The sequence below is a fragment of the Rahnella sp. AN3-3W3 genome, assembly GCF_003263545.1.
GTDB classification, from domain to species: Bacteria; Pseudomonadota; Gammaproteobacteria; order Enterobacterales; family Enterobacteriaceae; genus Rahnella; species Rahnella variigena.
Genome location: NZ_JYDG01000070.1, coordinates 1 through 51,143 on the forward strand (window position 1 = coordinate 1; position 51,143 = coordinate 51,143).

The following is a 51,143-nucleotide window of genomic DNA, read 5'->3' on the forward strand; positions in this document are numbered from 1 at the left end:
GTATGACGGACATGTTCTGGTGTATTGGTGAGTGGCGTAAAATGTCATCGCTGCGCGATTCCCGAGTTTTAGGTTTCGAGCCTCGGGTCTCGAACCATTCACTCGGTGCCATTTTTGATCACGCCAATCAACTTTTCTAAAAGATGAAAAACAGTCTGCCGTTGATTTTCAGATCGTGCGGGCGATTCAGAAATCTTGCTGAATGAGAGGTTGCAGACCAAAGGCTGCAATCCCGAAATGAAGGTACCGCGCAGCGGCAAGATTTCCAGCCTGTCGCAGTGTTTTCTGAAACATAGCCCGCGAGCGGAAGCGCTTGTTGAAAAAGCGGAGGGAGCTCCAAGAGGGAAAAAGCACTTTTCCCTCTTGGTCGGTTTCGGCGCTGCCCGATAAGTGATCACCGCAACTGAGAAACCGAAACTTTCTCGGCACAGCTTTCAGTGCAATCGAGAAACCGAAACTTTCTCGGCACAGCTTTCAGTGCAATTGAGAAACCGAAACTTTCTCGGCACAGCTTTTCAGTGCAACTGAGCCGCCGCCCTTTGCATCGGTACTATGCAAAAAAAGCCCCGAAGATCGAGGCTTTTTCACAAAGACGTCAAAGACGCTATCAGTTGACCTGAACCGGCATACCGGAACGCATCTCGATCGCGCGCTGAACCACAGTCTGGTTAACCGCAGGATCCATCGCAACACTGCTTGCGCTGCCGGTCAGAGTGATTGGCAGCGGTTGCTGGGAATCAAACTCTTCCTGGTTAGAGGACAGCGGGTTGTGGATCTCAATGTAACGTTTGCCGTCTGGCTCAATGGTGGCTTTCACCGGTTCGTTGATGAACTGAACGCGTGTACCTTGCGGCACGTTGTCGTACAACCATTTAATGTCAGCATCACGCAGACGCACACAACCGTGGCTCACGCGCAGACCGATACCGAAGTTGGCGTTGGTGCCGTGAACGGCATACAGACGACCCACGTACAGCGCGTACAGGCCCATCGGGTTGTCCGGACCAGCAGGGAAGACGGCTGGCAGGAATTCGCCACGGGCTGCATATTCTTCATGCATTTTTGCGGTTGGCGTCCAGGTCGGGCCGGCTTTTTTACGCTGAACGGTCGTCACCCAGTTCATCGGGGTGTCTTTGCCAAGTTCACCGATACCGATTGGCAGAACCACTACGGTGTTGGTGCCTTTCGGGTAGTAATACAGACGCATTTCAGCACTGTTGATCACGATGCCATCGTGCGGAGTATCCGGCAGGATCAGTTGCTGAGGAATGGTCAGCACGGTGCCAGGAGTTGGCAGGAACGGGTCAACGCCAGGGTTGGCTTCAAGCATGTTGCTCAAACCCATCTGGTATTGCGCTGCGAAATGTTCCAGTGGCAGGCTGCTGCCCTGAGGAACAGTGACTGTGATGTTTTCACCGACCAGACGACCGTTATTGGCCGGCAGAGGGTAGACCACAGCAAAAGACGCCTGGCTATATGCAGCAACTGCCAAAACCAGGGTAAGGATTGCGCGAATGCTCATTTTCATATTTTCGTTGGTCGTTAATGCCACACTGGCAGTTGTTGTCAGGATGTTAATTCCCCCCGACGCAGTCGAAACTGGCCGGAGAGATAGTGTACTTGCACATAGCACTTGAAAGGGACTCAGTATGTGTAACGAATCGCATTTCAGGGCCGCTAATTATAAGGATTTATTTCAAACAGGCCAAAGCTTTCTCACCTTGTTGGAAAAGTTCCCTAAGCTAAAGGCATTTTTTGATGCAGGCTCCACATTTATTTACATTCGTCTGCTTATTTACGGCAAAACGGTACCATGACCAGGGCCGCCAGGAACATCCAGGCCATCACCTGAAAAATATCATTGAAGGCCAGGGTCAGAGACTGTGCGGCTACTTTGGTGCCGAACAAACTTTTCGCCATCAGTAAGGCCTGCGCGGTGTCGGGCGTGAGATGACCGATCCTTTGCGCCAGCGAGCCAATCACTTCCTGCGCGCTGTCGCTATATTGCCTGAGACTTTCGCCGAAACGCGCCGCATGTACCCGTGTCCAGTCCTGCAACCAGGTATTCACGGTAGCAATACCAATCGCGCCACCCAGATTGCGCATCAGGTTAAACAACCCGGACGCATAACGCAGTTCCGGCCCCTGAAACGCGGTCAGTGCCATGCGGATCCGCGGGATGATTTTTCGTCAGCTGACGGAGATGGGCGTTGGTGATCCAAAAACCACGGCGATATCAGTCAGTGCAGAGCTGATGGGCAGCTTGTCGCTGGCACGTTGCGAACCTGATCGTAAAGCTTCGGATACGTTGCTGGAAAGTGCGCGAAAGACGGTGAAAGCGCGGCTGAATTTGCCGGAAGAATAAACTCTCAGAATCGCTCCCTCCCCTGCGAAGGGGAGGGTTGGGGTGGGGTATTAAGTTCTAAATCAAAAGTTAAGGTTTTCTTAAACAAGGTGTTAGCCCTTAAAACCCCCTCCCAGCCTCCCCCTTCGCAGGGGGAGGAGCTGAAAAAATCTATCAGAAATCATAACCTACTGTAGCAACCACAGTACGTTCCTGACCCCAGTAGCAATAGCTGGTGCCGTAACAGGCCGCGACATATTTCTTGTCGAACAGGTTGTTGGCATTCAGCTGCACATACGCGCCTTTCAGCTGCGGATTAAATTGCACCAGATTCATACGCAGGGACGCGTCAACCAGCGTGGCAGAAGGCATGTGACGGGTGTTTTCGTTATCCGCCCATTGTGTACCGATGTAACGCACACCCGCACCCATATCCACACCAATCGGCGTGTTGTACTGACCCCAGATGGACGCCATTTGTTTTGGCGTCACATACGGCGTGTTGCCGTTGTTTTCGGCGGCATCACGGATACGCACTTTGTTATAGGTATAACCGGCCATCACGTTGAAGCGTTCGGTAACCTGCTTCTTGGCTTCCAGCTCCAGACCCTGTGAACGGATTTTCCCTGCCGGCTCGTAATAGCTGCCGACCACCACGCGGTTACCCACGTCTTTTTGCGTCAGATCATACAACGCCGCGCTGTACATATCGGACGTGCCGACCGGCTGGTATTTGATACCGGCTTCGTATTGCTCGCTCTGCATCGGTTTCAGCAGGGTGCCATCAGCGCCCGGCAGGGCAGATGGGGTCATCGCCTGGCTGTAGCTGACGTACGGAGAAATCCCGCTGTCGAAGGCGTAAAGCAGGGAAGCGCGGCTGCTGAAGTGCTCGTCTTTACGTTCGCTGTTGCTCTGCGTGCCGTAGATGCTTTCGTAGCTGCGGCTTGAGGTTTTCAGCGTGTCGTAACGGCCTGACAGGGTCAGATACCACTTGTTCCAGCTCATTTCATCTTGCAGATAAGTGCCCATCTGCTCATAACGGTTTTTACCGCGTGAATGGCTGTAATAATCCAGGGCATCGCCGCCCACACCGGTGTACGGGTTAAGTGGCTCAGCGGTGGCACCATCAGATTTCACGTCGTTGATAAAGTGGGAATAATCAAATCCCAGAACCACTTTATGTGCCAGTTCGCCAGTGGCGAAATCGGCTTCCAGCTGGTTGTCGATAGCAAACGTATCCAGAGACGATTTCTCACCGGAATAGTAGCGATTCATCAGCGTACGGTCTGCGTTCCAGCCAGCCTGATACACCTGATCCAGTTCGGTATTGGAATGGGTGTAGTTGGCGTTCTGGCGGAATGACCATACGTCGTTAAACGCGTGCTGGAATTCGTAGCTGTAGATCTGCTCCCAGCGTTTGAACTGGTTGCGGGTGGTTTCGCCATCGAAGAAACCACGGCTCAGTTTCTGACCGTACAGGCTGCCGTCGGCAGGCACTGCGGCGTGATAACCGCCGGACGGATCTTTTTGCAGATAAGCCCGCAGTAACAGGGAGGTGTTTTCATCCGGCGTCCACAGTAACTGCGGAGAAATCGCGTAACGCTCTTCTCGCTGGTGATCGTACTGCGTGTCGCTGCTGCGGGTCATACCGGTCAGGCGGAATGCCAGCTGATCGTTGATCGCGTTAGTGTAATCGAACGCGCCGCCTTTGGTGTTTTGTGTACCACCGGAAAGCTGGAAGTGACCTTCTTCAGCAAACTGCGGGCGCTTGGTGGTTTCCATCACCACACCGCCGGGAATGCTCTGGCCGTAAAGCGCAGAAGACGGGCCTTTCACCACATCAATACGTTCGAGGAACCACGGATCAACCTGAATGGAGTTGTAAGTTGCGCCATCGCTGAGAATACGCAGGCCATCAAGGAAGGTGTTGTTGACGTCACCGCCGTGGAAACCGCGCAGGGAAATTGTGTCATAACGCGTTGCGCCACCGGCAAAGTTGGTGAAGACGCCGGGCGTATAGTTAAGTGCAGCGTTAACCGTGGTGGCGTTCTGGTCCGTCATTTGCTGACGGGTCACGACAGACACGGCCTGACCGGTAGTGATCAGCGGCTGATCCGTTTTGGTCGCGCTTTTACTGGTTTTTGCACTGTAACCCTGCGTCGGGGCATCTGCGGTATCAGCAGGTGCGGCTTTGACAACCACGGTATCTTCGGCAGCCATTGATGCAGCCGGAACGGCCAGCGCCATGGCGCACATCAGCACCGAGCGTTTAAGGGGGAAAGCCAACAACATATTCATAGTCCCTATAAATAACCTGATAAATCATCAGGTGATTAATTGATGCGTGTGAAATAGACCCAAAAAGCCAGCAGGGTTACGCGCGGAAACCGCGGCGCAATAACGCGGTATGGCTTAACGAAAACGAGACGAATGTTAAACTTAATGATAATTGTTATCATTATTATTTTACAAACTTAAGGGGGTTTTCTTCTAAAAGTGTGAACTGGCGCATGTTTATCATGATGAAAAGCAGGGTCTTTTTGATTGTTTTACGAACAACCTTACTCAGATAATGGATATCGTATGTGATTACCGCATCGTGAAATTAGAAGAATCCCTTGAAAACGCAGACAAAACCGGAGTTAAGGATTAGCTTTAAGAGTGAGTTTTTTAAAATCGAAAAAGTTCACGATCGAGATCGGGAAATAATGCAGTGAGGGACGGCGCGGTGGTCGATCCGCATAGCGACGACGCCCGTGTTCAGGGCGTTCGTCGCTTTATTGAGATGATTGAGCAGGAACCCCGCTTATCTGCCACCGCGCTGCAAACCGTCGGCAGTAAAGGCTGGGACGGTTTTGTGCTGGCGAGGGTATTCAGCTAAACGCAGGCGTTAACGTGCCAGACCAAAGCCAATGTCAAACAGCGGGTTTTCGCTGTCATGCGGCATATCCGACTGTTGTTTAAGCACGGCTTCCATCGATGACGGCAGTTCGAACGGCAGTTTGCCGGTATACGCTTCGCTGCTGGTCAGACGGCTAAACAGCACCGCATCGCTGACCCCGAAATTGCCAATAACCGCTTTTGCTTTGTCATTCACGTTGGTCAGAATAGCAGGGCGGTCGAGGTACACCGTCACCACCGTGGGTACCGCTTTGCTGGCTTTTACGATGGCCTGATAATCGGCATTGTCATCGGTAAAGGCCAGTGAACCTTCATGGTGGCGCTTGCCGAAGAACCACTGTTTATGCGGTTGTTCATAAGGTGCATGGGCGCGGATCAACGCGACATCGGCTTTTTCAGGCGCATCAACCACGGTGAAACCTGCGGCCTGTGCGGCTTTCGTTTCGAGACCATACAGCCACACTTTTTTGCCTTTTTTCAGCGGTAACAGGTCACCGGCATTTTGCAGTAAAACAAGGGAGTGACGTTGCGCCGCATCGGCTTCTTTCTGCCAGTCTGCGCGTCCGACGGTTTTCACCGCTTTCTGAGGATCCACAAACGGATTTTCAAACAATCCGGTGCGGAATTTCTGTTCTAAGATCCGCACAACCGATTCATCCAGCCGCTGCTGCGTCAGCTGTTTTTCGTTGACCGCATTCACCAGGAGCTGTGAGTCAGTCACGCCGCCAAACTGATCCACACCAGCCTTCACCGCTTTGACGAAACGCTGCTGCGGCGTCAGCTTTTCAACGCCCCAGGACATGCCGCCGGGTACCGGTTCTTTGCCTTCCGGCGAACCGTTCAGGCATTCGTCTTCGCAGTTGCTGGTGATCAGCCAGTCGCTGAGGATCACCCCTTTGAAACCATACTGACCGCGCAGGATATCCGTCAGTAACTGATGGCTGAATCCGGCACCGACCTGTTCCAGCGGTTTGCCTTCAAAGGACGCGTTTTTCAAAATAGAGTAGGTGGGCATGACGCTGGCGACGTTGGCTTCGAACGCGCCGGTAAACGGATAGATGTGCTCTTTGAGATTATTGCCCGGGAACACCGCGTTTTTGCCGTAAACGTTGTGGCTGTCGTAGCCGTTTTCCGCCGCGCCGTAGCCGACCCAGTGCTTCACTACCGAAATCACGCTGCCCTGATTCAGGCCATCGCCGCCATTTTGCATCCCTTCGATGTAGCCGCGCACCATGTTATGCACCCGCGTCGGGTCTTCACCGAAAGTACCACTGATACGCGCCCAGCGCGGTTCGGTCGCCAGATCGGCCTGCGGAGAAAGTGCCTCGCGAATGCCGACGGCCAGATATTCCTGACGGACGATATCGGCGTAGCGGCGGGTGAGTTTTTCATTGCCAATTGCTGCCAGTCCTAAGGTTTCAGGCCACTGTGTGAATTTGCCGGAAGCCGTGCTCGCGCCAGTCAGATATTCAAACGAGTTACGTGGATCACTGCTGATGGTGACCGGAATACCGAGTCGTGATTTTTCAGCAATCTGCTGCAGTTTATTGTTCTCTTCTGCCATCACCGCAGGATCTTCCGCTGACAGCCGGGTGATCAGACTGTTGACCTTCGCGCCGGAAATCATCTTTTCCGCCGCCGCCATATCATAGTGAGTCCCGGCGCCGATCGGGCTGTTGGCCGTTGGTGCGGAGCCGTGCATCATCACCCCGGCTTTTTCCTCCAGCGTCATACGTTTCACCAGATCCGCCGCGCGTTCTTCCGGCGTCAGTCGCCAGTCCTCATAAGGTTCGAGTTTGCCGGAGTGATTGAGATCTTTAAATTGCAGGCCATCAACGGTCAGCAATGTCACTTCCCGCTGACTCAGTTCGGGTTGATCGGTATCAGCAAAAGCAGCCGGTGTGGAAAACAGAAGGGCAGAAACAGCCAGGTTCAGAGGTTTGATTTTCATCATCATCCTTAATTATTTTGTGTCTATAAAGAATTGATAAATATAGAAACTTAATGCTTAAGGAATAACCTATTTACCTGACTGATATTGCGATCAGGTTCTCAAATGTTATCAGCCAAGCACCATTCCCAGTACCGCGCCGACCGCCAGAACCCATAACGGGTGGATCCGCTTATTAAGCGCCAGCAGGGTACACAGGGCGATCACGCCGGCAAGTGACAGCGTGGTGGTTGAAGCTTTGGCGATCAACAGTCCGCTCGATACCACCAGCCCGACGGTGACCGGCACCAGTCCGCGCTGAATAACCTGACGCCACGGTCGGTCTTTATAACGCTTCCATCCCCCCATCACGATCAGCGTCACCACGGAAGACGGACCAAATTTTGCCAGCGAAGACACCAGCAGACCGGACCATCCCGCAACCTGCCAGCCAATCAGCGGCACGATCATCATATTCGGTCCGGGAGCGGCTTGCGCCAGCGCGAACAATGCACTGAATTCCTGCGCGCTCATCCAGTGATGTACCTGCACCACGGCACGTTGCATCTCTGGCAGAATGGTATTACCGCCGCCAAAGGCCAGCAGTGAAAGTTCGGTAAACAGCAGGGCGAGTGAGAGTAAAACGGCCATCAGAATTTACTCCTGGCGCAGATGAAAATACTGACCGGAGCCAGCACCAGCATCACCGGCAGCATCGGGATGCGAAATCCTGCGATGGCAATGACGCCTGCGGCTACCAGCGCCAGTTGCAGCCATTTTCCCCGCAAAGGTGCCAGCATCTTGAGGCCGGTCGAGAGCAGCAAACCGGCCGCCGCTGCCGCCATCCCCGCAAATAAATGTTCCACCAGCGGTTCATTCTGATAGCGTGCATACACCAGTCCGAGCAGCACCACGCAAATCGTCGGTGCCAGGATCAGGCCGAGAATGGCTGAAAGCGCACCGCGCAGCCCGCGAAACTCCATCCCCAGCGCGACGGATAAATTAATGATATTGCCGCCCGGTAAAAACTGACACAGACCCAGCAGTTCTGTGAACTGATCGCCGGTCAGCCAGCGGCGTTTATCCACCAGCATGTGCCGCGCCATCGGCAGCACACCGCCGAAACCGGTCAGGCCAAGAATGAAAAAGCCTTTAAACAGTTGTCCGCAATCAGGTTGCGGCGCGGTCCCATCTTCTGTATCCAGCATTAATTTATCCTGCGTTTGTGCCGACATTTTCACACTCTCCCTCAAATGTAATTCAAAGCCGCCAAAGGCGTAAATTCTGTTAAGGATCATGCGCGTGGATGTGCCATGATGTCTAATGCCTTTAATAATGACAAAAGATACCCTGAGGGTATGGATATGATTGAACTGAAACGTCTGAATGCGTTCGTCACCGTGGTGGAAGCGGGCAGCATTACCCGCGCCGCAGAACTGCTGTTTATCCAGCAACCGCCGCTGACACGCCTGCTACAGGGGCTGGAACAGGAATTTGGCGTGCCTTTGTTACAACGTTTGCCGCGCGGGGTGATCCCGACCGAAGCGGGCGAGGTGTTATTGCAGGAAGCCCGTGCGGTGCTGGCGAGGGCCGCTCAGCTCAGCGCCGCGATGCATCGTGCCGCACAGGGAGAACAAGGGCGCGTGCGCATCGGTTTCACCAGCTCGGCCGCGCTGCATACCTTTGTGCCCGCGCTGCTGCGCCGCTACCGGGAAATCTATCCGGCGGTCAGCACGCAGCTGGAGGAAAGCGGCAGCGGTGAGTTACTGGCGTCTGTGGTGGCGGGCGAGCTGGATGTCGCATTTGTGCGTATGCGGGTCAAAGATATGCCCGAATTAGAAATGGAAAAAGTGCTGGAAGAACCGATGTGGGTGGCGGTTCCGGCCGGACACAAGCTGGCATCGCGGACTTCCGCCATGCCGCTCAAACTCGAAGAACTGAGCAACGAACCTTTTGTGTTGTACCGTCGTCGTGCCGGGCAGGGATTGTATGACGCCATACTGGCAGCGTATGTCCGCGCCGGTTTTAGCCCGCACATCGTGCAGGAAGCGCCGCGGTTAACATCGTGCCTGAGTCTGGTCGGCGCGGGACTGGGGATCTCGATTGTGCCTGAATCCATGACCCGCCTCGGCGGCGATGGCGTGGTGTTCCTGCCACTGGATGCCGCCACGCAACTCAGTGCGCCGCTGTATCTCGCGCGGCGGGAGGACAGCCATTCATCGGCTATAATCAATACGTTTTGTGCGCTGGTGAAATCGCAATTAACGGTGCAGTGATTCTGTGCGCATTAAAGATGTTGCTCAGAAATATGTTTCTGGGTGGATTCCAGCGTAATGCCGTCAGATTCGATGGCACTGAGCAGCGAATCCAGCAGGCCGGGGAAGCGGGCGTCCAGATCTTCGCGGCGCAGTGAAAGCAAATTGGCGCGGCCATCCGGGCGCTGCCAGATCACGCCGCTGTCCCGCAATACGCGCCAGTGGTGAGTCAGTGTCGATTTCGACAGTCCCTGCAATAAGGTTCCGCAAGGATGCTCGCCGCCTTTTGCCAGCGTGCGCACCACGGCCAGACGTAGCGGATTGCCCAGCGCAGTCAGAACATTTTCGAGGCGGATCTGCCCGCGCTCAGGGTGGTTGGCTATCATCGGACTATCCTCTTAAAGTACAAAAATCAACGGCCGCGCAATATAGCCTATCCCTCTGCTGCTGTACAACGCGATGGCCTCTCACCAATTTCATCGATAGAATAAAATTATTGTACGAATATACACGTACAATTGTATTATACTCACCGCATTAAGAAGTTTAGTACTTATTACTTTGTGACGGGACGTGATAACCACTCTCCGCCAACTTAGCCATCAACCAGTAAGGACGTTATATGGCTCGTAAAACGCCAATCGAGCGCTACCGCAATATCGGTATCTCAGCACACATCGACGCAGGTAAAACCACCACCACCGAGCGTATTCTTTTCTATACCGGCATGAATCATAAGCTGGGAGAAGTGCATGACGGCGGTGCGACCACAGACTGGATGGCTCAGGAACAGGAGCGCGGCATTACCATCACGTCCGCTGCTGTCACCTGTTTCTGGCGCGGGATGGATCACTCGTTCGATGAGCATCGCATTAACATTATCGACACTCCGGGGCACGTGGATTTCACCATTGAAGTGGAACGCTCCATGCGCGTACTCGACGGTGCGGTAATGGTGTATGACGCCGTGGGCGGCGTGCAGCCACAGTCTGAAACCGTCTGGCGTCAGGCCAATAAATACAAAGTGCCGCGTCTGGCTTTCGTTAACAAAATGGACCGTCAGGGCGCAGATTTCTTCCGTGTCCGCCAGATGATGGTCGATCGCCTGAAAGCCAATCCTGTGCCGATTGTTATTCCGATCGGTAAAGAAGAGCATTTCACCGGTGTGGTGGATTTGCGCAAAATGCGCGCCATTTTGTGGGACGACGCGACACAAGGGATGACCTTTACCTATGAAGCGATCCCGGCAGAACTGCAGGCGCTGGCGGAAGAATGGCGAGAAAAAATGGTGTCGGCCGCTGCTGAAGCCAACGACGCGCTGATGGATAAATATCTCGAAGAAGGCACGCTGACCGAGGATGAAATTACCGAAGGTCTGCGTCTGCGCACCATCGCCGGTGAAATCCAGCCGATGTTGTGTGGCAGTGCGTTCAAGAATAAAGGCGTACAGCGCATGCTTGATGCCGTGATCGAACTGATGCCGTCTCCGCTGGATATTCCACCGGTAGCGGGCACTGACGAAGACGGTAACGAAGTGTTCCGTCATTCCGATGACAACGAGAAGTTCTCGGCGCTGGCGTTCAAACTGATGACTGACCCTTATGTCGGCCAGCTGACGTTTGTCCGTGTTTATTCCGGCGTGCTGAAAAAAGGCGACAGCGTGTATAACCCGGTGCGCGGTAAGAAAGAGCGTATCGGGCGTATTGTGCAGATGCACGCGAATGACCGTATCGAGATTGATGAAATCCGTGCCGGTGATATCGCTGCCTGTGTCGGGCTGAAAGATGTGACGACCGGTGAAACGCTGTGCGATCCGACCGACATCATTACGCTGGTACGCATGGAGTTCCCGGATCCGGTGATTTCGCAGGCTATCGAACCGAAGACTAAAGCCGACCAGGAAAAAATGGGGATCGCGTTGTCGCGGCTGGCATCAGAGGATCCGTCATTCCGCATCCGCACCGACGAGGAATCCGGCCAGACGATTATTTCCGGAATGGGCGAATTGCATCTGGAAATCATTGTCGACCGCATGAAACGTGAGTTCGGCGTGGAAGCCAACATCGGTAAGCCGCAGGTTACGTACCGCGAAACGGTGCGCAAAACGGTGAAAGATGTGGAGGGGAAATTTGTACGTCAGTCCGGCGGTAAAGGGCAGTACGGCCACGTGGTCTTCACGCTCGAACCGTTGCCGGCAGGCACTGGCTTTGAGTTTGTCGATGCTACAAAAGGTGGCGTAGTGCCGCGCGACTATATCCCGGCGGTAGAGAAAGGGGTCACGGAGGCGCTGAACAACGGCATTCTGGCCGGTTATCCGGTGGTCGATGTGAAAGTGACACTGACCTTCGGGTCATACCACGAGGTCGATTCCTCGGAAATGGCGTTCAAAATGGCGGCGATCTTTGGTTTCAAAGAAGCGGCTAAACGTGCAGATCCGGTGATCCTCGAGCCGATGATGAAAGTCGAAGTGGAAACGCCGGAGGAGTACGCCGGTGGCGTGATGGGTGATTTGTCTTCGCGTCGCGGAACAGTGCAGGGCATGGAAGAGATCGCGGGCGGCGGCGGTAAAATTATTAAAGCCGAAGTGCCGCTTTCCGAAATGTTCGGCTACTCCACCGTTTTGCGGTCGATGTCGCAAGGTCGTGCAACCTACAGCATGGAGTTCAATCACTATGCCGAGGCACCGCGCAATGTTGCTGAAAACATTATTGCGTCGCGTGGCAAATAAGCAATACCGGCGTAATCTCCGCCAGAGACAAAACGGTCCGCAAGGGCCGTTTTTTTTGGTCGTAGAAAAGGATTTAATAGTTTATGACTTCATTGTGTGACACTCTAATGCGCATCTCAGGTGTGTATGAGGAGGGTGTTATGTCATCAGTAACTGGAAATAAAAAACGAACGAATGTCACGCTGAGTGCCGATTTACTTGAACAGGCCAAAGTGTTCGGCATTAATCTTTCAGCAACGTTTGATAAAGCGTTAGGAGAAGCGGTGAAAGAGAAGCAAAGGAAACTTTTCTTAGAGGAAAATCAGCAAGCAATGGATTCCTGCAACGCCTTTACTGAAAAGGCAGGACTCTTCTCTCAGGGACGTGGAGTGTTGTAATGGCGCAATTTGATGTGTACGAAAATCAGGGAGAAGGTAAAAATCTTTATCCCTATTTTATGGATATTCAGAATCCCTTATTTGAAAGACTTAATGAGCGGATCGTTGTGCCGCTAACTGCACTTAGCAACCTGAAACCCATCAGGCATCTTCATCCCCTTATCAGGATCCAAAATCATCAATACGTGCTTATGACTAATCTCCTGACCAGCGTAAGTGCGACGCAATTACGTCATGAACCGGTGTTAAATGCAGATATTCATCGGGCGGATGTTGTTGCAGCGCTGGACTTACTGGTGATGGGAATTTAAGGCGCAGAATTCTGCGCCTTATTTTACGCGGTTATCTAGCTGACCAGCTTACTGACGATGGTCGCCACGTGTTTGCCCTGATGCACGGCAATGCGCAGTTCTTCTGCGCTTGGCTGACGTGAGCCATCGCCACCGGCGATAGTGGTGGCGCCATAAGGTGTGCCGCCGCGAACCTGTGAAATATCGAACAATTCAGGCGTGGTGTAACCGATGGGAACGATGATCATGCCGTGATGGGCGAGGGTGGTCCAGGTGGAGGTGATAGTCATTTCCTGACCGCCGCCGGTACCGGTGGAGCTGAATACGCTGGCGACTTTACCGGCCAGTGCGCCTTTGGCCCACAGGCCGCCAGTCTGGTCGAGGAAAGTACGCATCTGGCCGGTCATGTTACCAAAGCGGGTAGGTGTACCGAAAATGATGGCATCGTAATCGCCAAGTTCTGCGGGAGATGCGACTTCTGCCGTCTGACCAGTTTTGCCACCGGCAGCCTTAAAGGCTTCTTCAGGCATCGTTTCTGGGACGCGTTTTATCGTGACTTCAACCCCGGGAACGCTGCGAGCGCCTTCGGCAACGCTCTGCGCCATCGTTTCAATATGACCATACATGGAATGATAGAGAACCAGTACTTTTGCCATTTTTAACTCCTGTTGAGGTGATGTTTTTTCCGTATTACGCTCTGGTTTAGAGCCGGTAATACGGGCGAAAAATTCGCTTAAAAATCTCACATTGACTCCTGCGCCTGCACGGCGGTTGTCATGAGCAAGAGTGTTCATCGTCCGCGCATAAGACGTGAGTTACAAACGCAAATTTTTGAACAGGCTCATCAATTAATTAGGGCAAAGGTGCAGAGAAGGTGGGTTTCGCACCTCTATATACTAGAACAGAAGTGCGGGACTGGCGGGAGAGAAGGGGGAGATATAAAACGTAGTCAGAGTGCATTATTCTCTTTCTTTTTCCCAACTGACCAGAATTGAGATTTCATCAGGTTGCGCGATGAATTTACTGAGCGTGGCGGTATGACCGTCTTTCATCATGACCGATACGGCCACGCCAGTAATGCCGTGATCCAGCGGGGTTTCTTCAACGCGCTGAAGCATTTTCAGACAGGTAAATTGCTGCTCTGGCGGCAGATGTTTGAACTGATCGGTGTGGCGTTTCTTCATATCGGCATCCTTCCGTAAATTTGGCCGTCACGCATCAAAACCAGCTTATGGGTGCGCTTGTAATAAATCGCTGTGAAAACACCTTTGCGATAGACCTGAGCATCCGCGTTATCTTCATCAAGGTATGCTGCAGTCCCTTCGATGTATCCCTGCTTGTCAGCGGGAAAGATTTTGACATCAATCCCCTTAATGCGGGTATGCACAACTTTTTTGGTTGCCTGAGCATATTGCTTCGCAGAGTTTTCCATCGCCTGCTTCAGCGCCACGCTCTGAATGGACGTCTGACGATTTTGCTCTGCCATGTAACACGTATCTTTTGAAACGCCTTGTGACTGACAGTCCGCCATTCTGGAGGCCTGAGTGGAGCAGCCTGCAAGGACGGCCAGCGCAGCAATGACTAAAAGTTTTTTCATTTTGATTTACCCGTATTGGAAAGATGGGGGACGAGTCCCCCCTGAATTTTTACCAGCCGACACTCACGCCAGCGCCGTAACCGAAGTTACTTTGCGTATCGTCGGAGACTGACATTTTGACAATGGTGGATCTGCTGGCATGGAATGAAGCGCCCACGGACAGGGCGTTTTGTGAATCATAACCGCCGACACCGGCACCGACCGCGAATTGCTGAGATTCCTGCACCTGAGGAATGTTGGCCTGTGCCATGGCAGAAGCAGAACCTGCGGCGGCTTCTTTCTTATTGCCATCAACCTCAGATTTCAGGTCGTTGAATTTCTTGTTGGTATAGTCATTTGCCTGCCCCAGGGTTTGTGCATCTGCCACCGCTCGGCTGTGAGATTCAGCCAGGATTTCGCCTTGCTGTTCCTGCTGTGTTTGTGCCAGGGTTTGGATCTGCTCCCCGTAATACACGCTCTCGATTTTTTGCTGCTTAGCGGCCATTGCAGACTTCTTCTCTGCTGCTTGCTGTTGTTGAGCAACTTTCTGTTGTGTGGCATGAGCCGATGCATCGATCTCAGCCTGGGTCTTGGCCTGCACCATGCGCTGGTATTTATCACTCTGAACCATCTGTAACTGCTTAGCCGCACCTTCCGCAGTGTCTTGTGCTGTTTTTGAATCGTTAGCAGCTTGTTCAGCCGTACCCTTTACATCACTTAAAGCAGATTTATTTTGATCGATTTCGTCTTGTTCAACGTGAGAAGCAGCTAAGGCGGCGGCAGCATTCATGCGTGAATAGTGATCTTGAGTGAGGTCTCTGCCATTTTGACCCGCAGCGCCGGTATCGCCTTTAGCACCATCTTTGCCATCGACGCCATCGCGGCCTGCTGTTCCGTCTTTGCCGTCAGTACCTTTTGCTCCATCTGCACCTACGGGACCTGTTTGGCCAGTAGCGCCATCTACAGCAGCTACCAGAGAAACATGTTGTTGAGCAGTACGATCTCTATTGGCCTGCTGCATTGCAGCGCCATCGATCTGAGCTTGCAGGTTATTATCGCTCTCCAGACGTGCGGAAGTTTCTATATCAATCTGCTGGCGGGCGTAATTAACACCCATTGTTGCGGCTTTGATATCGTTATCCTGCTTATCGTCGATGCCTTTCTGGTCATTTTTATTCTGGTCAATCTTTGCGTCTAATACGGCTTCATTGTCCATCGCGTTTTTATGCGCCGCATCAGCACGACCTAGAGCAAAGGCCGCTGCTGAACTCGCCTGTTCGATTTTTAGATCCTGACCATCATCACGAGTTGTTTGTGCTGTTTTGATGCTGTTGATCTTGACGTCCTGTAACTGGTCGTACCCTGACCGAGAAGCTAATTTTTCTGCAAGTGATGTTGTTTTAGCTGGTGCATTTAGAACAGGTGTTTCATCAACCAGCTTACTAGCAGTATGGGTGGATTGTGCGTCTGGGGGAGTGACAACTGGCTCAATCGGGACAATGGGTGCGAGTGAGTTTTGTGGTTTTTGAGCATCATCCTGAGTCGGTTTGATTGGCAGGATCTGTACAACTCTGTCTCCATTGTCATAACCGGTGTAGTAGCTATTTCCTTTCAGAGCATCATTAGCCTGTTGCAGCGTATCAGACTCATAAACTCTTGTGACCAATTCTGGTTTGAAGTGTGCAATTTCAGGATTGTTTGAAAAATAGTTATCTGCAGCTTCTTTATCAGCCCCTGATAAAGCGGCTTCTGCAGTATTTGGTGCAACAGCCGTACCTATAATTACGCCAGCCAGCGCAGCAGACGTTAATACACGCCGGATTGTCGAGACCGAAACACCGAAAATATTAGCAAGTTCGGTTGTACTGGTTTGCCCTGCTGCGAAAACTGAAATTATTTGAGTGTTACGACTGCTTGAAGAATTCATCTGTTTTTTCCGGCCATAAAATAAGTATCTGTTAGCGACAAATAAGAAGCGTTATCAGAACGCTATTTTTGTCTCCTTACCAAAATCATACATGTGGTGAATGTGACTTGCTTCACGCATTCACCTAACGTTTGACTTATGTCAAGAAACGTAAACTTATAGCGCTACATGAATTTGTTTCACTTAGCGCGCTTATTTGTCGCTAATGGACACAAATTTGAGTATCTGCATTGTAAGGAACTAGGAGTTTTCGTAGCGAATAGCGACGGGATGAAATCTCTATGAGATTCTTGTACAATATGCAGGGTTAAAAAAATGGGAGATAAGTGAATGGCAGATAACGCAAATGAGTTCCTGGACTATGTCCGGAGGCTGGATATCGATCAGCCCGCGTTGTGTATCCTGTTGGGACTGCCGCGCAGCACGTTAAATAAGTGGATCAACGGCACGGTGACGCAAATCCCACAAGTGGCCGTTACTGCTGTCAGAATGCTTTGGTTCATGCGCAACAGTGATGAAGCATTATTTGAAAAGTGGGCGATAGTGCAGGATTTTGGTGTGACTGCCGACTATGCCGTCAATGACAGAGTGCAGGAGTTTTTGCATACGATTAAACGTGAACCCAGCCCGGCGATCAAAAAGCTATTGAACAAATAACGCAGCGGGCAGGATGTTTGCCGCAGCTGACGGGCGATAAAAAGGCGATTAACTTTCGGGTTAATCGCCATTTTTATCAGAAGAGCAGGGTGACTTATTCAGACATCAACTTCAGACAACAACGTCGAAAATCATCTTCACCGGTTCGATATTCGTAAAGTTCGCCACATCCGCGACGAAATCTGCAGCATTATCTTTCATGCCTTTTTCGAAGTCTTCCATTGAGAGGCAATAGATATGGCAGGCAGCAATGAATGGGGTCTCTGCCGGCGCGCCCTCGGGCATTTTGTCGATGGCATAAGAATGGCAATACTCGCCCATGCGGCGTTTGATCAGCGGTAAATGCACATCGCGGTAATAATCATGGTCGAAGGTTCCGCCTTTAATGTTCGGGTAAAGCACGCTGTATTTAATCACGTCGTCTCTCGTCTGTTTACGGATAAAAATCAATTTTAGCGTACCGGCCACGGTCGCGCCTCGCCATTTGTGCCCGATGATATTTATCTGAAAAATCATTCATCTGCTCATATGTACTATGCTTAATGGATTGATATTTAGCATGGAATACGCATGGGATTTTTAGGTTGGACAGCGGCAGTCGGAGGACTGCTATTGATCATGTCACTGGCGTCGGGGTGGATTTCCCGCGGCCCGGTGACGACTTTTGGTTTATATCTGGCGGCGGGAATTGTCTGTGGCCCCTGGGTTCTGGATTTACTGCATATCGATCTGGTGGCCTATTCCACGCTCACCGCTCATTTCACTGAAATCGCCATGGCGGCGTCTCTGTTTATTACCGGGCTCAAACTGAGGTTACCTTTTCGCGCGCAAAGCTGGCGCGTAGGCGTGTTGCTGGCGTTTCCGGCTATGCTGCTTACCGTTTTGTGTGTGGCAGGTATTGCGCATTGCATCACCGGTATTTCCTGGCCGCTGGCACTGGCGCTGGGTGCTATTATCGCGCCAACGGATCCGGTGCTCGCCAGCATGATTGCGGTGAATGATGCTAATGATGACGATGGTTTACGCGTTGCGCTTTCCAGCGAAGCCGGCATGAATGATGGCTCCGCGCTGCCGATCCTGATGCTGGCGCTGATGCTGTTTACCGCGAATGAAGGTCTTTCTTCGCAGGCTATCTGGCACTGGGCATGGCGTGATGTTGTCTGGGCATTATTGGGCGGGCTGGCGATTGGTTATGCAATGGGCAAGCTGGTCGGGCTGAGTGCCACGCGTTTTCACAGCCGTCAGCGAACGGTCGCGCCCAGTGATTTTCTGGCACTCTCGCTGATCGCGCTAAGTTACGCCGCTGCGCAGAGTTTGGATGCTTCCGGTTTTCTCGCCGCCTTTGCCGCTGGTGTCGGGCTTCGCAGCGCAGAAGTGCGCGTTGTTTCCCTGCATCCACCAGACGATGTGGAAGAAGGCTCGCGGCCGCCACCGGCGGAAGTGATGGTCAATCCGCATCAGCGCCACTCCATGCAGGCCGAAATGCCGCGCAATTCTATCGGGCTGATGGTCGGTGATGCACTCTCTTTTGGCGATACGATTGAACGTATCTTTGCGGCGGGGATCGTCATGGTGCTCGGTATCACGCTGGCTGAGCACTGGGAACCGATGGGGCTGCTGATTGCCGCGTTGCTGTTTATCGTGATCCGGCCGCTGGCAGTGTATATCACCACGCTTGGCGTGCATGTGCCCAAGGGACGGCGGCTGATGATTGGCTGGTTCGGTATTCGTGGTATCGGCAGTATGAACTACATCGCTTACGCCTGGACGCACGGTTTACACGGGGCAGAGGCCAACTATATGACCAATATTGCCTTTACCGTCATTGTGACCAGTGTGGTCATTCACGGGCTGACCGTTTCGCCGGTGCTGAGCTGGCGTAAAGCGAGACAGGAGGCCGCACGGGAAGAACGTGAAGCGCGGGAAAAAGAGCAGGAAAAAGAGGCTTAAAAAAACGGACGCTCAGTGCGTCCGTTTTTCTTTCTGATGTGGCGGTCAGGCAATCTGTTTTTTGCTGAGACTGAGCATAAACAGCGCGGCGGCACAGAGCACGACAGAAGGGCCTGCCGGTGTATCGTAAAATGCTGAAAATGTCAGGCCGCCGGTAACGGCAATAATGCCAATTGCAACTGCCACCATTGCCATCTGTTCGGGCGTTTTAGCAAAACGGCGTGCCGTTGCCGCAGGGATAATCAGCAGAGAGGTAATGATCAGCGCACCGACGAATTTCATCGCCAGACCAATCGTCAGCGCGGTCACCAGCATCAGAACAACCCTGGAACGCTGCAGATTCACGCCATCTACATGGGCCAGTTCAGGGCTGATGGTCATCGACAGCAAGGCGCGCCATTGCCAGCACAGCACGGCGATGACCACCGTTACACCGATGCCAATCATCCAGATGTCGCTGTAAGTCACAGACAGCAAATCACCGAACAGATACGCCATCAGATCAACACGAACACCTGACATCAGGCTGACCACAACCAGCCCGAGCGACAGGGCGCTGTGCGCCATAATACCCAGCAGCGTATCGACGGCGAGATGCGGTTTACGCTCCAGCGCCACCAGCAATACGGCAAGTAGTAAGGTGACGGCGATAACGGTGTAAAAAGGATTGATATTGAGCAGCAAACCGAACGCAACGCCCAGCAGTGAGGCGTGTGCCAGCGTATCGCCGAAATATGACATCCGTCGCCAGACCACAAATGAACCCAGCGGGCCGGCAGCGATAGCCAGCAAAACACCGGCCAGCCAGCCCGGTAATAACAGCGCAATCATGCGTCACGACCTCCGGTATTACGCAAAATAATCTTTCCCTTCAAATCATGACGATGATTGTGGTTGTGACGATAAATTGCCAGTTGCTCTGCACCGCGGTTGCCGAACATCGCAATAAATTCGGGGTGCGTCGACACCACTTCAGGTGAACCGGAACAGCAGATATGTTGATTCAGGCACAGCACTTCATCGGTTTTCGCCATCACCAGATGCAAATCATGCGACACCATCAGCACCGCACAACCCAGCTCGCAGCGCAGGCTGTCGATCAGATTGTAAAGCGCCAGTTGTCCGTTGACGTCTACACCCTGAGTGGGTTCATCCAGTACCAGTAACTGCGGGCTGTTCATTAATGCCCGCGCTAAAAGGACACGCTGGTTTTCGCCACCGGATAACTTTTGCATCGGTTGATCCAGCAGATGCGCGGCCTGAACGCGTTTAAGCGCAGGCAGAATATCGCTTTTCTTCACGCCAGGTTTGAGACGCATAAAGCGATTGACGGTGAGCGGCATGGTCGGATCAAGGTGAATTTTTTGCGGAACGTAGCCGATACGCAAGCCCGGTTCGCGGGTCATGACGCCTTCTGTGGGCGCAATCAGGCCAAGTACCACAAGGACTAATGTGGATTTCCCCGCCCCATTCGGGCCGAGAAGGGTCAGGATTTTCCCCGGTTGCAGGCTCAGCGAGATGTTAGACAGCACGCGTCGGGAACCGAAAGTCACTGATATATTTTGGAGCGTAGCTAATGTGGGCATGTCATAGGGTCTTGCAGAACAAATCGGATGTTATAATATTGCGTTTCGCGAAAAATAACCAGTTTCCCCCACACGAAGATGAGTTCACTCAGCATGATACAGAAAAAAAGCGTTAAACGGATGTTTCTGGCAGCCGCAATATTGACTTCAGGTGCGGTTTTCAGCGCGCAGGCCGACGTTGTGGCTTCCGTACGCCCGCTGGGTTTCATCGCATCAGCGATTGCCGACGGCGTCATGCCGACAGAGGTCTTGCTGCCTGACGGCGCATCACCGCATGATTTTGCCCTGCGTCCTTCCGATATTGCACGCCTGCGCAGCGCGGATCTGGTGGTATGGGTGGGGCCGGAAATGGAAGCCTTCATGACCAAATCCGCCGCGCAGTTACCACCAAACCGTCAGGTAGAAATTTCGACATTACCGGCCGTCAAACCGTTGCTGATGAAAGGCGGTGAGGATGAGCATGACCACGATCATGCCCATGAAAATGACGGGGATGAGCACCATCACGGTGAGTACAATATGCATGTCTGGTTATCACCTGAAATCGCCCGAGAAGCCGCAATTGTGATCCATGACAAACTTGTGGAGCTAGTTCCGCAGAAAAAGCAACAATTAGATGCAAATTTGGCACGTTTTGAAGATGGCTTGACAAAACTTGACAAAAATATTGGTACTATGCTGCAGCCTGTGCAGGGTAAGGGATATTTTGTTTTTCACGACGCTTATGGCTACTTTGAAAAACACTTCGGCCTCTCGCCACTTGGTCACTTTACGATCAACCCTGAAATTCAACCCGGCGCACAGCGATTACATCTCATTCGAACACAGTTGGTTGAGCAAAAAGCGACCTGCATTTTTGCTGAGCCACAATTCAGGCCGGCCGTCATAACGGCTGTTGCCCAGGGAACAAAAGTGCGTATGGGCACATTGGATCCGCTGGGGAGCGGCATTGAACTGGATGCGGACAGCTATGTGAACTTTTTGTCACAGCTGGCGAACCAGTACCTGAGCTGCCTGAAGTAAGCTAAAAGGACAGAATTTAAGTGCAGCTGATAGCCCGATCTATCGCTCTGGCGTATAGCAACCTTCCACGGCCCCACCGCATTATGCTGGGGTCTCTTACCGTCGTCACACTGGCTGTGGCCGTATGGAAACCGTTAGCTTACCACCCGGACAACGACCTTTCTGATACCAGACCGCTGGTTAAAAATATCACCCTCGATAATCAGCAATTACGTTCTTTGCTTCCCGAAGCCAGCGAACCTATCGATCAGACCCCACCGGCTGACGATGACATCCCGCAGGATGATCTTGACGACAAAACGGCCAATGAAGCGGGCGTCCATGAATATGTGGTTTCGACCGGCGATACCCTCAGCAGCATTCTGAATCAGTACGGCATTGATATGTCAGAAATTGCCGCGCTGTCTGACGCCAACCGTGATTTGCGTAATCTGAAAGTCGGTCAGCAGATTTCCTGGACACTGAATGATGCCGGGGATTTACAGCGTCTGACCTGGGAAAAATCGCGCCGCGAAACCTATACCTTTGACCGTTCCGGCAGCACCTTCAAAGCTTCTCTGGAAACCCTGAAAGGGGAATGGAAAGACACGGTGATTAAGGGTTCGCTGAACGGGAGTTTTGTCACCAGCGCCAGAGCCGCAGGGCTGAGCAGCGGTGAAGTCAGTGCTGTTATCAAAGCGCTGCAATGGCAACTCGATTTCCGTAAGTTACAGAAAGGCGATGAGTTTGCGGTTCTGATGTCCCACGAAGTGCTGGATGGCAAAAACGAACAAAGCGAATTACAGGCCGTGCGTATGCGCACTGGCGGTAAAGATTATTACGCAGTTCGCGCGGAAGACGGTAAGTTTTACGACCGCTCAGGCAGCGGGCTGGCTAAAGGTTTCCTGCGTTTCCCTACCGGTAAACAATATCGCGTTTCTTCCAACTTTAATCCGCGTCGTCTGAACCCGGTTACCGGCCGCATTGCGCCGCACCGTGGCGTCGATTTCGCAGTACCTGTCGGCACGCCGGTTCTGGCTGTCGGCGACGGTGAAGTGGTGGTTGCCAAGAATGGCGGGGCGGCAGGTAACTATGTGGCGATCCGCCACGGTCGTCAGTACATGACCCGTTATATGCACCTGCGCAAAATTCTGGTGAAACCAGGTCAGAAAATTAAACGCGGTGACCGCATCGCGCTTTCCGGCAACACCGGTCGTTCCACTGGCCCGCATCTGCATTTTGAAATGTGGATCAACCAGCTGGCCGTTAATCCGCTGACCGCGAAATTGCCACGTACCGAAGGGCTGACCGGTAAAGACCGTGCGACTTATCTGGCCACCGTTCGTCAGGTTGTTCCTCAACTGAAGCTGGACTGACCGCTTAGGTTTTAATGATTAGCTGCCGTGATTTATTGCAAAATAACTCACGGCACTTATCATTAAGCCAGAATTTGATATAAGAGCCTGAGCATGCAGCCAGAAAAAGAAAAACGATCTTCCGTAGAATTTATTCCGCAATTTCAGAAAGCCTTCTACCATCCGCGTTACTGGGGCGTCTGGCTGGGCGTCGGTGCGATGGCAACCATGGCCTGTTTACCCGCGAAAGTCCGTGATCCGGTGTTAGGCAGTCTGGGGCGTCTGGCAGGAAAGTTTGCCAAAGGCGCCCGACGTCGTGCTCAAATCAATCTGTTATATTGCCTGCCTGAAACGCCGGAAGCTGAACGCGAACACATCATTGATGAAATGTTTGCCACCGCGCCGCAGGCGATGGTGATGATGGCTGAACTGGCAATACGTAATCCGGAAAACGTCATGCAGCGCGTACACTGGCATGGCAAAGAAATTATCGATGAAATGAAGGCGAAGGGCCAGAACGTGATTTTTCTGGTGCCGCATGGCTGGGCTGTGGACATCCCTGCGATGCTGATGGCCGCTGGCGGTCAGCCGATGGCCGCGATGTTCCACAACCAGAAAAACCCGCTGACCGATTATCTGTGGAACACCGTACGTCGTCGTTTTGGTGGTCGTATGCACGCACGTAATGACGGCATTAAGCCGTTCATCAGTTCTGTGCGTCAGGGGTACTGGGGCTATTATCTGCCGGACCAGGATCACGGTGCTGAACACAGTGAGTTCGTGGATTTCTTCGCGACCTACAAGGCGACATTGCCTGCAGTGGGGCGTCTGATGAAAGTCTGCCGCGCCGCCATTGTCCCGTTATTCCCGGTGTATAACGGTCGTGAACAGCGTCTGGATATTTACGTCCGACCGCCGATGGACGATCTGGCCACTGCGGATGATAATTACATTGCCCGACGCATGAACGAGGAAGTGGAAATTCTGGTTGGACCGAATCCGGAACAGTACACCTGGATCCTCAAACTGCTTAAAACCCGCATGCCGGGTGAGCCTGAGCCGTATTCGCGTAAAGAGCTGTATCCGAAGAAATGACCGTCTGGATTTAAAAATAAGCTGAGGCTCACACCTCAGCTTTTTTTATGCTTTTTTCGATGAGTGCTTTAGAAATGCCGCAATCAGGATTGTGCCAGCCACGCCAGCGATAAGGCCTGCAAGCATGAAAATGCCGTTACCCAATGCAAAATACAGCTGTTTAGCGATTTCAATTCCGGCTGCAAACACCACGATACTCATCAGCCCTAGTGCCGCCGCAACGGTGCCTTTTCCAGTCGGACTGGAAAACAGCGTCAGGCGATAAAGACCCGCATTAACCAGTCCGGTACCCAACGCGTAAAGACTCAGCCCGGCAGTCATCCAGAGCCAGGCATGTGCCATAAACAATGCTGCGAACGCACTGACCAACAAACCGAGAACAATCGGCACAATCCCGACCCAGACCGGTGTGCGGATATTCACTCTGCCGCTGATTCTGCTCAGGGTGACATTGCCAATAATCAGGCCGGTGAATACCGGAACCTGCAACCAGCCATATTGTAATGGCGTCATACCTGCGTCCTGGATAAGCAAAACAGGCGACTGTGCGACCCACGCCAGCAACGGCAGGGTGATCAATCCGATGGCGAGTGAGCCCATCACCACGCCTTTATTGGAAAACACTTCACGGTAATCGGCCAGCAGTCTGCGCATTGAAAAGCGGCCATCACGACCGGAAGCGGTTTCCGGCATGCTGCGCCACAAGCCCCAGAAAGCCAGAGCGGAGATGACGGAAAACAGCGCAAACATGGCTTTCCACGGTGCGTAATGAATGAACGCCGCACCCGCCAGTGGCCCGAGCAGCGGGGCGATCAGCGTAATGTTCGCCATCAGTGCCATCAGTTTGACACTGAGCGTTTCGCTGAACGCTTCCTGGATCGCGGCGTAACCAACCGCACCGATGAAACACAGGCTCATCCCTTGCAAAAACCGCATCAGAATAAACTGCCCGATGCTTTGGGTGAAAACGGTCAGCAGGCAGGTAACGGTGAAAAAGGCCACGCCCGCGAGTAATACCGGCCTGCGTCCGAGGCGGTCGGAAAGCGGACCCAGCAGCCATTGCAGCAGAATTCCGCCACACAGATACGCGGTCAGTGAGGTGGATACCCAGTCGGCGCTGGCGCTGAAATCACTGATTACCTGCAACATGCCTGGCTGGATCATATCGTGGGCGATATAGGTGGCGAACTCGAAAAGCACCAGCGACAGCGGGAACAGCCACTGGCGGGAATTCAGCCGTGAGGCGGGTTCAGAAACGGACGACATAACATTAACTCTCCGGTACTCAAAATCAAAAAAGCGCGGCCTGTAAAAGCCGCGCAACTATTCATCGCATTAAAATTTCATCACATTAAAATTTCATCACATTAAAGTTTCATCACTTTAAAGTGTTGCTCAGTAGCGGTTAGCGTACGCCGCAATCGGGTTTTCAAGCGAACCGGCGAATTTCAGATTTTGCGCCGGATCTGACAGGTTGATCATCTGCTGGTTATTCGCCAGTTGCAGACGGTTCAGGCACGAGTGCGTGAACTCGGCGCCAAACATGTCATAGCGCGCAAATTTCCCGGCCAGTTCCGGATACTGAATCTGGTAATCACGCACCACTTCCGCCACCACCTGCCAGAACTGACCGGCCGGATAATTGCCGTTCTCTTCCAGAATACGGGCGATGAAGCGGAATACGCCGGCAAAGACGTCGGTGAAGATCGACAGAATTTTCAGGTCTTCCGGCACATCGACGGCCAGACGTTTGGCTTTCTCCGGCAGGTTAGCGTCGGGATTCATTACCGCAATTTCTTCGGCGATATCCTTCATGAAAGCATTCACCGGAATATTGTTTTCGAAACGCAGGATCAGGTTTTCGCCGTGCGGCATGAACACCAGATCGTACTGATAGAAACAGTGCAGCAGCGGGCTGAGGTAGGCGTGCATATAGCGTTTCAGCCAGTCACCGGTCGCCAGGCCGGAGGATTTGATCATCTCGACAATCAGCGCATCGCCATATTTGTCGGTGTGAAGCAGCGCCGCCATGGTCATCAGTCGCTGATTCGGCTTTAACTGCGCAACCGGATTTTCGCGCCACAAGGCGGCAAACATTTTCTTGTACGCGCTGTCGCCTTTAATCGCTTCTTCGAAGTAATGATTGTGATAACCAATAGAAGCGACTTCCTGCAAAATGCTGAAACCGGTGGATTGCAGATAGGAATCGTTTTCCACCAGTTCCGCCAGCCATTCGTTTATGCCCGGCGTGGTCGCCATGTAATACGGCGACAGCCCGCGCATAAAGCCCATATTCAGAATCGACAGAGCGGTTTTGACGTATCGCGCTTTGGGACGACTGGCGTTATAGAAGGTGCGGATTGACTGCTGTGCCAGATATTCATCATTGCCTTCACCGAGATAAATCAGGAACTGACGGGCAATATCCGGGGCGAAAACGGTCAGCAATTTATTCTGCCACTGCCACGGATGAACAGGCATGAAATAGTAATTTTTCGGATCCACGCCCATATCGACCAGCTTCTGCGTGAAGGCACAAATCTGCGCGTCGCCCAGTTCCTCGGCGATCAGTTTTTCATACGGCAAACCTTCAACACTGGCGAAATGTGCTTTGTCATGGTGAACCGCTACCCAGACTAGTTGCAGCGGATTGGCTGCTTCCGGCGCGTAACGCACATAATCACCGGCATCAAAACCGATGCGACCGTTGTTGGCGATGAAGCTCGGATGGCCTTCGGTCATGCTGGTTTCAACGGTCTGGAAATCGGCTACTGACAGCTGTTTTGCCGTCGTGTGGTTATTCACCAGTTTGTAGGCGCTGCTGTAAAGCGTACTGCTGATTTCTTCCAGATAGGTCGGCAGCATGGCTTGAGAAATGCCGATTTGTTCAGCGAATTCAATGATGAATTTCACGGCATCCAGCGGCTGCGGGCTGAGATTATCCAGGCGCTGAATGCTGTCGAGATCAATCATCCAGTCATTTAACGGCAACTGGCGCGCACGGAAACGGTATTCGATTTCCGTGGCTGGTACTGCCAGCTGATAGTCTGTCCAGGTGCCGGTAGTTTTCAATGCCTGCGGGTCGAGCAGGCGCTCGTGCGTGAGTTCGGACAGACATTTGCGCAGCAGCAGGGCATTGGCTTTTGCCCAGACTTCAGGTTGCAGATGCTGACCTGTTTGCATAGTGGATGGCGTCATACTGTTTTTTTCCTTCTGGCTGGCCTGAATAAAATCCTCACGCTGGCAAAATGCCAGCCATGCCGTTTTGTGTGTCAGCTGAACTTGTTTCTGATAACGGAAACCGGCGCGCTTGTTCAGCTTGTGAATTTTCTCGTTGCGCACATCGGGCTCGACCACCACGCGTGTCACGTCCGGCTGGCTGAACAGGTATTCCATGACTGCGGAAAACACCTGCCAGCTGAAACCTGTGACAGGTTTGTCGGCGGGAGAAAGCAGGATATGCATGCCCATATCGCCGGGCTGAACGTCGTAATGCTCACGCAATGGATCGTCCTGAACCGGATAGCATTCAATCAGGAACTGCGGCTGGCCGTCGATTTCACCCATCAGCGCGGCTCGTGGGTTTCCCGCTGTCAGGTCGCGGTAAAACGCATCCACTTCGGCGACGGTACTGTTTTGCATCCCCCAGAAATGCGCGTAGGGCTGAATCATCCAGCCATGCAAAATGGCGGCATCTTTTTCCAGCGCAAGAGGGCGAAAGGACAGTTTTCCTGCGGCACGCTGGCAGGAAAATACGGAACTGGGAATAGCATCAGTCATCGGTAAATTCTCCGTTAATTTCCGGCAAGTTTGCGGGTGCAAAAGGTCTGGAAGGCGATGGATTTCTCCACCGGATATACTTCGCGCCCCAGCATTTCGCGGATAATCGTACTGTTGCGGTAGCATGCCATGCCCAGATCCGGTGTAACGAAACCGTGGGTATGCAGCTCGGCGTTTTGTACGAAAATCTGGTTATGGGCATCAATACTGTAATTGCGATTGACGGCGTAACGACCGGCTTCATCCCACTGAATGCGGTTGTAAATGCCTTCGACAAACTGCGGCGGCTGATAGCCGTATCCGGTGGCGAGGATCACCGACTCCGTGCGGTGCCGGTATTCCTGCTGCTGTTCGTGGTGCTGCAGGTTCATCTCCAGTTCACCATGGTGGTTGCGGGTCAGCGATGTCAGTTCTGAATGGGTGTACAAATCAACGTTCAGCGGGCCGTCGAGGCGCTTGATGTACATCAGGTCGTAGATATCGTTGATCAGACTGATATTTATGCCTTTATACAGGCACTTCTGTTCACGGTTGAGCTGATCGCGTTTGGCCATCGGCAATTCGTGGAAATAGTCGATATATTCCGGTGAGGTCATTTCCAGCGTCAGTTTGCTGTATTCGAGCGGATAGAAACGCGGTGCGCGGGTCACCCATGTCAGATGGTAATCATGCTTATCGATATCAGAGAGCAGGTCATAGTAAATTTCCGCTGCGCTCTGACCGCTGCCGACGACGGTGATGGATTTGGAATTCTGTACCTGTTCTTTGTTCGGCAGATAGGCTGAAGAGTGATGCACGTTGTTGCCCGCATCACGGGCGCAGGCGGGCATCCACGGCGACGGGCCAGTGCCCAGCACCAGCCGTTTAGTGCGGTAAATCTGATTCTCGTTACTTTTGGTCGAGCGCGTCTGAACCAGATAGCATTCCTGCGTTGCGTCCCAGGTCACCAGTTCCACACGCATGGAAAATTGCAGGCTGGTCAGCTGGCTGCACGCCCACTGGCAATACTGGTTAAACTCTTTGCGCATCATGAAGAAATCTTCACGGATGTAGAATGAGTAGAGTTTCCCCTGCAGTTTCAGGTAATTCAGAAAGCTGTAAGGGCTGGTCGGATCGGCGAGCGTGACCAGGTCGGCCATAAACGGCGTCTGCAAATGCGCACTTTCCAGCATCATGCCAGTGTGCCAGTCGAAGCTGTCATTCTGATCTAAAAACAGACCTTTCAGCTCTTTCACCGGTTCAGTCAGACAGGCCAGGCCGAGGTTAAACGGGCCGATGCCCACGGCGATAAAATCATACATTTGTTCGGTTGAATTCATATTCATGGTGCGGCTCCTTTTACCGGTTTTTGGCGGCGCTCAGCGCAGTGGCAGTCAGTTCTTTGCCGTAATGCGTGATCAGACTGAGCACATCGGCAACGTCTTCCGTGGTGGTGGTCGGGTTCAGCAAGGTGAATTTCAGATACTGACGGTCATGCACTTTGGTACCGGCAATTACGGCGCTGCCGTCGCGGAAAATCGCTTTACGGATACCGGCATTAATCGCGTCAATCTGCTCATGATTCATGGACATACGTGGCACGAAACGAAACACCAGCGTGCTGAGCTCCGGTTTATGCAGCACTTCAATGTTCGGGTTTTGTTCCATCATCTGATGGATTTCAGTGGCGCGTTCCAGCAGCACATCAAAGGATTCACCCAGAGCCTGCTGGCCCATGATGCGCAGCGTCAGCCACATTTTGAGGGCATCAAAACGTTTGGTGGTCTGAATACTTTTGTTGACGAGGTTCGGTGTGCCTTCGAGTTTTGCACTCAACGGATTCAGGTATTCGGCGTGGTGAGTAACATGCTCCAGATGGCTGTGATCGTTAACCAGGAACGCGCTGCAGCTGACGGGCTGGAAGAAGGATTTGTGATAATCCACGGTGACGGAATCCGCCAGATGAATACCTTCGATGCGCTGACGATGCTGAGGCGACACCAGTAATCCGCAACCGTAAGCGGCGTCGGCATGCATCCAGATTTTTTCTTTGCGGCAGATTTCAGCAATTTCATTCAGCGGGTCGATACTGCCAAAGTCGGTGGTGCCGGCAGTGGCCACCACGGCGATCGGGATCAGCCCTTCTGCGTGGCAGCGCTCGATTTCGGCTTTAAGCGCGTTTATATCCATACGGAACGCGCTGTCACAAGCCACCGGCACCACGGCGTCATAACCCAGGCCGAGCAGGGCAGCGGATTTCTGAATGCTGAAATGGCTGACCTGAGAACTGAAAATACGCCAGCGGATAGCTTCCGGCGGCAGACCCTGATATTTGATGCTGTGTTGCGGACGGGTACGTTTGCAGTGACTGTCACGCGCCAGCAGCATCGCCATCAGGTTGGATTGCGTACCGCCGCTGGTGAAAATGCCGTCGGACTGTGCGCCAAAACCTATACGGGCGAGAGTCCAGTCGATGACTTTTTGCTCAATTAAGGTGCCACCTGCGCTTTGGTCCCATGTGTCTACGGAGGAGTTAATCGCACTGATAAAAAGCTCCGCCAGCTGGGACGGAACCACGGTCGGACAGTTCAGATGTGCAAGGTATTTCGGGTGATGAAAATAAACCGCGTGCTGAAGATATAAATCATCCAGTTCCTCCAGAGCCAGACGTGTTCCTGCAAGGGGTTTGGTCAGATCAATATGTCGAAATTGTTCTGCTAATTCAGCGGGAGATACACCGGAAAAAGGTTTTTCCGTGTGGTTAATGTGAGATTTAATTAATTCAATCCCTTGTTCAATCTGGGTCTGCCATTCCGGCGTGCTATTTTGATTGAATATATAACCCTTATTTTCACTTATTTTAGCCTGAGTGATCATGAGGTCTTTGGCACTGTCCTGCATTATTTCCCAATTATTTATCTGGCTCATCTTGGACCCTTTCTGTTTTTCCGTTCCCTTTACTACGGGCAAGGGGAGGCCACCCGGTAAAGTCAGGAGATTTCAGTGAACGTGTGTATTAGCAGGCAGGGCTTAAGGCCACGCCTGTCAGGTGTGTAGTTTTATCTGTTTTCTTATCGCAAATAACAGCGTTTACGTCTTGTTTGATTTCCTTAGTGCGGACTTATACAAGGTTTTAACGAATGAGAATCATTATAAATGCAAATCATTATCATTCAACTACGGCATTGAACATTTGGATGATTGCTTCAGTTAAGCTTGTTTAATGTGATGTAAGTCACATTTATCAGTCGATTTGATCATAAAAAGATTTTTTCACATGGGAGCATTCTGTATTTGTTATTCGTTTATGAGCGCAAATAACCGTTTCTATCAATATAAAAAGTTATATTAATACACACTAAATGAGGGCCTATTTCGTTTAAAAAATTTTTGTCAGAGCAGGGCAGCAAATTATTTCGCCCAGATGGCAAAATAATGATCAAATTAAGGCAGGCAATTAACCGGATTGTTTCGGGGTAAAAGTGTGTGGAAGGGGAAATAAAAAGGCCGATCATAATGATCGACCCTTAATACATATTTAATTACATATTGAGTTTAATCAACACGCAGCACACGGCTGGTATTGGTGGTACCGATGGTGCTCATGACGTCGCCCTGCGTGATAATCACCAGATCACCTGACAACAGATAACCTTTATCACGCAGCAGATTTACCGCGTCCTGAGCCGCCGCTACGCCGTCGTTGACGCTGTCGAAGAAGACCGGCGTAACGCCACGGTAAATGGCGGTCAGATTCAGGGTGTGCTCATGACGGGACATGGCAAAGATTGGCAGGCCAGAACTGATACGGGACAACATCAGAGCAGTACGGCCTGATTCCGTCATGGAAATGATCGCCGTCACCCCTTTCAGGTGGTTGGCAGCATACATCGCTGACATCGCAATGGCTTCTTCGATGTTATCGAATTCCACATCCAGACGGTGTTTGGATACGTTAATGCTAGGGATTTTCTCAGCACCCAGACAAACACGTGCCATTGCCGCAACCGTTTCAGACGGATACTGACCTGCGGCGGTTTCTGCTGAAAGCATGACCGCATCGGTGCCATCGAGCACGGCGTTCGCCACGTCCATCACTTCAGCACGGGTTGGCATCGGGTTGGTGATCATCGATTCCATCATCTGAGTCGCAGTGATCACTGCACGGTTCAGCTGACGGGCACGGCGGATCAGTTTCTTCTGGATACCGACCAGTTCAGGGTCACCAATTTCCACACCCAAATCGCCACGGGCGACCATCACTACGTCGGAAGCCAGAATGATGTCGTCCATTGCGGCGTCGGTGGCAACGGCTTCAGCGCGTTCAACTTTAGACACGATCTGCGCGTTACAGCCTGCATCACGGGCCAGACGGCGTGCGTAGTTAAGATCTTCGCCGGTGCGTGGGAATGAAACTGCCAGATAATCTACGTCCATTTTGGCCGCAGTAATAATGTCTGCTTTATCTTTTTCAGTCAGGGCTTCAGCAGAAAGACCACCGCCCAGTTTGTTGATGCCTTTGTTGTTAGACAACGGGCCACCAACGGTGACTTCGGTAAACACTTTCATGCCCTGAACTTCGAGCACTTTGAGCTGCACGCGACCGTCATCGAGCAACAGGATGTCGCCCGGTACGACGTCAGCAGGCAGACCTTTATAGTCGATACCGACTTTTTCTTTATCGCCTTCACCTTTGCTCATGTTGGCATCGAGCAGGAATTTGTCGCCAATATTGAGGAAGACTTTGCCTTCTTTAAAGGTAGAAACGCGGATTTTAGGACCTTGCAGGTCACCGAGAATGGCGACATGGCGGCCAAGGCGGGCGGCGATTTCACGCACTTTGTTAGCGCGAAGGATGTGATCTTCAGCAGTTCCGTGAGAGAAATTCATACGTACAACGTTTGCGCCCGCTGCAATGATCTTCTCAAGATTATTGTCGCGGTCAGTTGCCGGACCGAGGGTGGTAACGATCTTCGTTCTTCTGAGCCTTCTGGACATGCCTAACTCCGTTAACTGATGAAACATGGTAATGCAAAAAACAACGAGTCCACTTTGCCGGAGGTGTAATTGTAATACAAAAGAGTTTCACCTGTGTGACCCGCTGGCCTTATGTCTGGCTTTCGTCTTGCGCACGTTGCGCGAAGATTTCCGGCCAGACTCCCTATTAAATCAATGGTGCTTTATTCATTCTTTTGTTGAATGATTTATGCCTTAGCCTGTTGAACACGCTCACTCATGCAGGGTCGGGACGACTGTCCCTTTATCAAAGCGCGATTCTTTCAACGCTTCTTTGACCCGCTTCAGGTTATCTCTGAATTTTGCGCCACGGCGCAGAGTAAAACCGGTTGCCAGCACGTCGATCAACGTGAGCTGGGCAATTCGCGAAACCATCGGCATATAAACGTCGGTGTCTTCGGGAACATCCAGTAACAAAGCCAGCGTCGCTTCATGGGCCAGAGGTGTATTAAAAGAAGTGATCGCAATCACTGTGGCATCGTTTTCACGGGCGAGTTGGGCAAGTTCGACCAGATTTTTGGTGCGTCCGGTGTGCGAAATCAGTACCACCACGTCGCCTTCGCTGGAGTTCATACAACTCATCCGCTGCATGACGATATCGTCGAAGTAAACCACGGGAATGTTAAAGCGGAAAAATTTGTTCATGGCATCATGGGCGACCGCGGCGGAAGCGCCCAGGCCAAAGAAGGAAATTTTCTTGGCCTGGGTGAGTAAATCGACGGCACGATTGATGGCGGCGATATCCAGGGTATTCTTCACCTGGTCAAGGCTGGCCATCGCGGACTCGAAAATTTTACTGGTGTAAGCGCTGACGCTGTCGCTTTCATCCACGTTACGGTTCACATAAGGTGTACCATTTGCCAGACTTTGTGCCAGATGCAGTTTAAAATCCGGAAACCCTTTTGTGTCGAGACGACGGCAAAAACGGTTTACAGTAGGTTCACTGACGTCGGCCATGCGGGCGAGGGTGGCAATACTGGAGTGAATAGCAACATGCGGCGATGCCAGGATAACTTCAGCAACTTTGCGTTCTGACTTGCTCAGAATGTCAAGGTGAGTCTGGATTTTTTCCAACGTATTCATAAGCATGCTACTCATAGGTTTCAACGATTTCTTTGAAAAGAGGAAATCGGACTGATTTGATGAAAATATACTACGCGCTTAATGCCGTTGGCAGCGTCAGCCAGGCGAATTTACGGCTTTTTTTGTCAGAGTTTGACCGAGATCTAACTTTCAGTATGGTAAATTCTGTTCAGTTTTGTCATAAAATTACAGGATGTTGTGGGTTTTAAGAGCACCTGAGAGACTTATGATAAAAATAAGGTTTTCCGCAGAGTTATTACCTTGTCAGATCATGGTTTACGGCTCACGGGCAATCAGAGTACATTGTTGCTGAAATAAAATTACAATATGTACCCGGGATAATTCGAGTTGCAGCTCCGGCGAAGCAACCAGAAATATGTCAGGTATTCCTGCATTGAGGAGAAGAACATGGCGGTAACTCAGACAGCCCAGGCTTGTGATCTGGTAATTTTCGGTGCGAAAGGCGATCTTGCGCGCCGTAAGCTGTTGCCTTCCCTGTATCAGTTAGAGAAAGCGGGTCACATTCACCCGGATACCCGCATTATCGGTGTCGGACGTGCGGAATGGGACAAAGCGGCCTATACCGAAGTGGTTAAAGAAGCACTGACCACCTTCATGAAAGAAAAAATTGATCCGGAACTGTGGGACAAACTCAGTGCCCGTCTTGATTTCTGTAACCTTGATGTCAATGATCTGAAGCATTTCAAAGTGTTGGGCAAGATGCTCGACCAGAAAAATCGTGCCACCATTAACTACTTTGCGATTGCGCCAAGCCACTTCGGGGCTATTTGCCGCGGTCTGGGTGAAGCGGGCCTGAATAAAGAGCCTGCGCGCGTCGTGATGGAAAAACCTCTCGGCCACTCGCTGGAGTCGTCTCAGGTTATTAACGATCAGGTTGCCGAATATTTCGCAGAATCTCAGGTTTACCGTATCGACCATTATCTGGGTAAAGAAACGGTACTGAACCTGCTGGCACTGCGTTTCGCCAACAACCTGTTCGCCAGCAACTGGGATAACCGTACTATCGATCACGTGCAGATCACCGTTGCTGAAGAAGTGGGTATCGAAGGCCGCTGGGGTTACTTCGATGATGCGGGTCAGATGCGTGACATGATCCAGAACCACTTGCTGCAAATTCTGACCATGATCGCCATGTCTCCACCGGCTGATCTGAGTACCGACCGAATCCGTGATGAGAAAGTGAAAGTACTGCGCTCACTGCGCCGTATCGATCAGTCTAATGTACGTGAAAACACCGTACGCGGTCAGTACACTGCCGGCTTCGTGCAGGGCAAGAAAGTCCCTGGCTATCTTGAAGAAGAAGGCGCGAAGAAAACCAGCAGCACTGAAACGTTCGTGTCTATCCGCGTGGATATCGATAACTGGCAGTGGGCGGGCGTGCCGTTCTACCTGCGTACCGGCAAACGTCTGCCGACCAAATGTTCAGAAGTTGTGGTGTATTTCAAGAGCCCGGCACTGAACCTGTTCCGTGATTCTTACCAGCAGTTGCCGCAGAACAAACTAACGATTCGTCTGCAACCGGATGAAGGGATCGAGATCGAAGTACTGAACAAAGTACCGGGTCTGGAGCATAAACACCGTCTGCAAACTACCAAGCTGGATCTGAGCTTCACTGAAACCTTCAATGAGCAACATATTGCCGATGCTTACGAGCGTCTGCTGCTCGAAACCATGCGTGGTATCCAGGCGCTGTTCGTGCGTCGTGACGAAGTGGAAGAAGCCTGGAAATGGGTCGACTCCATCATGAACGCATGGGCTGCAGAAAGCGAAGCACCAAAACCTTATCAGTCCGGGACATGGGGGCCTGTGGCTTCTGTGGCGATGATCACCCGCGACGGCCGTTCCTGGAATGAGTTCGAATAACGAATAATTTATTGAGTCATTACTCCCCAAAATGTTTGAGGCTGCAGCAAGGCGGCAAGTGAGTGAGTCCCGATGAGCTGACATGAGTCAGTGATTCGGGTTAACAAATGTAGCCAACGCCGCTGCGGCTTCAGACATGACGGGGAGGGTAGTATCGTCCAATCGGGTGTGGTCGGTTTCCAGTGATTTCTTCGTTGTGAAAAAATTACTGGTCCCTGTGGCAGGGGCGCGCCATCAATCACAACGGTGCCTGCGGGCATGAATGGAGAGCAAGATGAAAAACTGGAAAACAAGCGCGGAACAAATTCTGACCTCAGGGCCGGTCGTTCCTGTGATTGTTATCAATAAACTGGAACATGCCGTTCCGCTGGCCAAAGCGCTGGTTGCCGGTGGCGTGCGCGTTCTGGAAGTCACCTTACGTACCCCGTGTGCGATGGATGCGATCCGTGCGATTGCCAAAGAAGTGCCGGAAGCCATTATTGGCGCAGGGACTGTGCTCAATCCTGAACAACTGGCCGAAGTGACCGAAGCCGGTGCGCAGTTCGCGATTAGCCCGGGTCTGACCGATGCATTGCTTAAGGCTGCGAATGCCGGTTCGATCCCGCTGATCCCGGGTATCTGCACTGTTTCAGAACTGATGATGGGTCTGGATGCTGGTCTGCGTGAATTTAAATTCTTCCCGGCGGAAGCTAACGGCGGCGTGAAAGCGTTGCAGGCTATCGCAGGGCCATTCCCGCAGGTGCGTTTCTGCCCGACTGGCGGTATTTCACCGGCGAACTACCGTGATTATCTGGCGCTGAAAAGCGTGTTGTGTATCGGTGGATCCTGGCTGGTGCCGGCTGATGCGCTGGAAAGCGGTGATTATGCACGAATCACCGAACTCGCTAAAGAAGCTGTAGCGGGTGCAAAAGCGTAATAAAGCATTACGCTGATAATAAAAAACCTCCGGCTGGAGGTTTTTTTATGTCCGAAAATCAGTGATTAACGTGCAGCGATAATCTTGATTTCAATTTTGTATTTCGGATTCATCAGGTTGGCCTGCACGGTGCAACGTACGGGGGCATTGCCCGGCGATACCCACGCATCCCAGGCTTCGTTCATGGCCGGGAAATCTTCTTTATTCACCAGAAACAGTGTGGCATCCAGAATTTTGCTTTTGTCTGAGCCCGCTTCAGTCAGCGCTGCGTCGATAATCGCCAGCGTTTCCGCCGTTTGATCTTTCGCATTCGCGTCCAGATTTTCCGGTACCGCGGTGTAATAAATGGTGTCGTTATGGATCACGATGTCGGACATCCGTGGCTCAGGGCGAATACGTTCGATGGTCATTTTTTAACTCCGGTTAGTCACATACTTATGATGGCGCTAAGGGTATCACAAAGGATGAATGCGTTGGATTGGCAGATGGCGGTGGTAGTGAAGCCAAGGGATTGGCATAATCACTGCTGATCCGTACAGGTAGAGAGACAGAGTGACAGACGATTTCGCAACAGACGGCGCACTGGCGCAGAAAATTGAAGGTTTTAAACCGCGTGAACCTCAGCGTCTGATGGCGCAGGCTGTCAGCAAAGCCATCACCGGTAAGCAGGGGCTGGTGGTCGAAGCCGGTACAGGTACCGGTAAAACTTATGCGTATCTTGCTCCGGCACTGCGTTCCGGCAAAAAAGTCATTATCTCCACTGGTTCGAAAAACTTACAGGATCAGCTGTATTCCCGCGATTTGCCTAAAGTCGCCAGCGCACTGAATTTCAAAGGTCGTCTGGCGCTGCTGAAAGGGCGCTCAAACTATTTGTGCCTGGAACGTCTGGAACAGCAATCACTCTCCGGCGGCGATCTCGCCAGCCAGGCGCTCAGCGAACTGGCACATCTGCGTCACTGGTCGAGCAGCACGGAAGAAGGCGATATCAGCACCTGCAACGTGGTGCCGGAAGACAGTTTTGTCTGGCCACTGGTGACCAGCACCAACGACAATTGCCTTGGTAGTGACTGTCCGCTGTATAAAGAATGCTTTGTCGTAAAAGCCCGTCGCAAGGCGATGGACGCCGATGTGGTGGTGGTTAACCATCATCTGTTTATGGCGGATATGGTGGTGAAAGAGAGCGGCTTCGGTGAGCTTATTCCCGAGGCTGACGTGATGATTTTCGACGAAGCGCATCAGATCCCTGATATCGCCAGCCAGTATTTTGGTCAGCAGGTGACCAGCCGTCAGCTGCTGGATATGGCGAAAGACATCACGATCGCTTACCGCACGGAAGTCCGTGATTCCGTGCAGTTACAAAAAAGTGCTGATCGTCTGAGCCAGAGCACGATGGATTTTCGTCTGGCGCTTGGTGAACCGGGTTTTCGCGGCAATCTGCGCGATGTGCTTAACCAGCCCGCTATCCAGCGCGCGCTGTTATTACTCGATGACGCGCTGGAACTTTGCTATGACGTGGTGAAATTGTCGCTCGGGCGTTCTGCGCTGCTCGATGCTGCTTTCGAACGCGCCACGCTTTACCGCAATCGTCTGAAACGCCTGAAAGACGTGTCCATTCCCGGCTACAGTTACTGGTATGAATGTAACTCACGCCATTTCGTGCTGGCGCTGACACCGTTGTCGGTAACCGATAAATTCAGCGAAATGATGAAAGAGAAACCCGGCGCGTGGATTTTCACTTCAGCTACGCTTTCGGTAAACGATCAGCTGCATCATTTTACCGAACGTCTCGGGCTGGATGAGGCAGAAACATTACTGCTGCCAAGTCCGTTTGATTACGCCAAACAGGCGCTGTTATGCGTGCCGCGCTTTCTGCCTGAATCGAACGTCAGTGGCAGCTCGAAGCAGCTGGCGCGTATGCTGCGTCCGCTGATTGAAGCCAACAAAGGCCGCTGCTTCTTCCTGTGTACGTCACACAAAATGATGCGCGAACTGGCTGAGGAATTCAGAGCCAGCCTGACGTTGCCGGTTTTATTGCAGGGCGAAACCAGTAAAGGCCAGCTTCTCGCGCAGTTTGTCGAAGCAGGTAACGCCTTGCTGGTGGCGACCAGCAGTTTCTGGGAAGGCGTGGATGTGCGGGGCGATGCGCTGTCTTGCGTCATCATCGATAAACTGCCGTTCACGTCACCTGACGATCCGCTGCTCAAAGCCCGTATTGAAGACTGTCGCTTACGCGGCGGAGACCCGTTCAATGACGTACAATTACCCGATGCGGTCATTACGCTGAAACAGGGCGTCGGGCGTTTGATCCGTGATACCTCTGACCGGGGTGTTATGGTGATTTGCGATAACCGGCTGGTGATGCGTCCTTATGGCGAAGTTTTCCTCAATAGTTTGCCGCCGACCCCGCGCACGCGTGACCTGGCACAAGCGATCCGCTTTTTACAGGATGTCGAAGAGCAGAAATAGCCCTTTGTTTATGCTAAGATGCCGCCCCGAAAAAGGCTCTTATACCCGTCATATTTCAGATTGCAGATGCGTTGACTGCGCTCAATCACCCCAGTCACTTAGTTATCTAAGTTCCCTGGGATCGACGAGCTTGTCACCTTGCTGCAATCCGAAGTATATAGGGTACAACTTATTAATTACCCCGCCTGAGGTCTGGCATGTCCACGCGAATTTTAGCAATTGATACGGCGACAGAAGCCTGTTCGGTTGCGCTTTATAATCAGGGCGAAACGCTCGCTCATTTTGAACTCTGTGCCCGCGAGCACACGCAGCGCATTTTGCCGATGGTTCAGCAAATTCTCGCCGAAGCAGGACTTTCCCTGACTCAGCTTGACGCGCTGGCTTTTGGTCGCGGACCGGGCAGTTTTACCGGCGTGCGTATCGGCATTGGTATGGCTCAGGGATTGTCGCTGGGCGCGCAATTGCCTTTGCTGCCAGTGTCTACGTTACAGACGATGGCGCAGGGTGCGTATCGCCTGACCGGTGCTGATAACGTTCTCGCAGCCATTGATGCCCGCATGGGTGAAGTCTACTGGGGTGAATTCAGCCGCAATGCGCAGGGCGTCTGGAGCGGTGAAGAGACCGAGAAGGTCATCAAACCAGAACAACTTCTGGCGCGCGCCGCTGAATTATCTGGCCGTTTTGCGACGGTGGGAACCGGTTGGGATACTTATCCTCATCTGTTAGGTGAATCTCCGGCAGCTGAATTATTTGATGGCAAAATGTTACTGCCTCATGCAGAAGATATGCTGCCGCTGGCGCTCCAGCTCTGGGAAAATGGCATCCGTGTTAATCCGGAAGATGCCGAACCCACTTATCTGCGCAATGAAGTGACGTGGAAAAAGCTGCCAGGACGGTAAATGACGGTAAAGTCAGGCAACTTGTGCTCTGAAAAATGGTCAAAATGAAGAGTTTGCACAGGAGTCATCGCAATGCGTAAGTGGTCTGTAATTCAGCAGTTATCGGGTAAAACGGGTAAAAAAATGGCGCTGAGTGCGGTTGCACTGAGTGCTTTGGTGTTATCGGGTTGTGTCACGGTGCCGGATGAAATTCGCGGTACCACGGCCACCCCGCAGATGAATTTACAGGCAGTGCAGGGCGCACCGGGTCTTTATGTCGGTCAGGAGTCGCGTTTTGGCGGCAAAGTGGTCTCTGTGACCAATTTGCAAAACAAAACCCGCCTGGAAATTGCCACGGTACCGCTGGATGAAGGCGCAAGGCCGATCTTAGGCGCAGCGTCGCGAGGGCGGATCATGGCTTACATCAACGGCTTTGTGGATCCTGTCGATTATCGCAATCAGCTGGTAACAGTCGTCGGGCCGATTGCCGGTGTGGAGAAAGGCAAAATTGGCCAGACTTCCTATGATTTTGTCACCGTTAACGTCAACAGCTATAAACGCTGGCGTATACAGCAACAGGTTGTAATGCCTCCGCAGCCGATTGGCCCGTGGGGTTATGGCTACGGCGGCCCTTATGATTCATGGGGGCGCGGATTTGGACCCGGCTGGGGGCCCGGATGGTATAACACGGCACCCGCACGGGTCGAAAGCGTCGTCACCGAATAGGCCTCCGTCGCCGCGTGCAGCACCACCGCCACATTCTGGCGGGCACCCACCGGCGGCAATGAAACCGGCTCCGGCACATCCCGTGCCGCCGCCACCAAAGCAGTAACAGCAGTAGTTGTTGTAGTTGTTAAGGCGGCTTAATTGCCGCCTTTTTCTTTTAAGCCATGGATGGTTTGGCAAAGCAAGGGCGCAGAAAAAGTGACCCGCCTCTCAACCTCGACATTGTTTGAAACGCAACTGGTAAGCTGAGTTAAAATATTGTTAAAGACGTGATAAAACTCTTCTAATAGAGACGGCAACAGAACATGATTTCAGGAGTGATACCTTGGAAAAGGTTTGGCTAAAACGATATCCGGCAGATGTTCCTGAGAACATCGACCCTGACCGCTACAGTTCCCTGGTCGAAATGTTTGAAAATTCCGCGCTGCGTTACGCCGACAGTGTGGCATTCATCAACATGGGCGAGGCAATGACCTACCGCAAGCTTGAAGAGCGCAGCCGGGCTTTCGCTGCTTATCTGCAAAACGAACTGGGTCTGCAGAAGGGCGATCGTGTTGCACTGATGATGCCGAATTTATTGCAGTATCCGATTGCACTGTTCGGTGTGTTGCGTGCTGGCATGGTCGTGGTTAATGTTAACCCGCTGTATACGCCGCGTGAGCTTGAGCATCAGCTGAATGACAGCGGCGCCAGTGCAATTGTCATTGTCTCCAACTTTGCCCATACGCTGGAAAAAGTGGTGTACAAAACGCAGGTCAAGCACGTCATTCTGACCCGCATGGGAGATCAGCTTTCTGCCGCGAAAGGCACGCTGGTTAACTTTGTGGTGAAATACATCAAACGGCTGGTGCCAAAATACCACCTTCCGAACGCGATCTCCTTCCGTACCGCATTACAGCGCGGGCGTCGTCTGCAATACATCAAACCCGACATCATTAATGACGACCTGGCATTTCTGCAATATACCGGTGGCACCACCGGCGTGGCGAAGGGCGCGATGCTGACGCACCGAAACATGCAGGCGAATCTTGAACAGGCAAAAGCGGCGTACGCACCGCTATTGCAGCCGGGACATGAGCTGGTGGTGACAGCACTTCCGCTATACCACATCTTTGCCCTGACGGTGAACTGCCTGCTGTTCCTCGATCTGGGCGGTAAAAGCTTGCTTATCACCAATCCGCGCGACGTATCAGGCATGGTCAAAGAGCTGGCCAAATATCCGTTTACCGCCATCAGCGGGGTAAATACCCTGTTTAATGCGCTGCTCAATAACGAAGACTTTCGCGAACTGGATTTCTCCACGCTGCGTCTTTCTGTAGGTGGCGGGATGTCAGTGCAAAAATCTGTGGCGGACAAATGGGAAAAACTGACGGGTAAACATTTGCTGGAAGGTTACGGTCTGACGGAGTGTTCCCCGCTGGTGGCCGGAAATCCGTACGATTTGAAACATTACAGTGGCAGCATCGGTTTGCCAGTGCCTTCGACAGAGGTACGTCTGGTGGATGATAACGGTCATGACGTTGCGCCGGGCGAGCCGGGCGAGTTGTGGGTACGTGGTCCTCAGGTCATGCTGGGTTACTGGCAGCGGCCGTCTGCAACCGATGAGGTGCTAAAAGATGGCTGGTTATCGACGGGCGATATCGTTACAGTGGACGAGCAGGGCTTCCTACGGATTGTTGACCGTAAAAAAGACATGATCCTGGTTTCCGGTTTCAATGTTTACCCTAACGAAATTGAAGAGGTAGTTTCACAACACGACAAAGTTCTCGAAGTTGCCGCCATTGGTGTGCCGAATGAGTCGTCGGGTGAAATTGTCAAAATTTGCGTGGTGAAAAAAGACTCTTCACTGACCAGCGAAGAACTCCTGGCACACTGTCGCCGGTTATTAACCGGTTACAAAGTACCTAAGATTGTCGAGTTCCGTGATGAGTTACCGAAGTCAAATGTCGGTAAAATCCTCAGACGGGAACTTCGCGATGAGCAGGCAAAACCCAAAGTCGATCCGAAGCAGGATGCAGCATAGCGGTTAACACGTTTGTTCAGTGACAGTCAGATTCTTAACGCCGGCGATGTCCGGCGTTATCACGTTATAACGCAGTAATGATTAAGAGAATTAAGATTTGAATTATCAGTTGATCACCACCAATGACGCGCTGGAGCAGGTTTGTCTTCAGGCCAAAGCGCACAGCAAAATTGCGCTGGATACCGAATTTGTTCGTACCCGCACTTATTATCCGCAACTGGGTTTGATCCAGCTTTTTGACGGCGAACAGCTCACCCTTATCGATCCTTTACCGATCACCGCATGGCAGCCTTTCATTGATTTGCTGGTTAATCCTGATGTCATCAAATTCCTCCATGCGGGCAGTGAAGACCTCGAAGTTTTTCTGAATGCTTTTGGTGTTATGCCTTCACCTCTGATTGATACGCAGATCCTCGCCGCGTTTAGCGGGCGTCCGCTTTCCTGTGGTTTTGCCCGTCTGGTAGCGGAAACAACCGGCGTAGAGCTGGATAAAAGTGAATCGCGCACTGACTGGATTGCCCGTCCGCTGAGCGAAAAACAATGTGTGTATGCTGCTGCTGACGTGTGGTATCTGTTGCCGCTGGCCGACCAGTTGATGCGTGAAACCGAAGAAGCAGGGTGGATGGACGCGGCTCTGGACGAGTGTCTGGCGCTCTGCCGTCGTCGCAGTGAAGTGCTGCAACCTGAGCTGGCCTATCTGGAAATCGGCAATGCATTCCAGCTGCGTCCGCGCCAGTTAGGCTGCCTGAAATTGTTAGCTGCCTGGCGTCTTAATCAGGCGCGTCAGCGTGACCTGGCGGTTAACTTTGTGGTCCGCGAGGAAAATCTGTGGCAGGTCGCCCGCTATCAGCCGACCTCACTGGGCGAACTGGAAGCGCTGGGCCTGAGTGGTCCGGAAATCCGCTATCACGGACGCACACTGCTGGCGCTGGTGGAAGAATCCAATGCGCTCGATGAATCTGAACTGCCTGCACCGATTTCGAACCTTATCGACCAGCCCGGTTATCGTAAAGTCTTCAAAGATATCAAGGCACTGATCCAGGCTGTGAGCGAAGAGAGCAAACTCAGCGTTGAATTACTGGCGTCACGTCGTCAGATTAACCAACTACTGACTCATCACTGGAAGTTAAAAGATAAAGAATCTCAGCCGGAATTAATCAGTGGCTGGCGCGGAAAATTGTTAGCTGAAAGGCTGAGTGAAATTCTGAGCAATTATTGATCCCTTCGTTATGAAGGCATAGTCAATCCAGGAGTGAATTAAAAAGAGCGGGCTAATATCCCGCTCTTTTTTTATTCTTTGCTGACAAGACAACTGCGAATAACAAGTTAGCGGATAACAGGTTGTCATAAATTATGCCGAATTAAAGCAGTCTATGGATATTAAATTCCAGCATGAATGAGATGAGTCTTAATCAAAATTTTGAGGAATAAATGAAAAAAGGCAGTAAATGAATTTGCCAGGTGTGTTTATATACAGTGGTTATAGAAAGGTAAGATAAAAATAACAGAAAGGAATGCGAAAAAGGCAGTGGCCCTCTGAGGAAACAGAGGGCGCTATGCTGAAAAAAGCACCTGTAAACAGGCTAAATGGACTGCTGTCATTTAGGCGCTTCTTCCGACTCTGGCAGGGTGACGTTAAGTTCCAGTACGGAAATATCGTCACCTTTTTGCTCGAACTGAACCTGTAACATTTCCGGGTCAATCTTAATGTACTTACAGATGACGGCGAGAATATCGCGTTTCAGTTCAGGCAGATACGACGGTTCACTATCCCCTCGACGCCGTTCGGCTACGATGATCTGTAGCCGTTCCTTGGCTATATTGGCTGTCGATTTTTTGCGGGACAGAAAGAAATCTAACAATGCCATGGTTTATCCCCCAAAAAGGCGTTTCAGGAAACTCTTCTTCTCTTCCTCAATGAAACGGAATGCACGTTCTTCCCCAAGCAGACGGCTGACGGTATCGTCATACGCTTTCCCTGCATCGGATTCCTGATCCAGAATGACCGGCTCGCCCTGGTTGGACGCACGCAGTACAGACTGATCTTCAGGGATAACCCCGATCAGTGGAATGCGCAGGATTTCCAGCACATCTTCCATGCTCAGCATGTCACCACGGCTGACACGGCCCGGGTTATAACGGGTAAGAAGCAGATGTTCTTTGATAGGCTCCAGGCCTTGTTCCGCACGACGGGATTTTGATGACAAAATGCCCAGAATACGGTCGGAGTCGCGAACGGAAGAGACTTCCGGGTTCGTAGTGATCACGGCTTCGTCGGCGAAATACAATGCCATCAGCGCGCCGGTTTCTATACCCGCCGGGGAGTCACACACAACGAAATCGAATTCCATCTCGGCTAAATCGTTCAGGATTTTCTCCACGCCTTCACGAGTCAGCGCATCTTTATCGCGCGTCTGGGAGGCCGGAAGAATAAACAGGTTTTCAGTGCGTTTATCTTTGATAAGCGCCTGATTCAGCGTGGCATCACCCTGGATCACGTTAACGAAATCATAAACCACCCGGCGCTCACAGCCCATAATCAAATCGAGATTACGCAGACCGATATCGAAATCGATAACAACGGTCTTTTTGCCTTTTTGAGCTAAACCGGTAGCAATGGCCGCGCTTGAAGTGGTCTTGCCAACGCCCCCTTTACCCGATGTAACAACTATGATGCGTGCCATGAAAGGATTCCTTGTCAAAAGGGCTTAGTTTAAAGGTTGTATGGTTAACACATTATTTATCAGGCTGAGGCGCGCTGCCTGACCGAGATAATCGGCCGGGATTTGATCACTCAACCAGTATTGCCCTGCGATAGAGACTAGTTCAGCGCCTAATTGCGTGCAAAAAATCTGACAATTTGCATCGCCTGCGGCGCCTGCCAGTGCTCTGCCTCGCATCATGCCGTAGATGTGGATATTGCCATCGGCAATAAGTTCCGCACCTGCACTGACACTGCTGGTCACGATGAGGTCGCTGTTACGGGCATAAATTTGTTGGCCGGATCTGACCGGGGTACTGACAATGCGGGTCTTGGCCGGGGCATTGTCGGGCACGACAGGAACCGGTGGTTCAGCAGCGATACGCTGGGCACGACCTTCACTGAGCAGCGGTAAACCGGTGCGGGAAAGTGCGCGTTTTTGCGCTTCGTCTTTACAACCACTGATGCCAACAACGCGAAAGCCTGCAGAAGCGACAGCCTGTTGAATGTCTTTCCAGTTTGCTGCACCTGTGAGTGAAGCAACGTTGATAACAACAGGGGCATTTTTCAAAAAGGCCGGAGCTTGCTCCACTTTTTCCTGTAATGCCTGATAAATAACCTCTGGTTGTGAACTATGTAAATGAACAACCGATAAGGTAAAACTGCTGCCTTTTAGTTCTATTGGCGATTGTGACATCTATCCTGACTCAGTCTCAGCAACTCTAAATCCCCGGAATACCACTCGGGGGGCGATATTCCGATGTACGATAAGCATGTTATAGTTACAGTTATATCTAGGCAAGCCACCGTTTCAATAAAATAGAGTTAAAAAAATGCTTTGTGTGATCTATAGAAGTACTAAACGTGACCAGACTTATCTGTATGTCGAAAAAAAAGACGATTTTTCCCGTGTGCCTGAAGAATTACTCAAAGGTTTTGGCGTGCCTCAGTTCTCAATGATGCTAAATCTGGCCAACCGTGAAAAACTCGCCACTGCGGATATTGTCAAAGTACGTCAGTCTCTTGAAGAGCAGGGTTATTATCTGCAGGTTCCACCTCCGGTAGAAAGTTTATTGAATGTTCATCTGAACGACGCCAGTAAATAACGCATTCCAGACATTTGTTTCGGCAATCCTCGAACTTTCGGACGTCATGACTTGCATTCATCGTTGTAGTGCTCAAAGCTTAGAACGATGAATCACTTGCAGAAGTCAAAAGGAAGAAATTGATGAAATTGTCGGCACTGGCCGTGTTAACACCGCTGATCATCCTCAGCGGTTGTGCAGCGCAAAAAGCCACCTCAGGGCAAACCACCACGCCATCCACTGCGGCAACACAGCCTGTCGCCGCCGCACCGGCAGCGCCTTCAGGCAAAACGTCTCTGGCAGAACAGGGACGGGATCCCGCTGAATTCCCGGCTTATGTGGAGGAACTCAAAGCGCAAGCGCTCTCTCAGGGGATCAGCCAGCAGACTATCGACAGCACCTTCGCGAATATTCATTTCGTCGACCGCGTGATTAATTCTGACCGCAATCAGTTAGAGAAGAAAATTACTCTCGACGATTATCTGACCCGCGTGCTGCCTGAATGGAAAATCAAACAGGGACAAGAGCAGTTGCAGAACAATTTGCCTGCGCTGACAAAAGCCAGCGACCGCTATGGCGTACAGCCGCAGTACATTGTGGCGCTGTGGGCGATGGAAAGCAGCTTCGGCAAGATTCAGGGGAAAGAAGATGTGTTCTCCGCGCTGGCGACGCTGGCCTTCGAAGGACGTCGTGAAGCGTTCTTCACCAAAGAATTTATGTCGGCGCTGAAAATCGTTGATTCAGGTAAAGCCACCAGCGACATGATGAAAGGTTCCTGGGCCGGTGCGATGGGGCAGTCGCAGTTTATGCCAAGCTCTTATCTGACCTACGGCGCTGACGGGAATGGCGACGGCAAAATCGATATCTGGAAAAATACCGACGATGTCTTTGCCTCAACGGCCAATTATTTATCTAAAGAAGGCTGGAAGGGCGACCAGGGTTGGGGTCAGGAAGTAAAACTGCCCGCTAACTTTGACGGTAATCTGGCAGGGTTAAAGAATAACCAGATGCATCCGGCCCGATACTGGCAGCAACTTGGCGTGACGCAAGCAGATGGCAGCCCGCTGACATCCACGGCCACCCGCGCATGGATTATCACTCCGGATGATACGCAAGGTCGGGCTTTCCTGGTTTACGATAACTTCCGTACGATCATGCACTGGAACCGTTCAACCTATTTCGCGCTGAGTATTGGCATGATGGCGGATGGCGTGGCTGGTGCGCAAACACCGGTAGTTTCCGGCGAGGCAGCACCGGCGCAGAACGCACCGGCGTCTTCAGCACCTTTAGCGCCGGCACCTCGTAATCCGTTCAGCGGCTGATATTCCTCATATCAAGGAGTGGCTGTATGTACCAACACAGAGACTGGCATGGCGCATTACTCGATTTTCCGGTGAACAAAGTGGTGTGTGTCGGCAATAACTACGCCGACCATATCAAAGAGATGGGCGATAAGCGATCGGCTGAGCCGGTCGTGTTCATCAAACCGGAAACGGCGCTTTGCGATATCCGTCAGCCTGTCGCTATCCCGAAGGATTTCGGCGCTGTACATCATGAAGTCGAACTGGCGGTACTGATCGGCACTCCGCTGAAACAGGCAACAGAAGATCGCGTTGCGAATGCCATCGCCGGTTACGGGCTGGCGCTGGATCTCACGTTGCGGGATTTGCAGACCCGCTTTAAAGAGTCCGGACAACCCTGGGAAAAAGCCAAAGGGTTTGACGGATCCTGTCCCATCAGCGGGTTTATTCCGGTCAGCGAATTTGGCGATGCGCAGCAGGCTGAGTTGATGCTGGAGATCAATGGGCAAACGCGTCAGTCAGGAAATACCCGTGACATGCTGACGCCGCTTTTGCCGCTGATTGCCTATATGAGCCGTTTCTTCACTTTGCGTGCAGGTGACATAATTTTGACCGGTACACCTCATGGTGTCGGGCCGCTCCACGCTGGCGATGAAATCTTAGCTACACTCAATGGTAAGCAAGTGACTACCCGCGTGATTTAGCGCAAAGCAATGATGTCGCCGGAGCAGCTTTCGGCGGCTTTACTTGCATCTGACGTCTAAAGCGTCTATATAAGCACCCTCATTTTATTTATACCGGATGCACATCATGACTGAACCCGCTTTTTGGCAGCAAAAAACGCTGTCTGAAATGACTGACGAAGAATGGGAAGCATTGTGCGACGGCTGCGGACAATGTTGCCTGCATAAGCTGATTGATGAAGATACGGACGAGATTTACTTCACCAACGTCGCCTGTAACCAGCTCAATATTAAATCTTGTCAGTGCCGCAACTACGAACGTCGTTTTACGCTTGAAGAAGACTGCATCAAACTGACGCGTGAAAACCTGACCACTTTCGACTGGTTACCGCCTACCTGCGCATATCGTCTGATAGGCGAGGGCAAGCCTTTGCTCCCGTGGCATCCGCTGCTGAATAAAGCATCCAAATCTGCCATGCATACGGCGCAGATCTCCGTGCGTTACATCGCCGTGCGCGAAGACGACGTTGAAGACTGGCAGGATCACATCATGAATAAGCCAAGCTGGGCGAAGTAACTACTTGAAGTGATTGAAGAACTTCATCACTGTGATATAACGCGGGGCATATACGGGGCATCACCCGTAAATCCTGCGTTCAAAATGTCCATCTGATTACTGTTATTCTCGCTCATCCACTTCCCGTAAACGCTGTACACCATCTGTGAAGATGTGTGACCCATTTGGTTTGCTACAAAGTTTGGATTCGCTCCAGCACTCAATGCCCAACAGGCGAAAGTATGTCGCGTTTCGTATGCTTTGCGATGACGAATGCCCGCCTTCTTTAATGCGAAGTTCCACGTTCCGCTAAATACCCCAGGAGAGTACCAATCTCCACCTTTACCGTTCCTTGCAGACAGGCGAGGGGAGAACACAAAGGTGCAATCATCTTTTCGAATTCTGCCAAATTCTCGAAGGTGAACATCTACCTTTATTTGCTTCCCCATCCTCGTTAAAGTCATTTGCTCCTTCAGCGCCTCTATCGCAGGGTTAGTCAACTTGATAGTTCGGTTGCCGCTTTCTGTCTTAGGTGGAGTGAAGTGATTAACAACAGCCATATTTCGGCTAATAGTTATCGTCCATTCCTTCAGGTCAATATCTTCCCAAGCCAGCGCACAAATCTCCCCGTGCCTCATCCCTGTATTCACCGCCAGACGCCAGATGTTCTTTACCTGAAGTGACGGTGCAACTTCTATAAGCCTCGCGTACTCCTCCCGAGTTAACGGATCTGGTTCTGATTTGCTTTTCTTCAATGGGCTCACCCCAAGGAAGGGTGAGCGTTCTATGTATCCGTTTGCCACCGCAAATTCCATCATCCCTGCAAAGCACGACATGTAGACGTTTACCGTTCTGACTGTGCGCCCCTTTTTAAGTTGTCGGGTTTTCTGATGAATTCCAGCCATCTGAAAACCAGTCAACAACTCCCTCCTCAGGCCGAGTACCATTTCATTAGTGACAGAAGAAATCAGCCTGTCTTCTCCAATAATACCTATGCAGATTTTTATGTATGACCGGTACCTGTTAATTCCGTTTCTTGTGATTTCCATTTCTTTCAAAGCCAGCCATTTCTCTGCAAGCTGCTCCATTGTTACGTTCAACTGAGCAACGCCGAACTTATGCAGCTGCTTTGACGAAGGGAACTGTGCGGCGTAGTTGAAGTTCCCCGTCTTAATAGCGTAGCGAACTGACTCCCTTAACTCGCCAGCCATGCGTCGGTTCTTCGCTGTGTCTGGTACACCAAGGTTTTCCCTAACCCTTTGCCCCTGATAGATGAACCACACGCGCAACAATCCGCAGTGGTTCTCTACCCCAGTAGGATAATCAGCCATCCTCATTTCCTCATTTGTTGATAGGAGAGGGCATTTAAGCAGAAATCTTCCTGCGGATCGCCGGCCTTTGTCGCTCAACCCAATTATCGATTTCTTGGCGGTTATACATGATCGGGCTGTTTTGCTTAGGGTTAAGGTCGGGGGCAACATGGCGGTACTCGCGGCCTTCCATCCATGAACTGCGTCGTGCGTGTTGGATCATGTGTTTGGTCATGCCGGTGAGGGACATGAGTAAATCTTCCGAGACCCATTTGCTCGGGTTCATATGAATAACGTTATCCATGCTTGCCTCTTCTATTTACCTGCGAACACCCGATAAACATGCACATTTAGCCATAGCCACGGTTCATGCCGCTGAGGGCAGAATGGCTGTGCTTGAGGTGAGTATTTATCGAGTAGTTCGCGGAGAGTGTGGTGGTTGTCTTTACAGCGGAGTTCGGTGAGGAGTTTCTTTGCGATGCTTCTGACTGCGTTGTCGGCCTCTTCTGGCGTCATATATCACCATGAAGTCCATCCGCAGTCATTGCAGATGCATCCGCCAGCTGATGGGCGAGTGCTGTCATGCTTGCAGGAATGCGTGGCATCTATCGGCTCTGAATGGGTTGAGGCATACAACCTTTTATCAGGCTCATCAATACGAGAAATAAATTCTAACGCATCATCCTTTTCGGTAAATGGACCTTGAATAGACCCTAGTTTCCTAGACTGTTCCGTGCCTCATGAACCAGGCACTTTCATAAGCTGCAGGGGGTTGATCCTGCA

Annotated in this window: 47 protein-coding genes and 1 pseudogene; 22 read left to right on the forward strand and 26 right to left on the reverse strand. The window is 51.8% G+C overall.

The features are described 5' to 3' along the window. Nucleotides 1-607 precede the first annotated feature (607 nt). Nucleotides 608-1,528: a L,D-transpeptidase family protein gene (locus UC15_RS18450; RefSeq protein ID WP_112289982.1), complete on the reverse strand. Its 921-nt coding sequence runs from the start codon at nt 1,526-1,528 to the stop codon at nt 608-610. A gap of 263 nt (nt 1,529-1,791) precedes the next feature. Next, the gene (locus UC15_RS18455; protein ID WP_232829941.1) at nt 1,792-2,166 is read right to left on the reverse strand and encodes a hypothetical protein; all 375 of its coding nucleotides are present in this window, start codon (nt 2,164-2,166) and stop codon (nt 1,792-1,794) included. A 13-nt stretch (nt 2,167-2,179) separates the two neighbouring features. Between UC15_RS18455 and UC15_RS18460 the strand changes: the two genes are divergently transcribed. Next, the gene (locus tag UC15_RS18460; RefSeq protein WP_232829942.1) at nt 2,180-2,365 is read left to right on the forward strand and encodes a hypothetical protein; all 186 of its coding nucleotides are present in this window, start codon (nt 2,180-2,182) and stop codon (nt 2,363-2,365) included. Nucleotides 2,366-2,518: 153 nt separating this feature from the next. Here the strand turns inward: UC15_RS18460 and UC15_RS18465 are convergent, their stop codons facing one another. Continuing rightward, nucleotides 2,519-4,636 carry a TonB-dependent siderophore receptor gene (locus UC15_RS18465; protein ID WP_112289984.1) on the reverse strand — a complete coding sequence of 706 codons (2,118 nt, stop codon included), beginning with the start codon at nt 4,634-4,636 and terminating at the stop codon, nt 2,519-2,521. 409 nt (nt 4,637-5,045) lie between these two features. On the opposite strand from UC15_RS18465, the pseudogene UC15_RS18470 reads away from it, so the two are divergent. Then, nucleotides 5,046-5,225: pseudogene (locus tag UC15_RS18470) on the forward strand (methyltransferase); the annotation flags it as partial. 9 nt (nt 5,226-5,234) lie between these two features. On the opposite strand, the gene UC15_RS18475 reads toward UC15_RS18470, so the two are convergent. From UC15_RS18475 to UC15_RS18485, 3 genes are all read right to left on the reverse strand, one after another. Then, nucleotides 5,235-7,196, reverse strand: coding sequence for a glycoside hydrolase family 3 protein (locus tag UC15_RS18475; protein WP_112289985.1), 1,962 nt, complete (start codon nt 7,194-7,196; stop codon nt 5,235-5,237). Between the two features lie 111 nt (nt 7,197-7,307). Further along, nucleotides 7,308-7,826, reverse strand: a complete 519-nt coding sequence (locus tag UC15_RS18480; RefSeq protein ID WP_112289987.1) for a chromate transporter — start codon at nt 7,824-7,826, stop codon at nt 7,308-7,310. Continuing rightward, complete coding sequence (locus tag UC15_RS18485) at nt 7,826-8,383, reverse strand: chromate transporter (protein WP_198659732.1); 558 nt, start codon at nt 8,381-8,383, stop codon at nt 7,826-7,828. Before UC15_RS18485 ends, UC15_RS18480 begins: the two co-directional genes overlap by 1 nt. A gap of 150 nt (nt 8,384-8,533) precedes the next feature. Between UC15_RS18485 and UC15_RS18490 the strand changes: the two genes are divergently transcribed. Then, nucleotides 8,534-9,451, forward strand: a complete 918-nt coding sequence (locus tag UC15_RS18490; protein ID WP_198659730.1) for a LysR family transcriptional regulator — start codon at nt 8,534-8,536, stop codon at nt 9,449-9,451. An 11-nt stretch (nt 9,452-9,462) separates the two neighbouring features. Here UC15_RS18490 and UC15_RS18495 read toward each other — a convergent pair whose 3' ends face one another. Further along, nucleotides 9,463-9,816: a helix-turn-helix transcriptional regulator gene (locus tag UC15_RS18495; protein WP_112289990.1), complete on the reverse strand. Its 354-nt coding sequence runs from the start codon at nt 9,814-9,816 to the stop codon at nt 9,463-9,465. Between the two features lie 236 nt (nt 9,817-10,052). Here UC15_RS18495 and fusA point away from each other — a divergent pair, with 236 nt between their 5' ends. The 3 genes from fusA (at nt 10,053) to UC15_RS18510 (ending at nt 12,846) form a co-directional block, all read left to right on the forward strand. Next, nucleotides 10,053-12,158, forward strand: coding sequence for an elongation factor G (fusA, locus tag UC15_RS18500; RefSeq protein ID WP_112289992.1), 2,106 nt, complete (start codon nt 10,053-10,055; stop codon nt 12,156-12,158). Nucleotides 12,159-12,298: 140 nt separating this feature from the next. After that, nucleotides 12,299-12,535 carry a type II toxin-antitoxin system CcdA family antitoxin gene (locus UC15_RS18505; protein ID WP_095921781.1) on the forward strand — a complete coding sequence of 79 codons (237 nt, stop codon included), beginning with the start codon at nt 12,299-12,301 and terminating at the stop codon, nt 12,533-12,535. After that, nucleotides 12,535-12,846, forward strand: a complete 312-nt coding sequence (locus UC15_RS18510; RefSeq protein ID WP_095921782.1) for a CcdB family protein — start codon at nt 12,535-12,537, stop codon at nt 12,844-12,846. Before UC15_RS18505 ends, UC15_RS18510 begins: the two co-directional genes overlap by 1 nt. A gap of 35 nt (nt 12,847-12,881) precedes the next feature. Here UC15_RS18510 and wrbA read toward each other — a convergent pair whose 3' ends face one another. The 4 genes from wrbA to UC15_RS26220 form a co-directional block, all read right to left on the reverse strand. After that, the gene (gene wrbA / locus UC15_RS18515; RefSeq protein ID WP_015689874.1) at nt 12,882-13,481 is read right to left on the reverse strand and encodes an NAD(P)H:quinone oxidoreductase; all 600 of its coding nucleotides are present in this window, start codon (nt 13,479-13,481) and stop codon (nt 12,882-12,884) included. 303 nt (nt 13,482-13,784) lie between these two features. Next, nucleotides 13,785-14,009, reverse strand: coding sequence for a hypothetical protein (locus tag UC15_RS18520; protein ID WP_112289996.1), 225 nt, complete (start codon nt 14,007-14,009; stop codon nt 13,785-13,787). Further along, nucleotides 14,006-14,422 (reverse strand): hypothetical protein, encoded by a 417-nt coding sequence (locus UC15_RS18525; RefSeq protein WP_112289997.1) that lies wholly within the window; start codon nt 14,420-14,422, stop codon nt 14,006-14,008. The genes UC15_RS18520 and UC15_RS18525 overlap by 4 nt, the downstream gene beginning before the upstream one ends. A 49-nt stretch (nt 14,423-14,471) precedes the next feature. Further along, on the reverse strand, nt 14,472-16,328 hold the full coding sequence (locus UC15_RS26220; RefSeq protein ID WP_305000166.1) for a YadA-like family protein: 1,857 nt from the start codon (nt 16,326-16,328) through the stop codon (nt 14,472-14,474). Nucleotides 16,329-16,658: 330 nt separating this feature from the next. On the opposite strand from UC15_RS26220, the gene UC15_RS18540 reads away from it, so the two are divergent. Then, nucleotides 16,659-16,985 (forward strand): hypothetical protein, encoded by a 327-nt coding sequence (locus UC15_RS18540; RefSeq protein WP_112289999.1) that lies wholly within the window; start codon nt 16,659-16,661, stop codon nt 16,983-16,985. A gap of 111 nt (nt 16,986-17,096) precedes the next feature. Here UC15_RS18540 and UC15_RS18545 read toward each other — a convergent pair whose 3' ends face one another. Then, nucleotides 17,097-17,501, reverse strand: a complete 405-nt coding sequence (locus UC15_RS18545; protein WP_232829943.1) for an EthD family reductase — start codon at nt 17,499-17,501, stop codon at nt 17,097-17,099. Nucleotides 17,502-17,555: 54 nt separating this feature from the next. Between UC15_RS18545 and UC15_RS18550 the strand changes: the two genes are divergently transcribed. Continuing rightward, nucleotides 17,556-18,935: a sodium:proton antiporter gene (locus tag UC15_RS18550; RefSeq protein WP_112290001.1), complete on the forward strand. Its 1,380-nt coding sequence runs from the start codon at nt 17,556-17,558 to the stop codon at nt 18,933-18,935. 45 nt (nt 18,936-18,980) lie between these two features. Here the strand turns inward: UC15_RS18550 and znuB are convergent, their stop codons facing one another. Together znuB and znuC are read right to left on the reverse strand one after the other, a co-directional pair. Beyond that, on the reverse strand, nt 18,981-19,766 hold the full coding sequence (gene znuB, locus UC15_RS18555; protein WP_112290003.1) for a zinc ABC transporter permease subunit ZnuB: 786 nt from the start codon (nt 19,764-19,766) through the stop codon (nt 18,981-18,983). Continuing rightward, nucleotides 19,763-20,521, reverse strand: a complete 759-nt coding sequence (znuC, locus tag UC15_RS18560; protein ID WP_112290005.1) for a zinc ABC transporter ATP-binding protein ZnuC — start codon at nt 20,519-20,521, stop codon at nt 19,763-19,765. The genes znuB and znuC overlap by 4 nt, the downstream gene beginning before the upstream one ends. A gap of 93 nt (nt 20,522-20,614) precedes the next feature. On the opposite strand from znuC, the gene znuA reads away from it, so the two are divergent. The 3 genes from znuA (at nt 20,615) to lpxM (ending at nt 23,973) form a co-directional block, all read left to right on the forward strand. Then, the gene (gene znuA, locus UC15_RS18565; protein ID WP_112290049.1) at nt 20,615-21,544 is read left to right on the forward strand and encodes a zinc ABC transporter substrate-binding protein ZnuA; all 930 of its coding nucleotides are present in this window, start codon (nt 20,615-20,617) and stop codon (nt 21,542-21,544) included. 20 nt (nt 21,545-21,564) lie between these two features. After that, nucleotides 21,565-22,899, forward strand: coding sequence for a murein DD-endopeptidase MepM (mepM, locus tag UC15_RS18570; protein ID WP_112290007.1), 1,335 nt, complete (start codon nt 21,565-21,567; stop codon nt 22,897-22,899). Nucleotides 22,900-22,992: 93 nt separating this feature from the next. Beyond that, a complete protein-coding gene (gene lpxM / locus UC15_RS18575; RefSeq protein WP_112290008.1) occupies nt 22,993-23,973 on the forward strand; it encodes a lauroyl-Kdo(2)-lipid IV(A) myristoyltransferase in 981 nt (326 codons plus the stop codon). Nucleotides 23,974-24,018: 45 nt separating this feature from the next. On the opposite strand, the gene UC15_RS18580 is transcribed toward lpxM, so the two are convergent. The 6 genes from UC15_RS18580 to UC15_RS18605 form a co-directional block, all read right to left on the reverse strand. Continuing rightward, nucleotides 24,019-25,239 carry an MFS transporter gene (locus UC15_RS18580; RefSeq protein ID WP_112290010.1) on the reverse strand — a complete coding sequence of 407 codons (1,221 nt, stop codon included), beginning with the start codon at nt 25,237-25,239 and terminating at the stop codon, nt 24,019-24,021. Between the two features lie 129 nt (nt 25,240-25,368). Continuing rightward, the gene (locus UC15_RS18585; protein ID WP_112290012.1) at nt 25,369-27,753 is read right to left on the reverse strand and encodes a GNAT family N-acetyltransferase; all 2,385 of its coding nucleotides are present in this window, start codon (nt 27,751-27,753) and stop codon (nt 25,369-25,371) included. 14 nt (nt 27,754-27,767) lie between these two features. Further along, entirely contained in the window at nt 27,768-29,072 is a 1,305-nt protein-coding gene (locus UC15_RS18590; RefSeq protein WP_198659733.1) for a lysine N(6)-hydroxylase/L-ornithine N(5)-oxygenase family protein, read from the reverse strand. Between the two features lie 19 nt (nt 29,073-29,091). Continuing rightward, nucleotides 29,092-30,609 (reverse strand): aspartate aminotransferase family protein, encoded by a 1,518-nt coding sequence (locus UC15_RS18595; protein ID WP_369964508.1) that lies wholly within the window; start codon nt 30,607-30,609, stop codon nt 29,092-29,094. 678 nt (nt 30,610-31,287) lie between these two features. Then, nucleotides 31,288-32,730 carry a pyruvate kinase gene (gene pyk, locus UC15_RS18600; RefSeq protein WP_112290017.1) on the reverse strand — a complete coding sequence of 481 codons (1,443 nt, stop codon included), beginning with the start codon at nt 32,728-32,730 and terminating at the stop codon, nt 31,288-31,290. Nucleotides 32,731-32,961: 231 nt separating this feature from the next. Next, entirely contained in the window at nt 32,962-33,831 is an 870-nt protein-coding gene (locus tag UC15_RS18605; RefSeq protein ID WP_112290018.1) for a MurR/RpiR family transcriptional regulator, read from the reverse strand. Between the two features lie 408 nt (nt 33,832-34,239). Between UC15_RS18605 and zwf the strand changes: the two genes are divergently transcribed. Then, nucleotides 34,240-35,715, forward strand: coding sequence for a glucose-6-phosphate dehydrogenase (gene zwf, locus UC15_RS18610; protein WP_112290019.1), 1,476 nt, complete (start codon nt 34,240-34,242; stop codon nt 35,713-35,715). A 274-nt stretch (nt 35,716-35,989) separates the two neighbouring features. After that, the gene (locus UC15_RS18620) at nt 35,990-36,631 is read left to right on the forward strand and encodes a bifunctional 4-hydroxy-2-oxoglutarate aldolase/2-dehydro-3-deoxy-phosphogluconate aldolase (protein ID WP_112290021.1); all 642 of its coding nucleotides are present in this window, start codon (nt 35,990-35,992) and stop codon (nt 36,629-36,631) included. Nucleotides 36,632-36,696: 65 nt separating this feature from the next. On the opposite strand, the gene UC15_RS18625 is transcribed toward UC15_RS18620, so the two are convergent. After that, nucleotides 36,697-37,041 (reverse strand): RidA family protein, encoded by a 345-nt coding sequence (locus UC15_RS18625; protein WP_112290022.1) that lies wholly within the window; start codon nt 37,039-37,041, stop codon nt 36,697-36,699. Nucleotides 37,042-37,183: 142 nt separating this feature from the next. On the opposite strand from UC15_RS18625, the gene UC15_RS18630 reads away from it, so the two are divergent. The 5 genes from UC15_RS18630 (at nt 37,184) to rnd (ending at nt 43,943) form a co-directional block, all read left to right on the forward strand. Next, entirely contained in the window at nt 37,184-39,097 is a 1,914-nt protein-coding gene (locus UC15_RS18630; protein ID WP_112290024.1) for an ATP-dependent DNA helicase, read from the forward strand. 197 nt (nt 39,098-39,294) lie between these two features. After that, entirely contained in the window at nt 39,295-39,996 is a 702-nt protein-coding gene (gene tsaB / locus UC15_RS18635; RefSeq protein ID WP_112290026.1) for a tRNA (adenosine(37)-N6)-threonylcarbamoyltransferase complex dimerization subunit type 1 TsaB, read from the forward strand. Between the two features lie 72 nt (nt 39,997-40,068). After that, nucleotides 40,069-40,701, forward strand: a complete 633-nt coding sequence (locus UC15_RS18640; protein ID WP_112290028.1) for a Slp family lipoprotein — start codon at nt 40,069-40,071, stop codon at nt 40,699-40,701. Nucleotides 40,702-41,026: 325 nt separating this feature from the next. Next, nucleotides 41,027-42,724: a long-chain-fatty-acid--CoA ligase FadD gene (fadD, locus tag UC15_RS18645; protein WP_112290029.1), complete on the forward strand. Its 1,698-nt coding sequence runs from the start codon at nt 41,027-41,029 to the stop codon at nt 42,722-42,724. 97 nt (nt 42,725-42,821) lie between these two features. Then, complete coding sequence (gene rnd, locus UC15_RS18650; protein WP_112290031.1) at nt 42,822-43,943, forward strand: ribonuclease D; 1,122 nt, start codon at nt 42,822-42,824, stop codon at nt 43,941-43,943. Nucleotides 43,944-44,322: 379 nt separating this feature from the next. On the opposite strand, the gene minE is transcribed toward rnd, so the two are convergent. Genes minE through minC form a run of 3 tightly spaced genes read right to left on the reverse strand, consistent with a single transcriptional unit; the run spans nt 44,323 to nt 46,122 of the window. After that, on the reverse strand, nt 44,323-44,592 hold the full coding sequence (minE, locus tag UC15_RS18655; RefSeq protein ID WP_112290033.1) for a cell division topological specificity factor MinE: 270 nt from the start codon (nt 44,590-44,592) through the stop codon (nt 44,323-44,325). Nucleotides 44,593-44,595: 3 nt separating this feature from the next. Then, complete coding sequence (gene minD / locus UC15_RS18660) at nt 44,596-45,408, reverse strand: septum site-determining protein MinD (protein WP_013575324.1); 813 nt, start codon at nt 45,406-45,408, stop codon at nt 44,596-44,598. Between the two features lie 24 nt (nt 45,409-45,432). After that, nucleotides 45,433-46,122 (reverse strand): septum site-determining protein MinC, encoded by a 690-nt coding sequence (gene minC, locus UC15_RS18665; RefSeq protein WP_112290035.1) that lies wholly within the window; start codon nt 46,120-46,122, stop codon nt 45,433-45,435. Nucleotides 46,123-46,258: 136 nt separating this feature from the next. Between minC and UC15_RS18670 the strand changes: the two genes are divergently transcribed. From UC15_RS18670 to UC15_RS18685, 4 genes are all read left to right on the forward strand, one after another. Beyond that, entirely contained in the window at nt 46,259-46,531 is a 273-nt protein-coding gene (locus UC15_RS18670; protein ID WP_112290036.1) for a YcgL domain-containing protein, read from the forward strand. Nucleotides 46,532-46,653: 122 nt separating this feature from the next. Beyond that, nucleotides 46,654-47,832 (forward strand): lytic transglycosylase domain-containing protein, encoded by a 1,179-nt coding sequence (locus UC15_RS18675; RefSeq protein WP_112290038.1) that lies wholly within the window; start codon nt 46,654-46,656, stop codon nt 47,830-47,832. Nucleotides 47,833-47,858: 26 nt separating this feature from the next. Then, nucleotides 47,859-48,515 (forward strand): fumarylacetoacetate hydrolase family protein, encoded by a 657-nt coding sequence (locus UC15_RS18680; RefSeq protein WP_112290040.1) that lies wholly within the window; start codon nt 47,859-47,861, stop codon nt 48,513-48,515. Between the two features lie 106 nt (nt 48,516-48,621). Further along, nucleotides 48,622-49,071 carry a YcgN family cysteine cluster protein gene (locus UC15_RS18685; RefSeq protein WP_112290041.1) on the forward strand — a complete coding sequence of 150 codons (450 nt, stop codon included), beginning with the start codon at nt 48,622-48,624 and terminating at the stop codon, nt 49,069-49,071. 26 nt (nt 49,072-49,097) lie between these two features. Here UC15_RS18685 and UC15_RS18690 read toward each other — a convergent pair whose 3' ends face one another. Both UC15_RS18690 and UC15_RS18695 read right to left on the reverse strand, forming a co-directional pair. After that, the gene (locus UC15_RS18690) at nt 49,098-50,381 is read right to left on the reverse strand and encodes a site-specific integrase (RefSeq protein WP_112290043.1); all 1,284 of its coding nucleotides are present in this window, start codon (nt 50,379-50,381) and stop codon (nt 49,098-49,100) included. Between the two features lie 34 nt (nt 50,382-50,415). After that, the gene (locus tag UC15_RS18695) at nt 50,416-50,664 is read right to left on the reverse strand and encodes an excisionase family protein (RefSeq protein WP_104921770.1); all 249 of its coding nucleotides are present in this window, start codon (nt 50,662-50,664) and stop codon (nt 50,416-50,418) included. Nucleotides 50,665-51,143: the final 479 nt, after the last annotated feature.

Excerpts from the sequence above, each read along its gene's own strand:
- UC15_RS18450 (WP_112289982.1), bottom strand. The coding sequence starts at position 1,528 with ATGAAAATGAGCATTCGCGCAATCCTTACCCTGGTTTTGGCAGTTGCT.
- UC15_RS18455 (WP_232829941.1), bottom strand. The coding sequence starts at position 2,166 with ATGGCACTGACCGCGTTTCAGGGGCCGGAACTGCGTTATGCGTCCGGG.
- UC15_RS18460 (WP_232829942.1), top strand. The coding sequence starts at position 2,180 with ATGATTTTTCGTCAGCTGACGGAGATGGGCGTTGGTGATCCAAAAACC.
- UC15_RS18465 (WP_112289984.1), bottom strand. The coding sequence starts at position 4,636 with ATGTTGTTGGCTTTCCCCCTTAAACGCTCGGTGCTGATGTGCGCCATG.
- UC15_RS18475 (WP_112289985.1), bottom strand. The coding sequence starts at position 7,196 with ATGAAAATCAAACCTCTGAACCTGGCTGTTTCTGCCCTTCTGTTTTCC.
- UC15_RS18480 (WP_112289987.1), bottom strand. The coding sequence starts at position 7,826 with ATGGCCGTTTTACTCTCACTCGCCCTGCTGTTTACCGAACTTTCACTG.
- UC15_RS18485 (WP_198659732.1), bottom strand. The coding sequence starts at position 8,383 with ATGCTGGATACAGAAGATGGGACCGCGCCGCAACCTGATTGCGGACAA.
- UC15_RS18490 (WP_198659730.1), top strand. The coding sequence starts at position 8,534 with ATGGATATGATTGAACTGAAACGTCTGAATGCGTTCGTCACCGTGGTG.
- UC15_RS18495 (WP_112289990.1), bottom strand. The coding sequence starts at position 9,816 with ATGATAGCCAACCACCCTGAGCGCGGGCAGATCCGCCTCGAAAATGTT.
- fusA (WP_112289992.1), top strand. The coding sequence starts at position 10,053 with ATGGCTCGTAAAACGCCAATCGAGCGCTACCGCAATATCGGTATCTCA.
- UC15_RS18505 (WP_095921781.1), top strand. The coding sequence starts at position 12,299 with ATGTCATCAGTAACTGGAAATAAAAAACGAACGAATGTCACGCTGAGT.
- UC15_RS18510 (WP_095921782.1), top strand. The coding sequence starts at position 12,535 with ATGGCGCAATTTGATGTGTACGAAAATCAGGGAGAAGGTAAAAATCTT.
- wrbA (WP_015689874.1), bottom strand. The coding sequence starts at position 13,481 with ATGGCAAAAGTACTGGTTCTCTATCATTCCATGTATGGTCATATTGAA.
- UC15_RS18520 (WP_112289996.1), bottom strand. The coding sequence starts at position 14,009 with ATGAAGAAACGCCACACCGATCAGTTCAAACATCTGCCGCCAGAGCAG.
- UC15_RS18525 (WP_112289997.1), bottom strand. The coding sequence starts at position 14,422 with ATGAAAAAACTTTTAGTCATTGCTGCGCTGGCCGTCCTTGCAGGCTGC.
- UC15_RS26220 (WP_305000166.1), bottom strand. The coding sequence starts at position 16,328 with ATGAATTCTTCAAGCAGTCGTAACACTCAAATAATTTCAGTTTTCGCA.
- UC15_RS18540 (WP_112289999.1), top strand. The coding sequence starts at position 16,659 with ATGGCAGATAACGCAAATGAGTTCCTGGACTATGTCCGGAGGCTGGAT.
- UC15_RS18545 (WP_232829943.1), bottom strand. The coding sequence starts at position 17,501 with ATGATTTTTCAGATAAATATCATCGGGCACAAATGGCGAGGCGCGACC.
- UC15_RS18550 (WP_112290001.1), top strand. The coding sequence starts at position 17,556 with ATGGGATTTTTAGGTTGGACAGCGGCAGTCGGAGGACTGCTATTGATC.
- znuB (WP_112290003.1), bottom strand. The coding sequence starts at position 19,766 with ATGATTGCGCTGTTATTACCGGGCTGGCTGGCCGGTGTTTTGCTGGCT.
- znuC (WP_112290005.1), bottom strand. The coding sequence starts at position 20,521 with ATGCCCACATTAGCTACGCTCCAAAATATATCAGTGACTTTCGGTTCC.
- znuA (WP_112290049.1), top strand. The coding sequence starts at position 20,615 with ATGATACAGAAAAAAAGCGTTAAACGGATGTTTCTGGCAGCCGCAATA.
- lpxM (WP_112290008.1), top strand. The coding sequence starts at position 22,993 with ATGCAGCCAGAAAAAGAAAAACGATCTTCCGTAGAATTTATTCCGCAA.
- UC15_RS18580 (WP_112290010.1), bottom strand. The coding sequence starts at position 25,239 with ATGTCGTCCGTTTCTGAACCCGCCTCACGGCTGAATTCCCGCCAGTGG.
- UC15_RS18585 (WP_112290012.1), bottom strand. The coding sequence starts at position 27,753 with ATGACTGATGCTATTCCCAGTTCCGTATTTTCCTGCCAGCGTGCCGCA.
- UC15_RS18590 (WP_198659733.1), bottom strand. The coding sequence starts at position 29,072 with ATGAATTCAACCGAACAAATGTATGATTTTATCGCCGTGGGCATCGGC.
- UC15_RS18595 (WP_369964508.1), bottom strand. The coding sequence starts at position 30,609 with ATGATCACTCAGGCTAAAATAAGTGAAAATAAGGGTTATATATTCAAT.
- pyk (WP_112290017.1), bottom strand. The coding sequence starts at position 32,730 with ATGTCCAGAAGGCTCAGAAGAACGAAGATCGTTACCACCCTCGGTCCG.
- UC15_RS18605 (WP_112290018.1), bottom strand. The coding sequence starts at position 33,831 with ATGAATACGTTGGAAAAAATCCAGACTCACCTTGACATTCTGAGCAAG.
- zwf (WP_112290019.1), top strand. The coding sequence starts at position 34,240 with ATGGCGGTAACTCAGACAGCCCAGGCTTGTGATCTGGTAATTTTCGGT.
- UC15_RS18620 (WP_112290021.1), top strand. The coding sequence starts at position 35,990 with ATGAAAAACTGGAAAACAAGCGCGGAACAAATTCTGACCTCAGGGCCG.
- UC15_RS18625 (WP_112290022.1), bottom strand. The coding sequence starts at position 37,041 with ATGACCATCGAACGTATTCGCCCTGAGCCACGGATGTCCGACATCGTG.
- tsaB (WP_112290026.1), top strand. The coding sequence starts at position 39,295 with ATGTCCACGCGAATTTTAGCAATTGATACGGCGACAGAAGCCTGTTCG.
- UC15_RS18640 (WP_112290028.1), top strand. The coding sequence starts at position 40,069 with ATGCGTAAGTGGTCTGTAATTCAGCAGTTATCGGGTAAAACGGGTAAA.
- minE (WP_112290033.1), bottom strand. The coding sequence starts at position 44,592 with ATGGCATTGTTAGATTTCTTTCTGTCCCGCAAAAAATCGACAGCCAAT.
- minD (WP_013575324.1), bottom strand. The coding sequence starts at position 45,408 with ATGGCACGCATCATAGTTGTTACATCGGGTAAAGGGGGCGTTGGCAAG.
- minC (WP_112290035.1), bottom strand. The coding sequence starts at position 46,122 with ATGTCACAATCGCCAATAGAACTAAAAGGCAGCAGTTTTACCTTATCG.
- UC15_RS18670 (WP_112290036.1), top strand. The coding sequence starts at position 46,259 with ATGCTTTGTGTGATCTATAGAAGTACTAAACGTGACCAGACTTATCTG.
- UC15_RS18675 (WP_112290038.1), top strand. The coding sequence starts at position 46,654 with ATGAAATTGTCGGCACTGGCCGTGTTAACACCGCTGATCATCCTCAGC.
- UC15_RS18680 (WP_112290040.1), top strand. The coding sequence starts at position 47,859 with ATGTACCAACACAGAGACTGGCATGGCGCATTACTCGATTTTCCGGTG.
- UC15_RS18685 (WP_112290041.1), top strand. The coding sequence starts at position 48,622 with ATGACTGAACCCGCTTTTTGGCAGCAAAAAACGCTGTCTGAAATGACT.
- UC15_RS18690 (WP_112290043.1), bottom strand. The coding sequence starts at position 50,381 with ATGGCTGATTATCCTACTGGGGTAGAGAACCACTGCGGATTGTTGCGC.
- UC15_RS18695 (WP_104921770.1), bottom strand. The coding sequence starts at position 50,664 with ATGGATAACGTTATTCATATGAACCCGAGCAAATGGGTCTCGGAAGAT.